Annotated in this window: 55 protein-coding genes (2 of these 55 only partly in view); 2 read left to right on the plus strand and 53 right to left on the minus strand. The window is 44.8% G+C overall.

Annotation, left to right across the window (positions count from 1 at the left end; translation table 11 throughout):
* The 24 genes from ybeY to KQI22_RS01470 all read right to left on the minus strand — a co-directional run.
* Positions 1-334: the 5' portion of an rRNA maturation RNase YbeY gene (gene ybeY, locus KQI22_RS01355; protein WP_216550279.1), read on the minus strand. The gene continues 164 nt to the left of window position 1, outside the view; the window shows 334 of its 498 coding nt (coding positions 1-334); the start codon lies at positions 332-334; its stop codon lies beyond the left edge, outside the window.
* Positions 318-1,562 carry an HDIG domain-containing metalloprotein gene (locus tag KQI22_RS01360; protein WP_216550280.1) on the minus strand — a complete coding sequence of 415 codons (1,245 nt, stop codon included), beginning with the start codon at positions 1,560-1,562 and terminating at the stop codon, positions 318-320. The genes ybeY and KQI22_RS01360 overlap by 17 nt, the downstream gene beginning before the upstream one ends.
* Positions 1,486-2,505 (minus strand): PhoH family protein, encoded by a 1,020-nt coding sequence (locus tag KQI22_RS01365; protein ID WP_253293451.1) that lies wholly within the window; start codon positions 2,503-2,505, stop codon positions 1,486-1,488. Before KQI22_RS01365 ends, KQI22_RS01360 begins: the two co-directional genes overlap by 77 nt.
* Positions 2,498-3,682 (minus strand): sporulation protein YqfD, encoded by a 1,185-nt coding sequence (gene yqfD, locus KQI22_RS01370; RefSeq protein ID WP_216550281.1) that lies wholly within the window; start codon positions 3,680-3,682, stop codon positions 2,498-2,500. The genes KQI22_RS01365 and yqfD overlap by 8 nt, the downstream gene beginning before the upstream one ends.
* 10 nt (positions 3,683-3,692) lie before the next feature.
* On the minus strand, positions 3,693-3,974 hold the full coding sequence (locus KQI22_RS01375) for a YabP/YqfC family sporulation protein (protein ID WP_216550282.1): 282 nt from the start codon (positions 3,972-3,974) through the stop codon (positions 3,693-3,695).
* A gap of 34 nt (positions 3,975-4,008) precedes the next feature.
* Entirely contained in the window at positions 4,009-5,313 is a 1,305-nt protein-coding gene (locus KQI22_RS01380) for a pyrimidine-nucleoside phosphorylase (RefSeq protein WP_216550283.1), read from the minus strand.
* A gap of 47 nt (positions 5,314-5,360) precedes the next feature.
* The gene (locus KQI22_RS01385; RefSeq protein ID WP_216550284.1) at positions 5,361-6,458 is read right to left on the minus strand and encodes a 6-carboxytetrahydropterin synthase; all 1,098 of its coding nucleotides are present in this window, start codon (positions 6,456-6,458) and stop codon (positions 5,361-5,363) included.
* Complete coding sequence (locus KQI22_RS01390; protein WP_216550285.1) at positions 6,415-7,830, minus strand: TIGR03111 family XrtG-associated glycosyltransferase; 1,416 nt, start codon at positions 7,828-7,830, stop codon at positions 6,415-6,417. The genes KQI22_RS01385 and KQI22_RS01390 overlap by 44 nt, the downstream gene beginning before the upstream one ends.
* The gene (gene xrtG / locus KQI22_RS01395) at positions 7,802-8,407 is read right to left on the minus strand and encodes an exosortase family protein XrtG (RefSeq protein WP_216550286.1); all 606 of its coding nucleotides are present in this window, start codon (positions 8,405-8,407) and stop codon (positions 7,802-7,804) included. Before xrtG ends, KQI22_RS01390 begins: the two co-directional genes overlap by 29 nt.
* Positions 8,404-9,060 carry a Firmicu-CTERM sorting domain-containing protein gene (locus tag KQI22_RS01400; protein ID WP_216550287.1) on the minus strand — a complete coding sequence of 219 codons (657 nt, stop codon included), beginning with the start codon at positions 9,058-9,060 and terminating at the stop codon, positions 8,404-8,406. Before KQI22_RS01400 ends, xrtG begins: the two co-directional genes overlap by 4 nt.
* A gap of 25 nt (positions 9,061-9,085) precedes the next feature.
* A complete protein-coding gene (locus KQI22_RS01405; protein WP_216550288.1) occupies positions 9,086-12,178 on the minus strand; it encodes a 6-pyruvoyl-tetrahydropterin synthase-related protein in 3,093 nt (1,030 codons plus the stop codon).
* 6 nt (positions 12,179-12,184) lie between these two features.
* Positions 12,185-12,487: a hypothetical protein gene (locus tag KQI22_RS01410; protein ID WP_022005121.1), complete on the minus strand. Its 303-nt coding sequence runs from the start codon at positions 12,485-12,487 to the stop codon at positions 12,185-12,187.
* A 100-nt stretch (positions 12,488-12,587) separates the two neighbouring features.
* Complete coding sequence (locus KQI22_RS01415) at positions 12,588-14,015, minus strand: sodium:alanine symporter family protein (protein ID WP_330623206.1); 1,428 nt, start codon at positions 14,013-14,015, stop codon at positions 12,588-12,590.
* Positions 14,016-14,320: 305 nt separating this feature from the next.
* On the minus strand, positions 14,321-14,800 hold the full coding sequence (gene rlmH / locus KQI22_RS01420) for a 23S rRNA (pseudouridine(1915)-N(3))-methyltransferase RlmH (RefSeq protein ID WP_216550289.1): 480 nt from the start codon (positions 14,798-14,800) through the stop codon (positions 14,321-14,323).
* A gap of 36 nt (positions 14,801-14,836) precedes the next feature.
* A complete protein-coding gene (locus KQI22_RS01425) occupies positions 14,837-15,760 on the minus strand; it encodes a hypothetical protein (protein ID WP_216550290.1) in 924 nt (307 codons plus the stop codon).
* A gap of 23 nt (positions 15,761-15,783) precedes the next feature.
* Positions 15,784-17,169: an NADPH-dependent glutamate synthase gene (gene gltA, locus KQI22_RS01430; protein ID WP_216550291.1), complete on the minus strand. Its 1,386-nt coding sequence runs from the start codon at positions 17,167-17,169 to the stop codon at positions 15,784-15,786.
* Complete coding sequence (locus KQI22_RS01435; protein ID WP_216550292.1) at positions 17,169-18,059, minus strand: sulfide/dihydroorotate dehydrogenase-like FAD/NAD-binding protein; 891 nt, start codon at positions 18,057-18,059, stop codon at positions 17,169-17,171. The genes gltA and KQI22_RS01435 overlap by 1 nt, the downstream gene beginning before the upstream one ends.
* Before the next feature lie 81 nt (positions 18,060-18,140).
* Complete coding sequence (locus tag KQI22_RS01440) at positions 18,141-19,634, minus strand: chitobiase/beta-hexosaminidase C-terminal domain-containing protein (protein ID WP_216550293.1); 1,494 nt, start codon at positions 19,632-19,634, stop codon at positions 18,141-18,143.
* 7 nt (positions 19,635-19,641) lie between these two features.
* The gene (folD, locus tag KQI22_RS01445) at positions 19,642-20,484 is read right to left on the minus strand and encodes a bifunctional methylenetetrahydrofolate dehydrogenase/methenyltetrahydrofolate cyclohydrolase FolD (RefSeq protein WP_216550294.1); all 843 of its coding nucleotides are present in this window, start codon (positions 20,482-20,484) and stop codon (positions 19,642-19,644) included.
* Between the two features lie 187 nt (positions 20,485-20,671).
* Positions 20,672-22,342 (minus strand): formate--tetrahydrofolate ligase, encoded by a 1,671-nt coding sequence (locus tag KQI22_RS01450; protein WP_216550295.1) that lies wholly within the window; start codon positions 22,340-22,342, stop codon positions 20,672-20,674.
* Positions 22,343-22,379: 37 nt separating this feature from the next.
* Positions 22,380-25,124 (minus strand): FtsK/SpoIIIE family DNA translocase, encoded by a 2,745-nt coding sequence (locus KQI22_RS01455; RefSeq protein WP_216550296.1) that lies wholly within the window; start codon positions 25,122-25,124, stop codon positions 22,380-22,382.
* A gap of 75 nt (positions 25,125-25,199) precedes the next feature.
* The gene (locus tag KQI22_RS01460) at positions 25,200-25,973 is read right to left on the minus strand and encodes a ClpP family protease (RefSeq protein ID WP_216550297.1); all 774 of its coding nucleotides are present in this window, start codon (positions 25,971-25,973) and stop codon (positions 25,200-25,202) included.
* Positions 25,974-26,116: 143 nt separating this feature from the next.
* Positions 26,117-26,506 carry a DUF1284 domain-containing protein gene (locus KQI22_RS01465; protein ID WP_216550298.1) on the minus strand — a complete coding sequence of 130 codons (390 nt, stop codon included), beginning with the start codon at positions 26,504-26,506 and terminating at the stop codon, positions 26,117-26,119.
* Entirely contained in the window at positions 26,503-27,081 is a 579-nt protein-coding gene (locus tag KQI22_RS01470; protein ID WP_216550299.1) for a biotin transporter BioY, read from the minus strand. Before KQI22_RS01470 ends, KQI22_RS01465 begins: the two co-directional genes overlap by 4 nt.
* Positions 27,082-27,275: 194 nt before the next feature.
* On the opposite strand from KQI22_RS01470, the gene KQI22_RS01475 reads away from it, so the two are divergent.
* Positions 27,276-28,154 (plus strand): YitT family protein, encoded by an 879-nt coding sequence (locus KQI22_RS01475; RefSeq protein WP_216550300.1) that lies wholly within the window; start codon positions 27,276-27,278, stop codon positions 28,152-28,154.
* A 9-nt stretch (positions 28,155-28,163) separates the two neighbouring features.
* Here KQI22_RS01475 and KQI22_RS01480 read toward each other — a convergent pair whose 3' ends face one another.
* From KQI22_RS01480 to efp, 25 genes are all read right to left on the minus strand, one after another.
* Positions 28,164-28,916 carry a zinc ribbon domain-containing protein gene (locus KQI22_RS01480; protein ID WP_216550301.1) on the minus strand — a complete coding sequence of 251 codons (753 nt, stop codon included), beginning with the start codon at positions 28,914-28,916 and terminating at the stop codon, positions 28,164-28,166.
* A 51-nt stretch (positions 28,917-28,967) separates the two neighbouring features.
* Positions 28,968-30,914 carry a diguanylate cyclase domain-containing protein gene (locus KQI22_RS01485; protein ID WP_216550302.1) on the minus strand — a complete coding sequence of 649 codons (1,947 nt, stop codon included), beginning with the start codon at positions 30,912-30,914 and terminating at the stop codon, positions 28,968-28,970.
* 18 nt (positions 30,915-30,932) lie between these two features.
* Complete coding sequence (locus tag KQI22_RS01490) at positions 30,933-32,066, minus strand: MGDG synthase family glycosyltransferase (protein ID WP_216550303.1); 1,134 nt, start codon at positions 32,064-32,066, stop codon at positions 30,933-30,935.
* On the minus strand, positions 32,054-32,674 hold the full coding sequence (locus KQI22_RS01495; protein WP_334299602.1) for a glycerol-3-phosphate acyltransferase: 621 nt from the start codon (positions 32,672-32,674) through the stop codon (positions 32,054-32,056). Before KQI22_RS01495 ends, KQI22_RS01490 begins: the two co-directional genes overlap by 13 nt.
* A 19-nt stretch (positions 32,675-32,693) precedes the next feature.
* Positions 32,694-35,012: an ATP-binding protein gene (locus KQI22_RS01500; protein ID WP_216550305.1), complete on the minus strand. Its 2,319-nt coding sequence runs from the start codon at positions 35,010-35,012 to the stop codon at positions 32,694-32,696.
* Positions 35,013-35,147: 135 nt separating this feature from the next.
* The gene (locus tag KQI22_RS01505; protein ID WP_216550306.1) at positions 35,148-36,152 is read right to left on the minus strand and encodes an aldo/keto reductase; all 1,005 of its coding nucleotides are present in this window, start codon (positions 36,150-36,152) and stop codon (positions 35,148-35,150) included.
* Positions 36,153-36,194: 42 nt separating this feature from the next.
* Positions 36,195-36,881, minus strand: a complete 687-nt coding sequence (locus tag KQI22_RS01510) for a carboxymuconolactone decarboxylase family protein (RefSeq protein WP_216550307.1) — start codon at positions 36,879-36,881, stop codon at positions 36,195-36,197.
* 26 nt (positions 36,882-36,907) lie between these two features.
* Positions 36,908-37,297 carry a MerR family transcriptional regulator gene (locus KQI22_RS01515; RefSeq protein ID WP_216550308.1) on the minus strand — a complete coding sequence of 130 codons (390 nt, stop codon included), beginning with the start codon at positions 37,295-37,297 and terminating at the stop codon, positions 36,908-36,910.
* The gene (locus KQI22_RS01520) at positions 37,294-37,728 is read right to left on the minus strand and encodes a cupin domain-containing protein (protein WP_216550309.1); all 435 of its coding nucleotides are present in this window, start codon (positions 37,726-37,728) and stop codon (positions 37,294-37,296) included. Before KQI22_RS01520 ends, KQI22_RS01515 begins: the two co-directional genes overlap by 4 nt.
* A 196-nt stretch (positions 37,729-37,924) precedes the next feature.
* Positions 37,925-38,818, minus strand: a complete 894-nt coding sequence (locus KQI22_RS01525; protein WP_216550310.1) for a LysR family transcriptional regulator — start codon at positions 38,816-38,818, stop codon at positions 37,925-37,927.
* A 153-nt stretch (positions 38,819-38,971) separates the two neighbouring features.
* Positions 38,972-39,520, minus strand: coding sequence for a phosphatase PAP2 family protein (locus KQI22_RS01530; RefSeq protein ID WP_253293454.1), 549 nt, complete (start codon positions 39,518-39,520; stop codon positions 38,972-38,974).
* 13 nt (positions 39,521-39,533) lie between these two features.
* Positions 39,534-39,809, minus strand: coding sequence for a helix-turn-helix domain-containing protein (locus KQI22_RS01535; protein WP_216550311.1), 276 nt, complete (start codon positions 39,807-39,809; stop codon positions 39,534-39,536).
* A gap of 193 nt (positions 39,810-40,002) precedes the next feature.
* Entirely contained in the window at positions 40,003-40,716 is a 714-nt protein-coding gene (locus KQI22_RS01540; RefSeq protein WP_216550312.1) for a response regulator transcription factor, read from the minus strand.
* Positions 40,709-42,670: a DUF4118 domain-containing protein gene (locus KQI22_RS01545; protein ID WP_216550313.1), complete on the minus strand. Its 1,962-nt coding sequence runs from the start codon at positions 42,668-42,670 to the stop codon at positions 40,709-40,711. Before KQI22_RS01545 ends, KQI22_RS01540 begins: the two co-directional genes overlap by 8 nt.
* A 50-nt stretch (positions 42,671-42,720) precedes the next feature.
* Positions 42,721-42,987, minus strand: coding sequence for a hypothetical protein (locus KQI22_RS01550; protein ID WP_216550314.1), 267 nt, complete (start codon positions 42,985-42,987; stop codon positions 42,721-42,723).
* A gap of 15 nt (positions 42,988-43,002) precedes the next feature.
* On the minus strand, positions 43,003-43,650 hold the full coding sequence (locus KQI22_RS01555) for a potassium channel family protein (RefSeq protein WP_216550315.1): 648 nt from the start codon (positions 43,648-43,650) through the stop codon (positions 43,003-43,005).
* Between the two features lie 14 nt (positions 43,651-43,664).
* On the minus strand, positions 43,665-45,002 hold the full coding sequence (locus KQI22_RS01560) for a TrkH family potassium uptake protein (protein ID WP_216550316.1): 1,338 nt from the start codon (positions 45,000-45,002) through the stop codon (positions 43,665-43,667).
* Between the two features lie 356 nt (positions 45,003-45,358).
* The gene (locus KQI22_RS01565; RefSeq protein WP_216550317.1) at positions 45,359-46,099 is read right to left on the minus strand and encodes an SDR family NAD(P)-dependent oxidoreductase; all 741 of its coding nucleotides are present in this window, start codon (positions 46,097-46,099) and stop codon (positions 45,359-45,361) included.
* A gap of 68 nt (positions 46,100-46,167) precedes the next feature.
* On the minus strand, positions 46,168-46,608 hold the full coding sequence (locus tag KQI22_RS01570; RefSeq protein ID WP_216550318.1) for a MarR family winged helix-turn-helix transcriptional regulator: 441 nt from the start codon (positions 46,606-46,608) through the stop codon (positions 46,168-46,170).
* A 218-nt stretch (positions 46,609-46,826) separates the two neighbouring features.
* The gene (locus KQI22_RS01575; RefSeq protein WP_216550319.1) at positions 46,827-47,171 is read right to left on the minus strand and encodes a type II toxin-antitoxin system RelE/ParE family toxin; all 345 of its coding nucleotides are present in this window, start codon (positions 47,169-47,171) and stop codon (positions 46,827-46,829) included.
* Positions 47,161-47,376: a hypothetical protein gene (locus tag KQI22_RS01580; protein ID WP_216550358.1), complete on the minus strand. Its 216-nt coding sequence runs from the start codon at positions 47,374-47,376 to the stop codon at positions 47,161-47,163. The genes KQI22_RS01575 and KQI22_RS01580 overlap by 11 nt, the downstream gene beginning before the upstream one ends.
* A gap of 51 nt (positions 47,377-47,427) precedes the next feature.
* The gene (rlmD, locus tag KQI22_RS01585) at positions 47,428-48,639 is read right to left on the minus strand and encodes a 23S rRNA (uracil(1939)-C(5))-methyltransferase RlmD (protein ID WP_216550320.1); all 1,212 of its coding nucleotides are present in this window, start codon (positions 48,637-48,639) and stop codon (positions 47,428-47,430) included.
* Between the two features lie 18 nt (positions 48,640-48,657).
* Complete coding sequence (locus KQI22_RS01590; RefSeq protein ID WP_216550321.1) at positions 48,658-49,548, minus strand: radical SAM protein; 891 nt, start codon at positions 49,546-49,548, stop codon at positions 48,658-48,660.
* A 332-nt stretch (positions 49,549-49,880) separates the two neighbouring features.
* Positions 49,881-50,798: a DUF5688 family protein gene (locus KQI22_RS01595; protein ID WP_216550322.1), complete on the minus strand. Its 918-nt coding sequence runs from the start codon at positions 50,796-50,798 to the stop codon at positions 49,881-49,883.
* Positions 50,799-51,027: 229 nt separating this feature from the next.
* Positions 51,028-51,585, minus strand: coding sequence for an elongation factor P (efp, locus tag KQI22_RS01600; RefSeq protein WP_216550323.1), 558 nt, complete (start codon positions 51,583-51,585; stop codon positions 51,028-51,030).
* Between the two features lie 184 nt (positions 51,586-51,769).
* On the opposite strand from efp, the gene KQI22_RS01605 reads away from it, so the two are divergent.
* Positions 51,770-52,399: a hypothetical protein gene (locus KQI22_RS01605; RefSeq protein ID WP_216550324.1), complete on the plus strand. Its 630-nt coding sequence runs from the start codon at positions 51,770-51,772 to the stop codon at positions 52,397-52,399.
* On the opposite strand, the gene KQI22_RS01610 is transcribed toward KQI22_RS01605, so the two are convergent.
* The 4 genes from KQI22_RS01610 to KQI22_RS01625 all read right to left on the minus strand — a co-directional run.
* Positions 52,394-53,731 carry a phospholipase D-like domain-containing protein gene (locus KQI22_RS01610; RefSeq protein ID WP_216550325.1) on the minus strand — a complete coding sequence of 446 codons (1,338 nt, stop codon included), beginning with the start codon at positions 53,729-53,731 and terminating at the stop codon, positions 52,394-52,396. The two genes, KQI22_RS01605 and KQI22_RS01610, sit on opposite strands and share 6 nt — an antisense overlap.
* A 134-nt stretch (positions 53,732-53,865) precedes the next feature.
* Positions 53,866-55,632 carry an arginine--tRNA ligase gene (argS, locus tag KQI22_RS01615; protein ID WP_216550326.1) on the minus strand — a complete coding sequence of 589 codons (1,767 nt, stop codon included), beginning with the start codon at positions 55,630-55,632 and terminating at the stop codon, positions 53,866-53,868.
* Positions 55,629-56,300 (minus strand): epoxyqueuosine reductase QueH, encoded by a 672-nt coding sequence (locus KQI22_RS01620; RefSeq protein WP_216550327.1) that lies wholly within the window; start codon positions 56,298-56,300, stop codon positions 55,629-55,631. Before KQI22_RS01620 ends, argS begins: the two co-directional genes overlap by 4 nt.
* Positions 56,284-57,671, minus strand: partial view of a putative bifunctional diguanylate cyclase/phosphodiesterase gene (locus KQI22_RS01625; RefSeq protein WP_216550328.1) — the 3' portion only. 1,141 nt of this gene lie beyond the right edge of the window; the window shows 1,388 of its 2,529 coding nt (coding positions 1,142-2,529); the start codon falls outside the window, past its right edge; it ends in the stop codon at positions 56,284-56,286. The genes KQI22_RS01620 and KQI22_RS01625 overlap by 17 nt, the downstream gene beginning before the upstream one ends.

Consider the following 57,671-nt stretch of genomic DNA (forward strand, 5'->3'; position numbering starts at 1 on the left):
AAAAAACACGCGCAGCACAGATCACAATATCTCCAAGCACCAGTTCCTCCGTATCCGGATTCAGATACGCACTCTCATCTTCCTGTACGATTGAAAAATCTGACGGGCTTTCATAATCAACGCCCGGAAAGGAAAGGACATCTGTTTCCCTGTCGATCTCTCTGTACTCCCGATTGTAAGTCCTGATCCCTTCCGCATCCGTGATCAGCAGATTGACTTCTACTTCATACGGACACTTCTCCGCCTCCAGCACCTTACGGATCACCTGCTCTGCCACAGCTTCCATATCAAACGGAAAAGCTGCTTCTATTTCATTTTCAACGCAAAAAGTCATAGTATAAGGTTTCCTCCACAAATATCTTATGTATCTCATTCAGCTGACTGATCGTCAGACTGCAATGATCCAGAATGCCACTCTCTATCTGCTTTCTAAAAACCACACCTGCGATCTGTTCGTAATTCAGCTCCGCACGTGGATTCTTTTCAAATAGGAACATAACTGACGATACCATTGCATCTGCTAAAAGTACGATCGCCGCCTCTCTGGAAACAAGCGTCGTATTTTTGCCGCCGTACTCCTTCAGAAGCTGTACCAGTTCCGGTGGGAAATGATATTCCTTTGCGATCGCCAGCGCGTTTTTCAGATTGCTTTCTCCGCGCATCCGCCCGATCTTGTGATAATAGCCGCCTGCTTTTGCAAGCATTTCATCCGCACCGATCTTTCTGGCGATCTTCTCGCAGAAATAAGCTGTATGCACCGCATGATAATATGCCTTCTTGGAATACTGCTTCAGATCTGTCAAAAGCACATACTCCGGGTCGTTCATTTCCTGATATTTATCCCTGTTTTTATGCAGGATATGCAGGCTTAAGTATTTCAGTGCCAGCGTCAGGATAATAAAGCTGCAAAACAAATTGATCGCCACATACAAAACATTCTCAAAGGTGATCGTACCCTGCTGCGCAAAATCCATGCACAAAAGTGCCAGACAGGTAAACAGAAGTGCCGTAAATAAGGGCACACCAAATAAAAACGTCGTATCCAGATGGCTGAATAAGATCATTCCCATTACACCGATCAGCGCAAAGCTGACAAATACGACAGGATCCGGCTGACTGATCAGTTCCTGCACATATAACAGGATCAGATAAGCGCCTATCCCGACCTGTGGCCCGGATGCGAGCATAAGCATCACGGCAAGCGGCAGAAACAGCCAGAGCTGACACGGCAGAAATGAATGAACTGCCACAAGCAAAAGCCCCAGCACATATACGCCCAGAAGCCTTTCCGGGTGTGCGCCGTTATTGTATAAAAATGTATTTTGATATAACCCCGTCAGAAACACAAAAACAAATACAAGCAGAAGCATTCCCAATGTGATAAACCCTGTCAGGAAGCTGCCCGTATCCGTATCCTTCATAAAATAAAACAGGAAAAGCTCTCCCGGTGGAAGGAGCAGCATGAGCAGAGAAAGCAGAATCGTCTTAACGTTTAGCGTTTCTGTCAAACTTTCCTTTTTCACGGTATTTCTTTCCGGCTGTTTTGGTTGCTTTCTTTTCATAGTCCTCATAAGCCTTTACGATTTTTTGTACAAGCGGATGTCTGACAACATCCTTACTGGTCAGATTGCAGAATGCGATGTCTTCTACCTTCGATAAGACACGGACTGCGACCTCCAGACCGCTCCTTGTCGTAGCAGCCAGATCCTTCTGGGAAAGATCGCCTGTCACAACGACCCTGGAACCGAAACCGATTCTCGTCAGGAACATTTTCATCTGCGCCTCTGTCGTATTCTGTGCCTCGTCCAAGATCACATAGGCATTATCCAGCGTACGGCCACGCATATAAGCAAGCGGTGCAACTTCAATGGCACCTTTTTCCATGTTTTTCTGAAAACTCTCCGCTCCCATGATCTGATATAGCGCATCATAAAGCGGTCTTAAATAAGGATCTACCTTGCTCTGCAGATCGCCCGGCAAAAAACCAAGCTTTTCGCCCGCTTCAATGGCAGGTCTTGTCAGGATGATCCTCTCTACTTCGTTATTTTTAAAAGCCGTGATCGCCATTGCCATGGCAAGATATGTCTTTCCCGTTCCTGCAGGGCCGAGTCCGAACACGATCATATGGTCCTTCATTGCCTGCACGTACTGCTGCTGTCCGATCGTTTTCGGTTTTACTGGCTTGCCTGCCACCGTATGGCAGATGCACATGCTGTCCATATCCTGCAGGGATACATTTTCTTCTTCCTGCGCAAGCTGCAGGACATAATCGACGCGCTGCTCCTCAAGCTCCGTCCCCCTATGGATCGACTGCGCCAGTTCTTCTATCAGCTCCGCTGCACGCTGCGCATTTCTTTCTTCTCCGATGATCTTTGCACTGCCGTCCCTGTTGACCACCGTCACATGAAGCTGCTTCTCAATCTTTGCGATATAGCTGTCATGCTGTCCGAAAATACTCTGCAGACTGTCCATATCCAGATCAAGCTCTATGCTGAAATCACTCAATTTTTCTTTCCTCTCCGTCCATTGTGCGGATCCAGATACTGCCCTCCGCCTTCATACCTTTTTGATACTTTTTTATTTTAACATCATTTTCTACAATTTGAATACCTTTTTGTTGTAAAGTTTGGCAAAATTTTTCAAATTGCAGCTGCAAAAGTGTCTTCGCCGTTGTTTCGTCGTACGTTAAATTTTCCAGTGTATAGGCATTACAGGTGATCGTTCCGTAATACAGCGGCAGATAAAAATCACCGATCCCCGCCTGGTTCAGATCCGTCACAATATCATATTTTTCATAAGACGGAAGCATCCCCAGCGAAAAACTCTTTGTATAGATCCTCGCATACCATACTTTCTTCTGCTCCCCCGTATAGACTTTCTTTTCATATGCAAAGGGAAGATTTCTTTTGTAGGGAAGGGACGCCCTGATACAGATATCCGCATCCGCATGGACATACATGGTTTCCTTCAGCGTTTCATCGTCATTATAGACAGGAATTTCTCCCTGCACCAGACAATCCCCTTTTTTCACAGTATCCCCGGCTTTGACAAGTGGAATTCCCGCTCTTGTCACGATCGACTCCACCTCACCGTCCATTGTCGCAACCAGATGACACGGCTGCTTTTCCGTCTCCTTCTGTGGCAGAAGCTGGTCATTTTCCTTGACACTGATATACAGCCGCGTTCCCTGGATCCGCAGAGAAACCCAGGTCAGGAACGGATAAGTATCGCGCAGCTTTTTTTCCACCGCATCGATATCCACCTGTCTCATATAGGTGCCATAATACACATTTTCCTCCTGCAGAAACTGCAAAAGCATTTCTTTTGTCAACCTGTTCCCGCCTGTCAGCTCAATGTCCCACAAAAACTGCGAAACAAGATACAGACTGAGCAGACAGCACAGACAGCCGAGCAGAAAGATCCTTCTTTTTTTCCACCTGCGGGCAAAAAAAGGCAGTCCGCTTTTGGAAAGCAGGACCACCTTTGTTCTCGTTTTATGTACAATGGGTTTCAATTTGAAATAATCTGAAACATACAGATTCATCTCATATCTGTTTTCCGATACCGAGATATCCCAAAGCTCGATATCATGTACACTACACAGGTTGAGAAACCGTTCCGGGGCAAAGCCTGTCACGCGGATCCGCACAAAGCCGCGCAGAAAACGAATGATATTCAGCATACTGACCTCTCTATAAAAACAGGATTTTTTGTATCATACCTTCTATCTTCATTTCCTCATTTGTATAATATTCCACATGGAGACGCTTTCCCTGAAACTGGATCCTGCATCTGCCTGTGGCAATGACCACGGATTCATCCGTGCACTCCAGAATTCCCTTATAATTTTCTATGAATGCTTCTTCCTGTCCTGTGATGCTGACAAGGGCTTCTCCCTTTGCCAGATCCTTTGGCAGGCGCAATGTATCGGAAATCTGTTCTTTTGTCTGTGCAAGTAATTTTGATCTCTTCATACTGCATTATATGCGGTATTTCCGCAGAAAGAACCTAGGAGATCACCTGTTTGATCAGCGGACTCTCCTCTGGTTTTTCCGCGCCGATCGTAATTGCCTGTAAGAAACGCTCCTTTGCCTGCAGAAGTTTTTCCGGATCGTTGGCATAGATCGTAGCAAGGCTCTCTCCCGCCTGCACCGGGTCTCCCTTCTTTTTATGCAGAACAAGACCGACAGCCGGATCGATCGTATCTTCCTTCTTTTCTCTGCCGCCGCCTAAAAGCAGGGAGCAGATACCCACTTCATCACATACGATCTTCTGTAAAAATCCGGACTCTTTGGCACAGACCTCTTCCCGGATCTTTGCCAGCTGAAACAGGGACGGATCATAAATATACGCCGGATCTCCGCCCTGCGCCTTGATAAATTCCGCCAGCTTTGTGAGCGCGCTGCCATCTTCTATCGTCTGCCGCAGCATTTCTTCTGCCTGCCCTTTTGTCTCTGCGATACCGCCCGCAAGCAGCATATAACTACCCAGTGTCAGACACAGCTTCGTAAAATCTGCCGGGCCTTCCCCTTTCAGCGTCTGTATCGCCTCAATCACTTCCAGTGCATTTCCGACTGCATACCCAAGCGGCTGATCCATATCGGTAATGACCGCGATCGTCTTTCTGCCCGCACCGTTTCCGATCTCTGTCATTTCTTTTGCCAGGCTGACCGCATCCGCTTCCTGTTTCATGAAAGCACCGCTTCCTGTCTTGACATCCAGCACGATCGCATCTGCCCCGCAGGCTAACTTTTTGCTCATGATGGAGCTTGCGATCAAAGATATCTGATCGACCGTCGCTGTCACATCCCTGAGCGCATACAGCTTTTTATCCGCCGGTGCCAGATCCTTTGTCTGTCCCATAATCGCAATTCCGATCTCATTGACATTTTTCTCAAATGTATCGATCGCAATATCCGTATGAAAGCCCGGAATGCTTTCCAGCTTGTCGATCGTTCCGCCCGTATGTCCCAGTCCTCTGCCGCTCATCTTTGCAACTTTACAGCCGCAGGCTGCCACCATCGGTGTCAGTGCCAGACTTGTTTTGTCTCCGACACCGCCCGTACTGTGTTTGTCTACTTTTACGCCCGAAATACCGGACAGATCCAGCATGTCCCCGGAATGTGCCATGGAAAGGGTAAGCTGCAAAGTTTCTTCTTTTGTCATGCCCTGAAAATAAATTGCCATCATCATGGCAGACATCTGATAATCCGGAATATCTCCCTTTGTATAGCCTTCTACCATATAAACGATCTCTTCCGGTGAAAGCACTCCACCGTTTCTCTTTTTCGTGATCAGATCATACATTCTCATACGCGTTCCTCCCTTTCATTCCATACATTCCCATTTTTGCTTCTCTTTTAATCCAGCAGACTCATGACATATGTTCTTGCCGGCGTTTCACTTACCTCGATCATAAAGATCATCCATCCTAACGGATTCAGTTCTTTCTGCAGGCTGTCCAGTAAAAATTCCGTCAGATTTTCCAGTGTCGGATTGACCGCTGTAAACGGTTCAAAATCATTGATGACCCGGCTCTGATACTGATGCAGAAATTCCTCTACCTTTTTCTCTACCTGATTGAACAAAACAAGCCCACTGCTCATCTTCGCTACATGCAGCACGATCTCCCACGTATGCGGATGTACCTCTCCCCTTGTTCCGTCAATATAGATCGCATGTGATGCATTCAGGTAAAAATTGAATTTATACTGATTCTTCGGAATACTTTCCAGATCCAGCACTTCCTTCTCTTCCTGCTGATTCTTCAGCATTTTCGCTTCTTCTGCCTTTTTTTCCGCAAGCTTGTTCTTTTCCACTTCCTGCTCCAGCAGAAGCTGCTTTTGCTGCAGTTCTCCTGTCAGCCTTGCGATCTTTCTTCTGCCCCTGATCTGGATAAACTGCAGATAATATACGATCATAACAAAACAGACCGCAGCAATGATACCGTACATCAAGATGTGCATATACATCATATCATATCCTGTGATCATTTTCACATAATCTTCTCTGACACAGACACCTACCGTATAACCGTTTTCCGTCTGAAAGACAGATGTTCTGTACACGCCCCTGCTGTTTTCCAGACGTTTCATATACGTTGTCAGATCAAGCTGCTGTGCCTCCACTGTATTCATTTCCGCAGTGTTTTTTACAAATAAAAGCTGTCCATCCTTTTCAATATATACAAACTGACTGGAAGATGTTTCAAATCCTTCCTCTATATTTGCGATCAATCTGTCCAAATAGGTATCTGCCGGCTCTGTTTCCGTCTGCAATACGATATTATAAGCAGTCTGCTGTTGCTGCTGTAAATAGGTATTTAATCCATTTTCAATCAGCGTCTCCATTTCCAGCTTCATGATCCAGACAAAAAGGATTCCCAGAAACAGCGTACCAAAGGTCAATATAAAATTAAACGGACTGTCCGTCCTGCGCAGTTTCCTGTTTTTCTTCATGTTTTTCTTCCTTATTTGTTAATTTTTTTAACCCCTTATGCCACGAGATCAGCCATGCAAAATCATGGCAGACTATGTGCTTTACCTGTCCCCATTCTTCCTTCCATGTCTGCGTACGCCAGGCACCGGTTGTTTTGATGCTGTTTAATATGCCTGCCATACGGAACCAGTAGATCACAAAATTGTAAAAAGGCAGCAATAACAGAATCAGTACGTTCCGGGCATAAAACCTGCGCAGTTTTTTGTCATACCCCAAATATGACAAAATATTCAAATAGTATAAAAATGCCGACAATACATATAAAATGTAGATCAGCACAAGTGAAATCAAAATAAAGGAAAACGGATAATTTAAAAAAGTCAGGCAGATCAGCGCAAAATACCAGATCATACGCGGAAACGCAAAGGTATGGTCAAACATGATGACTCTTGTCATAAAGTTTGTCAGAAATCCCTTTACCACACTGCCTCTGTCCATAAACATATGGGCAACTTCCAGTTCTCCTCTCTGCCAGCGCTGTCTTTGCAGACAGAGCTTTTGCAGATTTTCGATCGGATCCACGAAAAAGACAGCATTTTCACAGATCGCGATCTTCTGGTGGAGCAGTTTCCGTACCTGAAAGGTAACATGTGTATCCTCACAGACTGTCTCTGTATTATATAACTGAGTCTTTAATATCGTTGATTTCCGAAACGCGGAAAACGCACCTGACATTGTAAAGATACTGTTCAGCTCCGCTTCAAAGTTACGGCCTGCCAGAAACGCCTGTGCATATTCATAAAATTCCGTCTTCTGGAATATACGCCGGAACGGATTTTTCTCCGCTTTAATCATTTCCGGATTCGTCAGGATCGTCCCCGTCATACAGTGCAGCTCATTATGGGACTCAAACCGCTTTACCAGGTTGGAAAGTGCCTGCGGATGCAGGATACCGTCCGAATCGATATGGATGATATATTTCCCTTCTGCATGAAACAGTGCCATATTTAAGGCTCTGGATTTTCCCTGCTCGGAATTCATCCATTTCAGATTCATCTGCGGATGCTCCTTCTGATAGGCTGTATAGATTTCAAAGGAATTATCCTTACTGCCGTTATTGACCAGCAGGACATCCAGCTGCTCCGGTTGATAAGCACTGTTCCTGATCGAGTCCAGACAGGCATACAGAGTATCTGCCGAATTATAGACCGGAACGATCAGCGTAACAGGCGGATAATAGGTAAGCGGTGTGTCCTTTTTATACAGGATACGCTTTTTTACGAGCAGGAAGAAACCTGCAACTGCCGGTACGATTTCCATGATCAGAGGAATAATGATCCAGGATACCCAGAAAACAATTTCATTAGACAGAAGTGTCAGTATTCTTTGCATAACGGAATCCTCCAATCTTCTGTTTTACAATCTGCGATCTGGTAAAAATATAATAATAGAGGATCACAGACAAAGTATAAAAAATAATTCTGCCAACGATGGTATGTGCAATATAATACGCATCATTGCCAAAATAGTAGATGGTTGTACAGATCACAAATAACCGGATAATGTTGGCAAAAAAGATCATCATACAGCCCAAAACCGATAAAATAATGCGCTGCATCCAGTCATATACCCGGAAAAAGGCAAGCATGGAAACATATGCCATCATCTCGATAATACCGGAACATTCATAGTCGATACACAAAGAAATGGCTTCCCTTCCATGCTGCACAAACAACATACTGTATTCACTGTAAGACTCGTAAAAGCCTGTCATTCTTCCTATCACACCTGCAGCGGAGCATACCAGACTGGTCAGTGGCTGGATCGCCACCGGCTGGATCCACATCATCATAAACACAAAGAGTCCGACACTGCCCCAGATAAACTGATAAAAATACAGCTTTCCCCGCGTAAACACAGACAGCAGGTATATCCAGACAAGAAAGCAGACTACTGTAAAAATCGTCATGATTTCTGTAATCCTTTCTTTTTTCCGAGAAGTCCGAATAAAACAACCGCTCCTGCCATCAGCAGAATACTGAAAGATGCACCTGTGGAAGTTCCTACCATTGTGACTTTTCCACCACCGACATTAGGCATGGTCACTTCTACTTTTGCACCACTCGCGATCGTTCCCTGCTCAAGTCCCATCAGCTTCTCCACCTCTGAGATTTTCATTCTGACCTCAAACCGGTCATTCGGATCTCCGCTCGATACTGTAACTGCAGCATCCCCCCAGCTGTAAGCCGGGTAATAGGTGAATGGGCTGAGCCCTGTATAAATACCGTCTTTGCTTAAATTGACATTCTTTCCCCAGTCAATTCCGTTTCTGTCCGCTGTTGGATATCGCAGAAAGAACGGAAGCTGTTTTCCGTTTACGTGTAAATAATAAGCATCTATCGGAATAGGGGAACTGTAAAGCGGATGCATTTCCACATAAAGATACATATACTCCCCATCCCGTACCAGTGCAGCCTGATTATTACAAAGCTGGTTGTTACTGTAATAGGTGATCATTGTCTTGGGAATTCCTTCCCAGTCATCATAATAGCCGTCGATCGTGATCCCACCTGCGGCTTTTGCCTCTATACAGTTTACCGGCACAATTGCTATTATAACCAAACAAGACAGAACCAGACTTGCTATCCTATGCTTCCAATTTTTGTTTTTCTTTTGTATGCTCTTCATTTTCCTCATTCCTTTTCATGTCGTATTTGTTGATTCCCCACAAAAATAATAAGATCAAAATGATGCCCACAAGGCTTACGATCATCCCCTGTTTCAAATACGGATACTGCAGCCGGATCACCGTTGTACCCTTTCCGACAGATACCAGATACCAGTCTACGGTAATCTCTCTGTCAGGATGAAAAATATCATAATAGGCAAGCGCCGTATTCGTATTTTCATAATCTGTCTGTATTGTGATCGTATCACGATCCTGCACAATTTCAAGCGGAACAATTTCCCGTTTTGGAATTGTCTCTCTGTCTACGCCAAGCACCTGTTCCAGAAGTACGTAAACAGTTTCATCTCTGGTAAGCTGCAGATGATACGGCAGATTCATTGCCAGAAATGTGATATTTTCATAAGCAGATACACTTCCCACATAAGGAAGCACCCGTTCTCCGACTCTGACAGTTCCATCCACCCGATTTAGTCCGTTCAGATATACAGTATTCCAGTCTGCATCTTCTGCCGAAAACTCCTGCGGCGTATAACTCTTATCCAGATAAGTCAGTTGTCCATAAGTATCTTTCAACGTAATGCTCTGGGCTGTCACGCCCAGAAAGGTTGTAACACCTTTGGCGTCATTTGTCGAAATATGGTTCATATCTATTATGATATGCACACCGGCATCGGAAAGCTTCTGCAAAAGTGTTTCTGCGATCTTTTTGTCTTCATAAGTAAAATCGGACAGATAGATCGTTTTATAAAGAGATAGTTCGTCAAATGTATAGTGATCGATACAGGCATCCGACAATTCTTCAAAAGCCGGAAATAACCTGGCAAGATCCGCACCGCCGCCACCGATCGCAGCAGCCTCATACGTTGTGACCGTTCCAAACTGCTCCGGTGTATCCACTGTGTACAGCAGATAATCCGCTCCCTGTTCCTGCAGGCTGTAACCACTTGCTTTTGCCGCTTCCGTTACTGCCGGAATATCCTCTTCCTGCTGCGGCAATAAGGCGATCCGAAGAAGCACCGTATCATTGCCCATCAAAAGGCATCGATCAAACAGATAATAAAAATCGCCCTCCGCGTAAGCACTGTTCAACTGTACGATATTGACTGCCGTCGCCGCGCCCTGCCATGCCCAGCCAAAGGTATAATCCTTTGACGGCTCCACGGCCGAGATCATATAAGCGGCAAATGCGCCATAACTGCTCAGGTCAAAAAGTGCCAATCTCTGTTTCGTCAGCTCTTTTGCCTGTAAAATACCATAATTTTCCGCACGCCGCATCTGCGCTGCACTGACATTGGTTACCCGGTCTGCCTTCTCCGCATACAGATAGAAACGCGCCGGATACAGATCCACCAGCAGGATCATACAAAGTGCGATCAAAACCCTCTTTCTGGCATTCTTCCAGAGCAGAAATGCCATAAACGTAAACCCAAGTCCGACCGGAATAAAGCGGATCATCCAGAAAAACTGATGAAACGGCACTTTGGAGTAAAAATCATATAAGGAATTTGTCGTGGAAAAGAATAAAAACAGTCCCGTGATAAAGCCTGCTTCACTCTTTCTGCCTGCAAACAGCATACCAATGATCCCCACGATAAAAATACCGATCCCATAATAAAAGGTTTCCAGTTCTCCGCTGTATCTGTCCGCAGGATTCAGGGACGTGAATCCATCCGCAAAAAAATCCCGCATAACCTGTGCGGTTCCTGCCTCACTCATTCCCATCAATCCACCGCGCAGTGCCGGTACAAGCCAGATACCGATCAGAAGGAAGGAAAGTACCATTCCGGTGAGCAGAAAAATACCGCGCCAGATCCGCTTATTGCAGACCGCATCAAAACAGACAAACAAGAACGTGGTAATACCTACCATTGCCGCTATCATCAGATGACACAACGCAATAAGTGCCATCAAAAGAATAACTGCATACATGGCTTTTGTCCGTTTTTCCTCTAAAAACTGCCAGATCGCATAAAGCAGATACGGCAGCAGCGTTGCCACGACCGCACGCGGAATATTACCTTCCGCAAACAGAACACGCATATTATCCGGCAAAAGGAACCATGCCACCCCCAGAAAAGCTGCCAGATACTGCTTCTGATAACGGACACCGAACATAAGCCATCCACAGGCACCCAGCACAAGCAAAACACCCAGAAACAGAATGTAGCTGCTCATCAGATTTCCACCCGTCAGAAACAGACACCCCGCCAGCATATACAACGGAACAGGTGCCCAGTAACGCATCAGTTCAATGCCGTTATACCAGCTTGCATCATACAGAATATACCAGTTTCCTTCTTTGATTCCTTCGTAGACCAGACGTCCGCGATACATATGGTTCAGCGTATCCGATCCGCGCGGATAAATGCCTGACTCCGTAACGGTATACATCATGACCGCGGCGCTGACCAAAATAAAAAGAACGGCTAGCAGAGTCTTCTTCCATCCGTTTCCGGCTATACGAACCCCACTATCTGTTCTTTCATGATCACCCATTGTTTTCTGCTCTGCAGCTTTTTCGCTGCCTGCTGCATCCTCTACAGCTATCGCTGTCTGCACCTTTTCTTTGCTTTCCGCAGTTTTTTCCTTCTCTTTTACCCCATTTTCTGCGGACTTAATCGTTATCGTAGATTCCTGTACCTTATCCTGTAAATGAAGATCTGCAATTTCATGCACCCGGTTGATGCTTGCATCATATAATTCCTTTGTAACGGAATACGTGCGTACCGGCGTTTCATAAATATCAAGCCGCAGCAGGGATAACTCATCCTGCAGCACCTTGGTCAGCTCTTCAAAAAATACATTGCCAATGTTTTCCAGTGTCGTGTCACCATTTTCAAATCCGTGCATCTCATCGAGATACCGGTTCTGAAACGGTGACAGCCAGCTTTCAATCTTCTGCTCGATCTCCTGATACAGCTCCATTTTCCGCTGTGCTTTCAAATAAAGCACAATGGAGAATGTATGCTGATGTCTGCCGGCTTTGTCACCGATTACATTGGAATGTTCCGCATGTAATTCAAACTTCAGCTTATAGATATTCTGTCCCATACGTTGTTAAAAAAATGTTCTTTCTACCTTTTTATTGATCATCTCAATGCCTGCTTTCAGATCGGGATGTGCTTCCAGAATCTCTTCTGCTTTATCCCGCTGCATCTCATTGATGCAAAGTGTGCATTTTGATTTTTCCCCTCCTGCGAAAACCCTCTTAAAAAATGAAACATCATCCCATTTTTCATAATAGGAGATCCGTTCATCTAAAAATAACCGTTCCAGCTGCTTCTTGACGTTCAGATCCGTAATTGTACAAAATTCCACTTCATTATGTACCTTCACATCAGCAAATGATATATCTGCCATTTCTTTCACCCGTCTTTTCTTTTAATGTCATGAGGGATTCCCTCTCTTAAACACTTCCCTTAGCATACCACAAATTCCCCTGTTTGGAAAGTACCAAACTTTAGGAATGCTTTTTCATTGCCTTCTCTGCTTTGATCACTTTCTGGAATTCCTTGATATCTTTTGCGATCTCACCGCTCAGTGCCAGCAGGCAGATCAGGTTTGGAATTGCCATCAGCGCATTTGCAATATCGGAGAAGTTCCACACGATCTCCAAAGAAGTCGTTGCACCCACATAAGCGATCAGAGAAAAGATAATACGGTAGATCATATTATATTTATGCGTACCAAGCAGATATTCAAATGCTTTTTCTCCATGATACTCCCAGCCTAAAATGGTGGAGAATGCAAATAATGCGATACCGATGCAGACAAGCCATGCGCCCGGCGTTCCGAGTACAGTCTTGAAAGCGGCGATCGTCAGATCTGCACCTTTATACAGTTCGCCGGTATCCGGATTGACTGCACCAAGCATACCTGAGCTTGCGATGGCAAGACCTGTGATCGTGCAGACTACGATCGTATCCCAGAAAGTACCTGTCATATTGATATAGCCCTGTCTGACCGGATGATCGGTTGTTGCTGCAGCTGCTGTAATGGCTGCGGAACCCATACCTGCTTCATTGGAGAACACGCCCCTGGCAACACCAAAACGCATCGCGTTCATCATGGATGCTACGATCGTACCGCAAAGTCCGCCGCCCACTGCTTTGACGGAAAATGCCATCTGGAAGATCATGGATACGCCAGCCGGAAGATTTCGGATATTACCAATAATAATGATCAAACCTGCGATCACATAGAAGATCGCCATAAACGGTACGACTACACTCGATACTTTTGAAATAGATTTGATACCACCTACAATAATAAGAAGAGCCAGTGCTGTGATCACAATACCTGTCACTGCGACCGGTACATGGAAAGTCGTCTTTACTGATTCCGCAATGGAGTTCGCCTGTGTCAGGTTACCGATACCAAAAGATGCAACAACTGCAAATAACGCAAACAGCCAGCCAAGGACTGCACCCAGCTTTTTGTGCTTAAATGCTTTTTTCATCGTATACATCGGTCCACCGGACATTTCGCCTTTTTCATTGACTTCTCTGTACTTGATCGCCAGCATACATTCGCTGAACTTGGAAGTCAGTCCAAAGCATGCACTGATCCACATCCAGACAAGTGCACCCGGTCCACCGGATACCATCGCCGTTGCAACACCAACGATATTACCGGTTCCGATCGTTGCGGCAAGTGCGGTTGTCAGGGCAGAGAACGGAGAAATATCGCCGCTTCCTCTTGTCTTCTGTCTTGCCTCTTTACTCAATGTGCTTTTGATCGCATATCCCAGATTCCGCCAGGTCAGAAATCCTGTCCGGATTGTCAGGAACACACCGGTTCCGACTAACAGGATCAGCATCACCGGCCCCCACACAAAGTCATCGACTGTTACCAGCACCTCTGCCAGTTTTTCCATAAATCCATTCATACTTCATCCTCCTTGTTGTGTATTCTTCATTTTATGCTTGTATTTTTCTTAATATTTGTATTGTTTCCTTCTCAGACTCGAAAATCCTGCCGCTACTTTTCTCTTCTTTCAGACTCGAAAATCCTGCCGCTATCGCGGCAGTCGCGCTTCGCGCTTTCTGATTTTTTCGTTGTACGTTCGGGTGAACCCAAATACATGCTTCGCATGTGCTTGGGTTCCTTCCTCACTACAAAAAGAGGACAACACGTATGTGTTGTCCTCTTCGACATCATTAGTATATCTTATATAATTTTGTGCGTCAAGTGCTATTTGTGATATGGTTCTCCCGCAATGATCCGATAGCTTCTGTAGATCTGCTCAAGCAGGATCACTCGCATCAGCTGATGCGGAAATGTCATTCTGGAAAAGCTGAGCTTATAATCCGCTCTTTTCAGCAGGCTTTCATGCAGTCCCAGAGAACCGCCGATCACAAACTGGATCTGGCTTTTTCCTGTAATCCCAAGCTGATCAATTTTTTGTGCCAGCTCGACCGAATCAAGCTGTTTTCCTTCGATCGCCAGTGCGATCACGTAGGCATCTTCCCTGACATGGCGCATAAGACGCTGTGCTTCTTTTTCCTTGATCTGCTCACAGACAACCTCTGAAGCACGATCCGGTGTCTTTTCATCCGCCACCTCTATGATCTCCAGCTTACAGTATTTTGACAGCCGTTTGCTGTATTCCGCTATCGCATCCCTGAAATAGCTTTCCTTCACTTTGCCGACCGATAATATGGATATCTTCAATATTACTTCCTACTTCTTACTTTCTATGCGCAGTATCTATTCTTCCTCTTCGGAAACCTCTTCCTCAGATCCCTCTGCAGCTTCTTCCTGTGCAAGCAGAGCTTCATCATCTTTGCTGTACAGCTCTTCATACCAGTCATCTGCCAGTTTTTCCAACAAAGCCGGCTCCAGTCCACCATAATGGACCTCCAGAAATTCTTTGATCAGTGCCAGACGGCTGTAATAGATCTGCGGCATTTCTTCCGGTTCTCCGGCGAGCTTGATGTCGATCACTTCTCTTGACATATGCTGTGCCAGAAGATCCATGATCTGTTCGATATTTTTCTGTTCTTCCTCTGCAATACCCAGATATTTCTTATACGTCTTTATGGAAGAAAATCCCATTGCAATAAACACAAGGAACATCGTTGCCATAATAGCAGAAACAAGATATTTTCCAAGGCCGAATAAATGGATCGGCAGATAATCCAGCACAAGCAGTATGATAAAGACAAGTCCGAGTCCGCCAACCAGAATCAGTGCGATTGCACTTGATTTTGCATCCTCAGCCTTATTGTTCTTATCTTCATAAAGTACTGCCGGCTCCGGTGCCTGCTGTTCTTCCTGCGTTTCCGCATCCGCACCGTCTTCTGTATCTGCATCCATGCCCATCGCAGCTCTTCTTTCTTTTTCCTGCTGCTGCATCATTGCCTGTACATAACTCTGCAGATAGGCTGTCGCACGCTCTGCATGTTCCTCTGTCACATACAGCTCAAATTCATCTTTTCTCTGACCCGGTCTGACAAAACATTCCACGTCCTTTGACTGCAGAAGCTCCGCCATCTGGTTCATATCATATTCTGCTCCCGAGATCAGGGCTCTCGGCCCCTCCTCGAGAGAATCTACAAGGTCTACATCACAGTCATTACAATGTGTGTAGCCCTCTCTGTATTCATTTTTACATACGGGACACCAAGGCATATCCGATTCCTCCCTACAGGAAATTATTTCTGTGACAGGTACTCATCGATACCCTTAGCTGCAGCCTTTCCTGCGCCCATGGCAAGAATAACGGTTGCTGCACCTGTAACCGCATCACCACCGGCATAAACACCTTCTTTTGTTGTCTTACCGTGTTCTTCATCCGCGATGATACATTTGTATTTATTGACTTCCAGTCCTTCTGTTGTAGAAGAGATCAGTGGATTCGGCGAAGTACCGAGTGACATGATGACTGTATCCACATCCATCACAAACTCAGATCCTTCGATCGCTACCGGTCTTCTTCTGCCGGATGCATCAGGCTCACCAAGCTCCATCTTTATACATTTAATGCCGTTTACCCATCCGTTTTCATCGGATAAGATCTCGATTGGATTTGTCAGAAGGTCAAAAATGATGCCTTCTTCTTTTGCATGATGTACTTCTTCTACTCTGGCAGGAAGTTCTTCTTCACTTCTACGATATACGATATGAACTTCTGCACCAAGTCTTAAAGCCGTTCTGGCAGCATCCATTGCTACGTTACCACCACCGACAACAGCCACTTTCTTACCGTGCATGATCGGTGTATGGGAATCTTCCTTGAATGCCTTCATCAGGTTGCTTCTTGTCAGGTATTCATTTGCGGAGAATACACCGTTTGCCTGTTCTCCCGGAATACCCATGAATTTCGGAAGACCTGCACCGGAACCGATAAATACGGCATCAAAGCCTTCTTCTTCCATCAGTTCATCAATCGTTGTGGATTTACCGATAACAACGTTTGTCTCGATCTTGACACCGAGAGATTTTACATTTTCGATTTCCTTAGCCACTACTTTTGTCTTTGGCAGACGGAATTCAGGAATACCGTATACAAGTACGCCGCCTGCTTCATGTAATGCTTCAAAGATCGTTACATCGTAGCCCATCTTTGCCAGATCGCCTGCACAGGTCAGACCTGCAGGACCGGAACCGATGACAGCTACTTTTTTATTCTTCTTTTCTTTTGCAGGAGCCGGTTTGATCCCATGCTCACTTGCCCAGTCAGCTACGAAACGCTCCAGTTTACCAATGGAGATCGGCTCTCCCTTGATGCCACGGATACATTTGCCTTCACACTGGCTTTCCTGTGGGCAGACACGTCCGCAGACAGCCGGCAGTGCACTGGATTCATTGATAATATGATAAGCTGCTTCAAAGTTACCCAGCTTTACCTGCTCGATAAATGCAGGAATATTGATGGATACAGGGCAGCCCTTCATACACTGTGCATTTTTACAGTTGATACAACGGCTTGCTTCTTCCATTGCTTCCTGCTCATTATAGCCAAGACATACTTCTTCAAAATTTGTTGCGCGAACCTTTGGATCCTGCTCTCTGACAGGTACTTTCTTTAATACGTCCATTACTTGTCACCTCCGCAATGACCACATCCACCGTGATGTGTATCACCTTCCTGCTGTTTTAATAATGCTCTGCCTTCTGCAGTTTTGTAGATCTGCTGACGCTTCATCGCCTGATCAAAGTCAACCAGATGTCCATCAAATTCAGGACCGTCTACACAGGCAAACTTCACTTCTCCGCCAACAGTCAGACGACAGGCACCACACATACCCGTTCCATCTACCATGATCGGATTCATGGAAACGATTGTCTTAATGCCAAGCTCTTTTGTTGTCAGACATACAAATTTCATCATGATCATCGGACCGATCGCAACGCAGACATCATAAGATTTGCCTTCTTTTTCAACCAGATCCTTCAGTGTATTGGTTACCATACCGCTTCTGCCGTAGGAACCGTCATCTGTTGTGGGATATACATTGCCCGCAACCTTTTTCATTTCCTCTTCATAGATCAGCAGATCTTTATTTTTTGCACCAATGATAACATCTGCTAAAATGCCCTGCTCATGGAGCCATTTTACCTGCGGATATACAGGGGCTGTTCCAAGACCACCTGCTACAAAGATGATCTTCTTTTTCTTAAGTTCTTCTATATCTTCCTTACAGAATTCGGAAGGCTGTCCCAAAGGTCCAACGAAATCATGGAAGAAATCTCCCGCCTTTAAGTCTCTCATTTCGTTTGTACCGGCGCCGATCGTCTGTACCACGATCGTGATCGTGCCTTTTTCTCTGTTATAATCACTGATCGTAAGCGGAATACGTTCTCCGTCTTCTCCTGTTCTTACAATGACAAACTGTCCCGGCAAACATGCTTTGGCAACTCTTTTCGCTTCCACCTCAAAGAGATAAATGTTTGTCGTAAGTTCTTCTGCTCTGACAATTTTATACATTTTCTTCCTCCTCTAGTTCATTGACCCGCAGGTCCATATCTTTCTTATAGTAAAATAATTCTCAAAAAAGTGCAATGGTTTTTACTGTAATTTGTGGAGATCATAGGTGCCCATCATATTTTGCACCGCTTCAAAGCTCTCTCCGGTCGTAATGCAGACCGCATACTGGTTTCCTGTTTTCTGCGAAGTACCGTCTGCCGATACAAAAGTTTCCGACAACAGATAATAGTACATATCATTTTCCGAAATGACCGAGATCACCTCGTATTGCCGGTTTCCTTCCACGCCTTCCACATGGCCGTCCGCATCTGTCAGGCTTCCCTGCAGGATCAGTGCCTGCTTAAGCAAATTGACTGCCTGATCTGCTGAAAGCGCCAGCTCCATCTGCAGTGAATAATCTTCATATAAGATATCACTGGAATTATCGTTTTCATCATACATGATAAATGCAAAATGACTTTCTCCGAGCGGAAGTGGGATCGGTTCTGTATACAAATTGCTCTCAAAGCCCGGCTCCGAACCGTCTGTCGTATAGTATACTTGATACATATCGGACGGCGTCTCTACCTCGATCATCTGCGGCTCTGTATAGGTGCCTGCTTCCAACGATACAAACGGTGCGGAAAGCGTTCTGACATCCACTGTATATTTTTCTTCCGCCACAGCACTTGTCACGCCATATGTGTTCACATAGATTGCCTGCAGGTGATAGATTCCTGAATCTAAAATGATCGGTGTGATATATCTCGTGCTGCTCCGATCCGGTTGTCCGCCGTTTGTCGTATAGTAGATCTCTCCGCTGCCCGGTGCGATCAGCTTCACAGAAAGCATTTCGTCATAGGAACCGCCCCCCATGGAAAATTCCGGTGCATCACAGCGATATGCCACATATTTATCCAACACCGTCTGCTCTTTGCAGGAAAGCAGGAGCTGTCCGATCTTCTCATATGCTTTCTGACTCTCGTAGATCGGAACAAGCAGATCATATGCCTGTACATAGGCACTGTCTGCCGCAAGCAGTGCTTCCAGTGTCTTTTGTTCCATTTCTGTATTATTCTGTCCCGCATAAGCTTTTGCCATCATCATCCGGGCATCCGATGAGTTTGGTGCAAGTGCCGCCGCCTCTTTGGCATAGGTAAGCATCTGGACATAATCCTGCGCCTCATACATATCTTCCGCCATTTTTAACTGATACTCATAGGAAGCATGATTATTCCGATAGATCAGAGCACCTGTCAGAAATACCAGAAACACAACGACTGCGATCCCGGCACTGATTCCGATCAGAAATCTTCTTTTATGCAATTTTTTATGTTCCGATTCTGTTTGTTCTTCCCCATCTTCGGAAAGTTTTATCTCTGTTTCCGCCGGATCCGGCTTCTGCTCTTCCTGATCCAGAGGCAGTGGTACAATCTGCCGGGTATCGGCGAGGTCATCTGCGATCGCTGAAATTGTGCTTTCCAGTTTTGCATCCACCTCTGCATCATATACCGGTACAAGGAGTCGCTCCTTACCGCATTTTTCACAGAAAATCTGGTCTTCCTTCATGGGTGCGCCACAATGTGGACATTTCATATAGACATCACTCCGTTTGTAAGGCTACACTTTCTACACAGTTGTGCATCAGCATTGCGATCGTCATCGGCCCTACACCGCCCGGTACAGGTGTGATATAGCTGCAATGCTCACTTACCCTCTCAAAATCAACATCCCCGCAAAGTCCCTCTTCTCTTCTGTGGATCCCCACATCAATGACGACGGCTCCTTCCTTGACATATTCCTCCGTGATCATCTGTGGTCTGCCGATCGCTACGATCAGGATATCCGCACGCTTGCAGACCTCTTTCAGATCCTTTGTCTTTGAATGTGTGATCGTCACTGTCGCATTCTCGCGCAGCATCAGAAGCGCCATCGGTTTTCCGACGATATTGCTTCTGCCGATGATGACACATTCCTTTCCGGCGATCTCAATACCGGATCTCTTTAACAGCTGAATGATCCCCGCCGGCGTACAAGATACAAAGCCCGGCTGTCCGATACAGAGGGCACCAACGCTCTGCGGATGGAAGCCGTCCACATCCTTTTTCGGAGAGATCGCACGGATCACTGCATTTTCATCGATATGCTTTGGCAGCGGAAGCTGTACCAGAATACCGCTTATGTCCTTCCGGTTGTTCAGTTCTTCTATCAAAGAAAGCAGCTCTTCCTGCGTTGTTTCCTCCGGAAGCTCAAAGCTCTCTGATTCCATGCCCGTGTAGGCACAGGCTTTTTTCTTATTATTCACATATACGCTCGAAGCCGGATCATTGCCGACCTGTACGACCGCAAGTGTCACCGTAACGCCCTGCGCCTTCAGCGCAGCGACCTTTTCCTTCACTTCATCTTTGATCTGCTTGGAAATTGCCTTGCCATCTATAATATTCATCTGTCTCCTCCTTCTCAAGTTGTATTTATGGTCATAATCTTCGATGAATTTGCATATTCCCCGCCAGACACGCTTTCGCTCGTTAAAAAACGTAGCGGATACATAAGGGCACAAAATACGTGCCCTAAGTACCGACGTTTTTTATGGGCGGTCTGGTGTGAAACATGCAAATCCATCATACACATAGCTAAAATAATCCTGTAATTCTTCCACTCTCGTCCACATCAATTCCAAAAGCTGCCGGCTGTTTCGGAAGTCCCGGCATTGTCATGACCGCTCCTGTCAGCACGACCACAAAGCCTGCGCCTGCGGATACATACGCTTCCCGGACTGTGATATCAAAGTGCTCCGGTCTGCCTAAAAGCGACGGATCATCGGAAAGGGAATACTGCGTCTTTGCCATACATACCGGCAGATCCCCAAAGCCAAGCTCTGTCAGCTTTGCAAGCTGCTTCTTTGCTGCGGCTGTATAATTCACACCCTTTGCGCCGTAGATCTCTTTTGCGACTGTCTCAATCTTTTCTGTCAGCGGCAGTTCATCCGGATACAGCGGCTCAAAGCGGCTTTCTTTCTCTTCCAGTGTCTTTAACACCTTCTCAGCTAAGGCAATACCGCCTTCGCCGCCCTTTTCCCAGACTTCGGAAATGGCAAATTCACAGCCTCGTTCTTCACAGAACTGCTTCACAAATGCGATCTCTGCCTTGCTGTCCGTAACAAAGGAATTCAATGTCACAACAACCGGTACTTTATATTTCTGCAGGTTTTCGATATGCTTCTCCAGATTGACGATGCCTTTCTTCAGTGCTTCCACGTTTTCTGCGGAAAGCTCTGCCTTCGGAACACCGCCGTTATATTTCAGGGCACGGATCGTTGCGACCAGCACAACCGCATCCGGCTTGAGTCCCGCCTGTCTGCACTTGATATCAAAGAATTTTTCCGCGCCGAGGTCTGCACCAAATCCTGCTTCCGTCACGACATAATCTGCCATGGAAAGGGCTGCGGTCGTCGCACGGACACTGTTACAGCCGTGTGCGATGTTTGCAAACGGACCGCCGTGGACAAGGGCCGGGGTATGCTCCAGCGTCTGGATCACATTTGGCAGGATGGCATCTTTTAACAGGGCTGCCATTGCACCGACTGCCTGCAGGTCTTTTGCTGTTACAGGCTTTCCGTCCAGATCGTATGCCACAATGATCTTACCGAGGCGGTCTTTCAGATCTTCCAGATCCGTTGCCAGACAGAGGATCGCCATGATCTCGGAAGCAACCGTGATCACGAAATGGTCTTCCCTGACAAAGCCGTCTGTTTTGCTGCCAAGTCCCACAACAACATTCCGAAGGACACGGTCGTTCATATCCAGACATCTCTTCCAGACGATCTGGCGTGTATCGATGCGGAGCGCATTGCCCTGCTGGATGTGGTTGTCCAGAAGTGCTGCGAGCAGATTGTTTGCTGAGGTGATCGCATGGAAATCGCCTGTAAAGTGCAGGTTCAGATCTTCCATCGGAACAACCTGTGCATATCCGCCGCCTGCTGCACCGCCTTTGATGCCGAAGCACGGTCCAAGGGATGGCTCACGCAGTGCGATGACTGCCTTTTTCCCCAGCTTGCCGAAAGCCTGACCAAGCCCGACACTCGTTGTCGTCTTGCCTTCTCCCGCAGGCGTTGGGTTGATCGCCGTCACAAGGATCAGCTTTCCTTTTTGATTTCCCTCTATCTTTTTCAGATATTCATTCGAGATCTTTGCTTTATACTTTCCGTAAAGCTCCAGATCGTCTGCGGTCAGCCCGATCTCCTTGACTACCTCTGTGATGGGAAGCATCTGTGCTTCCTGTGCGATTTCAATGTCTGTTTTCATATTGTTCTCCCTTATGTATTTTCTGTTAAAACATTCCTTAAATTTCCTCTAAAAGCTGTTCAAACTGTTCTTCTGTCATCAGAACTTTACGCGGCTTCGTTCCCTCTTCTTCGCCGACAACCCCATAGTCGCAAAGCTGATCCATGATCCTTGCAGCTCTGTTAAAGCCAATTTTAAAGACTCTCTGCAGCATACCGATCGATGCCTTGTCTTTTTCAATAATAAAACGGCCTGCATCCGCGAAATACATATCCCGCTCATTTTCGCCGCCGCTTTTCCCTGGTGCATCACCGGAGCCATTTCCCATTGCCTCGATCTGCTGATTGACTTCATCCTGCGACTCTACATCGTTATGTTCCTTCAGATAATCAACGACATCCGCCACTTCCTTATCGGAGACGAATGCGCCCTGTACACGGACCGGCTTCGGATATCCCTGCGGATAAAAAAGCATATCGCCCTTTCCAAGCAGCTTTTCCGCACCGTTCATATCCAGGATCGTACGGGAGTCCACACCTGAAGATACCGCAAATGCAATACGGCTTGGCATATTCGCCTTGATCAGACCTGTGATGACGTCAACAGAAGGCCGCTGCGTTGCAATGACCAGATGGATACCCGCTGCTCTGGCAAGCTGTGCCAGGCGGCAGATGGATTCCTCCACCTCTCCCGGTGCTACCATCATCAGATCCGCCAGCTCGTCCACGATGATCACGATCTGCGGCAGTTTCTGCGGCAGTTCCTCGCCGCCATTTTCCGTCATTTCCTCTACCTTCTTGTTATAGCCCTTCAGGTCACGGACATGCATATCTTCAAATTTCTTGTAACGCTCCGTCATTTCACTGACGCCCCAGTGCAGTGCACCTGCCGCCTTTTTCGGATCTGTCACAACAGGCAGGAGCAGATGCGGAATACCGTTATAAACACTCAGCTCTACTACCTTCGGATCGACCATGATGAGCTTGACATCCTCCGGGGAAGCCTTATACAAAATACTCATGATCAGCGTATTGATACAAACACTCTTTCCGGAGCCTGTCGATCCTGCAATCAAGACGTGCGGCATTTTTGCAATATCCGTGACAACAGTCTGCCCTGCGATATCCTTACCGACCGCAAAGGAAAGATTGCTCTTAAAATTCTTAAAGTTATCCGACTCAAGCAGATCGCGCAGAAGCACCATGCTGTTTTCCTTATTCGGTACTTCGATACCGATCGCCGCTTTTCCCGGAATCGGTGCTTCGATTCGGATATCCGTTGCTGCCAGATTTAATTTGATATCATCCGACAGGTTGACGATCTTGCTGACCTTTACGCCCATTTCCGGCTGAAGCTCATATCTCGTAACTGCCGGGCCCTGACTGATATCCGTAATCGTTACATTGACACCAAAGGTCTTCAGCGTCTGCTTTAGCTGCAGTGCTGTTTCCTTGAGCTGCCGCTCGGAATTTTTATTGGAAGATGCCTCGCTCTTCTTTAATAAAGTAAGCGGCGGCTTCTTATACGGTCTTGGCTTCTTCGGCATTTGACTGATCTGGTCAGTTACCTGCGTATCTGTCACATTAGCTGTTCTTTGACCTGCAGGCTGCATGGTCTGCGTGCTTTGATTTCCGATCGGCTGTCCGCTCTCTGCTGCTTTACTTGCAACAGGCTTCGTTCTGACAGGAGCCGGCTCAGGTGTAAGGCCGGCGATCCGGTCAGCGCTCTCTTCAAGTGCTGCGGAAATCTGCGTCATATCAAAATCATCCGGTGCGGATTCCATGACCTGCACCTTGTGTTCTCTGTTGTAAACAGGCTGTTTTGCCGGTTTCTTTTCCGGCTTTTCCATTGCAGATATATCCTCTGTTTTTGCCTGCTGAACCGGTTCAATTCCTTTGATATGTATTTTTTCGATCTCATCCATATCCTGCACTGCAGGCGTCTCTTCTATATGCAGTTGTCTGACATCCAGACTTTCTTCCGCCGCAGAAACCGGCTTTGCCTCTGCCTTTTTCGTCTTCTTCGGTGCTTTTAGGGTCGTTGCATCCGTAATACCGCTGACCTTATTATCCATCCGCAGGCTTTTTTCTTCCTGTCTGCGCTTTTCTCTTTCTGCCCGCTCCTGCATTCTGATCTCGCGTTCCTGCATTCTCTGCTCACGCAGGATCTCATTGCGTTCGATGCGGTTTTCCACATCTTCCCTGGCACTGTCATAGACATGTCTGCCCGCGCCCGCTAACTGCCGGACGATGGACTTCTCCGTCAGAAGCACCAGACAGAGCATCATCAGGATCAGGACAAGCGCGATCGTGCCTACCATACCGATCGTTTTCGTCAGTCCCCTTGCCAATGCGCTGCCAATGACGCCACCCGCCATTTTGTGGGCATTTGCATAGCTGTAATAGGAAGCTGCAGTGCTTCCCGCATTCTCGATCCCGCCGATCAGTGCTGCCACTACCTCAAGATCCAGAAACAGGAAAGTGCCTGCCAGCAGCTTGATCGTCGCCACACGGTTGCCAAGATTCAGTATCAGGAATAAAATGCCCAGAAACAGAATGGGCGGTGTGATATAGGCAAGGATTCCGAAAACGCCGAACATAACGGCGCTTACTGCGTCTCCTGCCTTACCGATCAGATGAAAATTAGATAAAAACAGAAGGATCGTCACTGCAATCCCAAGAAGCAGGATCACCTCATCCTTTACTTCTGTGCTGAAGCTGTCCTGTTTCTTTCTCGTATTTCGTTTTCTGTTTGTTGTTCTCTTACGTCCGGAAGCAGTCTTTCTACCTCTTTGCGTTGCCATTTCTTTCACTCCGGTTCTATAAAATATCTTGCATGATATGCATAAAATTCATTATAACATTCTTTTTTTGAAATGTCATCCTTCACTTGTTTCGTCGATCATCTCATGCAACTTTGCCATAGCTTCTTTCAGTCCACCCACCGCGTCGATCAGACCGTAAGTCACTGCCTTTGGTCCTACCACAAGGCTTCCGACATCTTTTGTCAGCATCTTTGTTTCCATCAACAACTTTTCAAAGGTTTTCTGCGGTATATTGCTGTGTGTGATCACAAATCCCGTGATACGGTCCTGCATGGATTTGAAATAATCATAAGTCGCAGGTGTTCCGATCACCATTCCGTTCATGCGGACCGGATGGACGACCATTGTTGCGCTTTCCACAATAAAAGAATAATCTGCCGATACTGCGATCGGAACGCCGATCGAATGGCCGCCGCCCAGTACCAGAGATACTGTCGGTTTACTTAAAGAAGCAATCATTTCCGCGATTGCCAGTCCGGCTTCCACGTCGCCTCCCATGGTATTTAAAATGATGAGAACGCCGTCAATCTCACAGGAATCCTCTATCTGTGCAAGCTTCGGGATAATATGCTCATATTTGGTCGCCTTTGTATTCCCGGAAAGCACATCGTGTCCTTCGATCTCTCCGATGATCGTGAGCAGCTCGATCCTGTGATGCTGTCTGTTCTGCTCCAGACTGACTGCACCTGTTTCTTTGATCAGCTCCGCTTCCTTCTGCTTTTCTTCCGCATCAGACTCTTTTACGCGCTTTCTCTGCTGCGCCTTCTTTTCGTCCTTTTCATACTTATCCTGTTTTTTTGTTTTTCCTATATTTCCCTGATTGCCCATCTGCATAACCTCCGCTCTTTTTTATGCAGTATGCGCAATTTGTTTTCATTTTATAAATAATGCCCATGAGGTATCTTTACTGTAACATAAAAGATCTGTAGAATACAATTCTTCTACAGACCTTTTATATGTTTGGCACTATATTATTTTTTACAGATATTTTTTCTGCATGCACTGACCGGAAACCAGCTGCAGCCTTCACAGATATCGGCGAGCATCTCTTCCGTCATTTTGGCATCGATCTCCCGGATCAGCTCCTGATAGGAATACTCCTTCTCTTCCAGTCCGAAATAATCAACCACCTTCTGATCGAAGCGTTTTACTTTCTCCTGCGTGTCACAAAGATCTTCACCCTCTTTGTGTGGACAGCAGGAACAAAGTGTATCTGTTGAGAAAGTCAGCGTGATCTTTGTACCCGGCTGATTTCTGAGTGCATCAACCACTTCATCCATATGGGATACGAAGCCCTCGCTGTATCCTTTTCCCGAATAGCCCTGTGTACAGAGTAAATGATGAGGTCTTAAATAGATCATTTACGGATACCCGGGACTGCACGTCTGACCGCAAAACCAATGATCGATGCCAGTATTGCTTTTATAATTGCAGTTGGTATAAAAGGCAGTACACAGGCTGTAATACCGACCATCACACTGCTGTGTGTCAGCAGACAGAACATGATCACACCTACTACATAGTTCACAACAGTTCCTGCTACAAGTGCTACGACAAATGCGCCCTTAAATGCTTTTCTGTGCTCTACACCGAAACCGATGATAAATGCCATCAGCGGGAAGGAAATTAAGAATCCGCCTGTCGGTCCGACAAACTTATCAAAACCGCCTGAGAAATTGGCAAGTACCGGAACGCCGACTGCACCAAGCAGTAAATAAACAATACTGGAGATCGTAGAAAGCTTTGCGCCTAATACGACTGCTGCCAGTGTAATGGCAAATGTCTGCATGGTCATCGGAACACCCATTGGCATCGGAATGGAAATCTGTGCCATAACAGCGATCACTGCTGTAAATAAACCAACATAACAGATCTCCTGTATACTGAACTTTGATTTGCTCTTTTTCTGTGTTTTTGCTTCTGTTACTTCACTCATTGTGTTTCTCCTCCTGTATGAATCATCATGTCACCTCTAGCATTAAACCACAAAGCGTTTCAATTGTCAACCTGTATTTCATCTTTGGTTGACAATTCGTTTTTTAACCAAAAACCTGTAGTTTCTTTTCCCCCGTATATGTTATACTGTAAGCACCAAAAATAATTTCCGTATTATTAAGAAAGGAGCCTGTTATGTTTCAATCCATCGAACGTAAACATCCTCATTTTTATCAGTATTTTCGTATTATGATCGTGATCGCAGCCTCTATTCTCTATGCCTGGAATCTCTGCTGCTTTGCCAAGGCTGCCAACCTGTTTCCGGGCGGTTTTTCCGGCGTCTCGCTTCTGCTCCAGAAGATCGGGCTGACTTTTTTCCATGTCCAGATCCCATTTTCTCTTTTTAATATTGTACTGAATCTGTTTCCGGCTTATATCGCCTACCGTTATATCGGAAAACGGTTTACCCTGTATTCCATTCTGGTGATCTTTTTATCCAGTATTTTCGTGGACATCCTGCCCCAGTATATTTTTACGCAGGATATCCTGCTGATCTGTATTTTCGGCGGCATGTTGAACGGACTTGCCATTGCCCTCTGTTTAAATGTCGGTACAACAACAGGCGGTACGGATTTCATCAGCATTTATCTGTCCCAGCAAAAAGGGGTGGATGCCTGGAATTATATCCTGACCGGAAATGTTATCATGCTGGTGATCGCCGGTGCGCTGTTCGGCTGGAATATCGCACTGTATTCCATTATCTACCAGTTCTGCAGCACACAGGTTATCCAGATGCTTTATAAACGCTATCAGAAGGAAACACTGTTTATTATTTCCGATCATGCAGATGAGATCTATAAAGTGATCAAAGACACAACAAAACATGACGCCACTTTATTCCGCGGCGTCGGCTGTTATGAAGAAAAAGAAAAGAAAATGCTTTATTCGGTTATCAATACAGATGCCAGAAGACATCTGATCCCACTGATCAGGGCGATCGATCCGCACGCCTTTATCAATGTAGTCAAAACAGAAGAACTTGCAGGCCGTTTCCATGATATTCCAAACGACTGATCTATGGAGCTATTTGCATTCTTCAATATGGCTGAAGCTCCATGCATGGATATTCAGCTCCACGATCGCGGAACCGCAATATTCACAGAATTTAGCTCCCAGGGATGAAATCGGAGCTCCACAATTCGGACAGTTGATGCCAAGTGCCCTGTCCGATTCTTTTTCTACGATCTCCCGGTTCTGGATATAGATCAGATCTGTATTAAATCTGGTCTGGTATGTATATTCCGTACTGCCTTCCGTGATTCTGCCTTCCGCATTCTTTCTGTAATGCATGCAGGCAAGAGAAGTCTGGAAGGTAACAACGCATCTGCCTGCATTCTTTTTGTACTGGCTGATCTCTGTCCGGTGGATCCTGATGTCGTCATACTGCTCGATCAGATTCTGATCCGAAAGCATTTGCAGATGGTGGGAAAGCTGATCCTGCAGCTCCTGATTCCCTTCTTTTAGTAAGCTGCTGTTATTCTGGTCGATCGCACGCAGATACGATACCAGCACATCTTCTGCCCTGTTTTTCATTTCATCGTATGTAAAATCCGGAAAATCCGCTACGATCCGCGGCAGAAGAAGCGATGTCATCGCATTGACGGATTTCGGCGTTGTCGCATATTCCTGCTTCATCTGCTGTGCTGCTTTTCTGATATCATCCGTTCCAAACAGATCCCGTGTCACTTCTTTTGCTTTCTTTTTTGCCAGAAAGATCAATATATAGATGGTCAGTATAATGACAAGTATCAGTACAAGTATGATAATACTCTTCATGTTCGTTCTCCGTCTCTCTCATTTTATTCCAAACCCGGCTGCTCCATCATTTTACAGTTCCGGCTGTAATTCCGTCTGCAGCTCATCTGCGATCTCTTCCAGACATGTCAGAAGCAGTGGATTAAAAGCACCGCATTCACCGTCTCTGATCATCTGCATTGCTTTTTCATGGGAAAATGCCTTTTTATACACACGTTCGCTTGTCAGCGCATCATAAACATCCGCAATCGATACAAGCTGTGCGGAGATCGGTATCTCATCACCAACAAGACCGTCCGGATATCCTTTTCCGTCATAGCGTTCATGATGCCACTGGCAGATCTCTATGGCAATCTGCAGCAGTCTTTCATCCTGGTACCGCGGCAGATTCCGCAGCATATCCGCACCGATCGTCGTATGTGTTTTCATGGTTTCAAACTCTTCTGCAGTCAGTCTGCCAGGTTTATTTAAGATTGCCTCATCAATACCGATCTTACCGATATCATGCAGGGCAGACGCCGTCTCGATCAGACTGCGTTCCTGCCAGAGCGCCGGATACTTATCTGTCTTCTGTACGATCTTGTCCAGCAGAAGCTGCGTGATCTTGTTGATATGGATCACATGCATTCCGCTTTCCCCATTTCTGAACTCTACAATATGACTCAGAATATCGATCATCATACGGTTATTCTTTTCTTTTTCATTGATATGCGCCGTCACAAGAGACACAAGACGTCTCTGTTTTGCATACAGCTTGATCGTGTTGAACACTCTCTGGAATACGACCTTTGCATCAAACGGTCTGTTAATATAATCCGAAACACCCATTTCATAAGCTCTGCGGATCACCAGATCTGCATCTTCACTGGAGATCATAATGACCGGGATATCCTCGATCCAGTGATTCCGGTTCATACGGGACAACACTTCAAAGCCGTCCATAACAGGCATCATGATATCGAGAAGAACAAGCGAAATACCTGTGCCCTGCTGCTGCAGGATCTCCAGACATTCACTGCCGTTTGTCGCCTCCAGGATACGATAGTCCTCACAGAGCATTGCAGACAGGATCTCGCGGTTGATATCGGAATCATCTACGATCAGGATCTGCTGTTTTCCCTGCTCCTGCTCTGCTTTGACGGTAGCATCTTTCTCTTCCATGACCGCATTGTGTTCCGTCACAACCCGGTTTTTCTGATTTTTTGCCTGATACATCAGCCGGTCTGCTCTGCCTACCGCGTTTTCGATCGGTTCCTCTCCTGCGATCACACCACCGATACTGGCAGAAAGCTGAAGTCTGGCATACCCCGGTACCTCTGTTTCATACACTGCCTTACAGATCTTTTCCAGCAGCATATCCATTTCTGCTTCCCCGATCTTGGGAAGTACCATCAAAAATTCATCCCCGCCATAACGGATCAGTGTATCCTCTTCTCGCATATTACTGCGGATCACATTTGCCGCAGTTACAAGTGCCATATCTCCTGCCTGATGTCCGTAAACATCATTGTACAGCTTAAAGTCATCCAGATCGACGATCACCACACCTGCCCCCGGCATATTTACTTCCTTGACCGAATCCTCAAAATATCTTCTGTTATGCGCACCTGTCAGCGCATCCTCATACAGCTTATCCGTATAACCGGTCAGCTGATAAACAAGCTTTTCGCTTCCCTGGGAATCGATCAGGGAATCAATTTCCAGTTGTTTGATCATTTCCATCACATACGGCTCATGATCGATCTCCACATATCTTGCATAGACCTGGTACAGAGAAGTGTCCACATATTCCAGTTTAACTTTCATTTTTCTCTGCATCGCTGCTTTTCTGGCAATACAGTTTTCACAGCGCCTGTCTTTTTTCCAGAAGCTGTAGCATTTACAGCCGTCCGCATCTCCCTGAAAGCCTTCCGAAAACAGCCCTTCTATGCTGATCATGCGGACCACGTCAAAGATCTGCCGCATGGCTGCCACATTTTCTTCCACTTCCTGCATTGTCAGATTATTTTTTATTTCCATTCTTTCACCTGTACCATTCTATTCTTGTTTATCGGGTTGCTGCTGCATTTTTTCTTCCAGCCAGTCACACAGCGCAGCTCTTGCATCCTGCGGGATCAGAAGCTGACTGATCTTCTGCCTTTCCGCATCCTCTTCCCGCAGCAGTTTATTCACAGCCCGTTTCAGCTGCAAAGCAGGGTGCTTTACTGCAATGCTCATTCCGTTCTTTGCGAAAAAGTGCATATTTTTTGTCTCACAGCCCGGAATAGGCGCAATCTGGATATAGGGGACATGGATCACCGCCGCCTCTGTGGAAGAAAGGCCGCCCGGTTTTGACAAAAACAGGTCACATGCCCGCATATAAAGCGCCATCTGCTTTGTCCGATGCAGAAGTACCAGTTCTTCCCCATAAGTTGCCTGCAGCTTATCATACAGCCTGTCATTACTGCCACACACTGCAATGATCTTTCCCTGTTTTCCGCTGTTTTTTAAGTAACGCAGCAGATTTCTGATCGTCTCTTCAATATTCCCGGCTCCGATACTGCCGCCTGTCAGCAGGATATATACAAGATCTTCCGAAAGTCCCAGTTTCTTCCTTGCCTGCTGTTTTGTCAGCTGTGTATCACATGCCATTGCGACCGGAATGCCAAACGGAAGGATCTTCTCAGCAGGAATACCTCTTTTTCTGAATTCCGCTATCTGTTTTTCCCCCGGTACGACATAATAATCACAATCCGTTTCTTCCGTAAACGGAATACAGGTATAATCTGTGGCAATAAAAACAGACAAAGGCAGTTTATCTCCTTGTTTTTTCAGGTAAGTGATCAGCTCCGCCGGATATAAATGCGGCATCAGGATCACATCGGTCGGATGCTGCCTCAGATACACACGCAGTTTTTTCGCCACTCTGATATTGGCATAATAAACCGGGGATTTACCGGGCACGCATCTGACAACAGAACCAAGTGAATACACCACACCAAACATGTGTGGCATCCGCTGTACCATTCTGACATACAAAGCCCCGATCTCCTCTGCCAGCTTATGGCTGACCAGTTCATACGGATCCATCATTGTCACATGATGTCCTCTTTTCTCCAGTTCTCCTTTTACTGCCGCAGCCGCTGCATTATGTCCGCCTCCCGTGCTGCAGGATAAGATCAATGCTTCCATAACAGTTTCACCTTACATCCTTCTCTTTCTTCCGTGCTCAGATGCATTCTGAGACAAACCACTGCCGTGATCATGCAGCCTGCCAGCTTATAGACCGGATTTTTCCCCAAAAGCAGCAGATACAGCATCATGCATACATAGGTCATGATCGTCCTGTAATAATGCGGGCTGATCCGGATCACAAGAGAAAACAGGATAAAAAAGGCTGCCAGTGTCAACGCCGGTCTGAGATCCGGGAACAGACCGAGCAGACTGCCGAATGAAACCGCAATCCCTTTTCCGCCGTGAAAATGATGATAAACCGGGAAAGCATGTCCGATCACAGGGGCCGTCATCACAAGTGCAAGACCGGCCGGCATATGGATTCCCAGTCCGGTCGTTACCCATATGCAACCAAATACCGGTAAAAATCCTTTGGCAAGATCACCGGCAAGTGTCAGAACCCCACACCAAAATCCGCCTTCCATAAAGGCATTCGCCGTGCCCGGATTCTGATCTTTTGTTCCCTCCAGAATATCTTTATGCTTCAGCATACGTCCCCAAAAAGGTGCAAACAAAAAACTTCCCGTCAAATATCCAATGATTGAAAAAAATATATAAATACTGATATGTCTCGACTCCTTTACTTTATGTCCGGGACCGGATCTGACACTGCCGCAATGCATCGATCAGCTTTTCAGCTGTGATCGGTTTTGCCAGATGTGCATCCATCCCTGCTTCCCTACACTTTTTAATATCCTCTAAAAATGCATTTGCCGTGATCGCTATGACCGGTACCGTTGCTGCATCTTCCTTTGCCAGCTTCCGGATCTCTCTTGTCGCAGCATAGCCATCCATTACAGGCATCATCACATCCATTAAAATTGCCTGATAGGTATACGCCGGCTTCTCCCGGAACAGATCCAATGCTACCTTCCCGTTTTCCGCCGGATCTACCGTGATCTGTACATCCTCCAGAATCGTCTTTGCAATCTCACGGTTCAGATCATTATCCTCCACAAGCAGTACATGCATCCCCGTCAGATCAACCTGTTCTTTATTTTCACTGTCTTCCCCACAAGTATCTGCAGATGCGATCCTGAATGGGATCCTGACAGTGAAGGTACTTCCTATCCCCGGCTCACTTTCAACGGCAATAGTGCCATCCATCCTGTCGATCAGCTTCTTTACGATCGCCATACCAAGCCCCGTTCCCTGATAGCTGGATCTTGCACCATGATCTGCCTGTGTAAACGGTTCAAATATATGTCGTAAAAACTCCTTCGACATTCCGATTCCCGTGTCCGAAATAACCACCTGATATACGACCGTTTCCCCATCACTCTGTACAAAAGCTGCTTTACAGGATATACTGCCTCCCGGTTTGTTATATTTTACCGCATTACTCAGAATATTCAACATGATCTGTCTGACATACAACGGATTTCCATACACATACGGATATTTGAACTGTGCGCTGCAATCTTCACACAATACAGTAATACCGGCCTCTGCCGCCTGCATTTGTGTAATTGTCAGTACTTCTTCCGATAGTGCATGAATATCAAATACTTCCTGTTCCATTTCAACGTCTGTATCTTCCAGCCTGCTCATCTGGAGCACATCATTGATCAGACTGAGCAGATGGTTGGCTGCCACTTTTGCCTTTGCACGGTTTGCATGCATCAGCTCTATATCCTTATCATGTCTGTCATTGATCTCGATCATTCCCAGAATTCCGTTCAACGGAGTCCGGATATCATGTGACATCCGGGACAAAAATTCCGATTTGGCAGCATTGGCACGTTTTGCCTCCATCACTGCCTTTTCCATTTCCCGCATCTGTTGTTTTTCTTTCTGTACCTGCTCTTCTACATTGCGCAGTCCGATCACGACACAGCCGGGATGCTCTGTTTCATCGCTCAGTACTACATTGGCTTCCACACAAAACGACTCCTGTTCCTCTCTGTGGCAGTTAAAACGGAGCGTACAATATTTGTTTTTCTCCAGATTTTTCAGTAAATTCTTTCGTTCAAAGCAATCACTGAACCGCTCCTTATCCTCTTCCCGCACAAAAGTATCCGCATATAGATGCATTGCCGTGTCATACGCTATCACACCACCGGAACTGAGCTGTTCAAACATATCCTCATATCCGTCTTCAAGCTTTCTGATCTGCACGCGGTCATGCAGAAGATCCCCATATAAAACGGACATATAATATTCACCGAGAACCTGTGCTGCAGACTGATTTAATAAAAGCTCCTGCTGTGCCTTTTCCAGATCTGCCATTGTTTTCTTCAGTCTTTCATTTTCATCCTCTGTCTGCCGGCTCCTTTCCAGCCGTCCTATCTGCAGTGCATAGATAAAAAAGATCGTACTGTAGATAATGGCTGCTCTTCCCACGCTTCTGACATTAAATACAGCCTCCAAAAACATTGCCAGAAACAGATACACCACAACCAGCAGCATGATTCTTTTTTCCAGTTTTGCCTCCAGAAAATGCCCCCTGATCACATAAACGGTCAGAATGATCAGATAGATCATAGTGGTAATCTGGGAGATATAGCCAAACGGACCTCTGTGAAACTGGTTGGCTGCATCATAGGAAAAAGCGATATCCGAAAAAAATGCGGAACAGGTCAAAAAGAACGTCAAAAGCACAGGAAGAATCAGCAAAGCTTCCCTTCGCCAGTTTTTCTCCCTGTGCCGAACAACTTTTATAAACGAATATGCCAGAAATGACCGCAGTGTATATCCAAGTACCGATAGGAAAATCCTCAGCTTTGTCGGATGTGGCAATATTGCTGTATAAAGTTCCAGATTATAAGCGGCAAGCTCCAGAAACTCCAGCAGCCATATTACGGAAAAAAGTTTTTTCTCCCATTGCTTCATCGTATCATTCTTTGCCAGAATAACTCCCAGAAACGCCAGCCCGACAAGAGGTGCAAAATTATATGTGATCATCTCATTTACAGACATCTTAAAACCTCAACCTTCCCCATCAACATGGCTCGCTGATACCGCTTCGCGATGCCTGTTTTCTTTACGATTATTTCATTATACATGGGAAAAGTTTTTATTTCAATGTCTGCACCCAAATTACTTCTTTTCGTCCAGTAAGATCACACCCTGCGGCGGATTATGGTCGATCGCGCCCACGATCGGATGTGGTACATAAGCTTCTTCCAGATACGCAATATCTTCTGCCGTCAGGCTGACCGCAAATGCGCCCGCTGCATCATCCAGATACCTGGTCTTTGTCGCACCGATGATCGGAGAAGCGACCCCTTTTGCCAACTGCCATGCGATCGCAATCTGCGACATGGTACAGCCATGCTTCCCGGCAAGTTCCTGCACACGCTTTACGATGACCATATCTGCTTCTTCCATACGATCATACTTTCCTTTTGCCACACGGTCTGTCTTTCCTCTGAGAGAATCCGACTCCCAGGTCGGACGTGCCAGATGCCCTGCTGCAAGCGGGCTGTATGGCATCAGTGAAACGCCCATCTGTCTGCAGATCGGAATAAGCTCTCTCTCATCTTCTCTGTACAGCAGGTTATAATGGTTCTCCATTGCCGCAAACTGCGTCCAGCCATGCTCCTTTGCTGCAAGCTGCATATTGTAAAACTGATAGCCGTACATGGCAGAGGCTCCGATCGCACGTACCTTTCCTGCCTTTACGAGCAGATCCAGCGCTTCCATCGTTTCTTCAATCGGCGTTTCGTAATCAAAACGATGAATGATATACAGATCCAGATAGTCTGTTCCCAGCCGTTTTAACGTACCATCTATTTCCCGCAGGATCGCCGTCTTAGACAATCTGCCTTCATTAAAGTAAACCTTGGAAGCAATAACGACGTTTTCTCTTTTTGTCAGTTTACGGATTGCTTTTCCCAGATATTCCTCACTTGTTCCTGCTGAATAGCCGTTTGCCGTGTCAAAGAAATTGATGCCAAGTGACAGTGCATGTCCTATGACCTTTTCACTGTCTGCCTCATTTAATGTCCAGTCATGCATCGTTCCTGCCTTGCCGAAGCTCATACAGCCCACGCACAATTTAGAAACGGTAATGTCTGTATTACCCAGTTTTGTATATTCCATCCTGTTCTCCCTCGTATCCTTTATCTGCTTTATGATTTTGCCCTATTGGTCTTCTGCTGCTTTATTGACACAGTTTATCGCATTTAGGCTGCGCGGATAGCCTATGTAAGGCAGACATTGTGAAACAACTTTGATCAGAAATGCTTTATCGTTTCCCATGTTCATATTCCCCTTTGCATGTGCGATCAGCTGTGGTTCACAGCCACCCTGTGCCAGCAGAAAACAGAATGTGATCATTTCTCTCTGTGCCAGTGTCAAGCCTGTCCTCGTATAATAATCGCCAAAGCAGTTGGATGCAAGCCATCTGTTGATATGTCCTGCTTTCCATGCTTCCTTCATATGCTCGCCGAAAATATCTGCCTGTGCCTGAATGCCCTTCTCCAGACGATCCTCTGTTGTCGTTGTCTTCTGGCTTTCCAGCGGAAGCGAAATATGCTCCTTCTCCAGTTCTTCATTGACAAGCATCAGAAACGGAAGCATTCTGCCAAATCCCAGATAATCCGTTGCCTGATATACGATCTCTTTTACCTCGACAGGGGTTACGCCGGCTTTCAGTGCCTTTGGCAGCAGCATTGCAAATGCTTCTTTTGACTGACTGCCGATCAGTGTTGCAAGGATCGCCATATATCTGGTTGGCTCTTCCAGCGTCTGTCCTTCTTCCTTTGCGACCTCTTCTGTAAAATAAGTAAACCGGTCCATAAATTCCTGATCTGTTTCATTCAAATTCATTTCTCTGTTCTTCCTTTCTGTCCGTTTTACGATCTCTGCTTTTCATTTTTATAGCGCAGAAAATCAATATTTTCCAGACATTTTTCCTGCCTGTGGATTTCAGCAAGCGTCTGCTCCCGCTTACGGTTCAAAAGCGTTCTGCAGGCGGCCACCCCATCACTTCTTTGGTGCAGTCTCATATATTCCTTTACTTCTTCGTCCGTAAATCCACTGTCCAGCAGCATCACGATCCGGCTCAGTCTGTCCAGATCCTCCTGCTGATACTGATACGGTTCGTTTTTGTTAGCTTTTGCTAACTTCTGATCTGATTTTTCCGTGCGGCCTGGTGCAGTCTCTTCCGTAAAGCTTCCTTCTTCATATCTGATAAGCACATCCTCTGCGATCCGGTAATGTTCCGCAACTTCCGCTCTTATCATAATGCCTGATAAGCCTCATCGCTGACAGGCTCACACCATTCGTTTGATGTATTTTCTCCCGGTACTTCCACTGCAATATGACTGAACCAGGAATCTGCCTTTGCACCATGCCAGTGCTTTACTTCTGCCGGAATTGTAATGACAGTTCCCGGTGTCAGGCTGACTGCTTCTTTTCCTTCTTCCTGATACCAGCCTTCTCCGGCTGTACAGATCAGAAGCTGTCCGCCGCCTTTTGTTGCATGATGGATGTGCCAGTTGTTACGACAGCCCGGCTCAAATGTGACGTTTGCCAGAAAAACGGCTGATGCGCCCGGTGTTGTCAGTGGTTTTAAATAAGAGTTTCCGATAAAATACTGGGCATATGCTTCATTTGGAGCACCAATGCCAAACTGATCCTGTTTTTCAAATTCTTCTCTGCTTGTTGTTTTCATATTGTTTCCTCCATTTCTTCTTTGAATCCATAAGTATGTAGAATGATAAAATAGAATGTGCCGTAGCACATTCTCGCGCCGAGTGCGGTCGCTTGCGACATATTTCATCTTCGCACGAGTGCGCATTCTTGCTATACTAAAGGTGTCCTTTCAGACACCTTTAGTATAGCAGTATATTTATTTTCATGTCTAATACCTATTGTTTTGTATCAGAAATGCTTTCGCGGCATATCTCTTCTTTTGCCATTTGTAAAAAAGACTCAACCGCATTCGATACGACCTGATTTTTCCGCCATACAAGTACAAATCCTGTTTCCAGCCTCGGAACAAGCGGAATGAATTTCAGATGCGCATAGGTCACGCCGATCTGATAACAAAGAGCAGCTCCCATATGATGACGCACCATGGCTGCTGCATTGTTCAGCAGATTATAAGTCCCTGCGATCTGTATCTGTTCAAACAGATCTCCAAACCAGCTTTCCAGCTCACTTTTTACGATCGTCCTCTTCGTCATGAAAAGCGGTACGGATAAGAGATCCTCCGGTGTTACCGCCTCTTTTTCCGCCAGCGGCATATCCTCTGCCACCAGGATACCCCAGCGTTCCTTCTGCCTTAAGCGGATAAAATTATACTTAGATATATCTACAGGCTCCGATAAAAGCCCGATATCGACCAGCCCCTTATCCAGCCGTTCCTTGACATCATCCGCATTCGCCGTATACAGCTCATACTGCACCTGCGGATACATTTTCCGGAAGCGTTCCATATAGCCCGCCAGATCATCCATGCATCTGGCTTCTCCGCAGCCAAATACAATTTCACCGGCAATTTCCTGCTGCTTTGCAAACTCCCGCTCCGTCCGGTCTGCCAGTGTGACGATATCCTGTGCATGCTTTTTCAGGCGCATGCCATCCTCTGTCAGCATGATATTATGGCTACTTCTGTTAAACAGTTTACAATTAAGCTCCTCTTCCAGCTGCTGCAGCTGTCTGGAAAGCGTTGGCTGTGTGATGTGCAGCTGTTCCGCTGCCCTTGTGATATTCTCTTCTCTTGCTACCATCAAAAAGTAGCGTAATACCCGAAGTTCCATCTGCCATCCTCCACATCTGCCGCCCTTTGCCTATCATAAATGATCCATGACACCTTTGATGCTTTCCTCATGATAAATGTCCTCATAGCTTCAATTTTCGTTTTAAATGCTTTCCGTCATACTTTGGAAAGCATTATAACATTAAAGTTAACTTTAGGGGCAAGCGGACATTTTCTTTCTTTGTTTATCTGCCCAAAGCAATGTCAGTGCGATCAGCGTTCCGCTGATTGCACCGCCTATTATATCCGAAGGATAATGCACCCCTACATACAACCGGGAAAAGCCGATCAAAAAAGCCAGCAGCAAAAGAAAGCTGCTGTAGCGCTTTGGCAGCCTGCAAAACAGTACAACCGCAGCTGCAAAAGAACTGGCTGTATGTCCTGACGGGAAAGAATAATCCCGCTGCGCACCTACCAGCGTATGTAGTCCGTCGATCACCTCATAAGGTCTCGTCCTTGCTATAAGGTTTTTCAATAAAAGATTATTGAACAGATAGGAAAATGCCAGCGCAAGAAGTGCCAGCATTCCCGTTTTTCTTGTCTTTTTCGGAATCAGCAGACCTACGGATAATAAAATCCATATCATACCGCCGTTTCCGAGTGTCGTAATCCAGATCCATACCGGATCGAGCCAGTCTCTGCGCAGGTATTCCTGTACCCAGAGCATGATCCCGCTTTCCATTGTTATCATTGCCTGCAGCATAAAAGCTCCTTACTTATTTGTTTTCTTTCATTTTGTCATAATATGCCTTATATCTGTATATTGTCCTCTCACTGACATGATTTCTTTTCGCAATATCCACCATGGTCATTCCCTCTTCATAACCATTCACAAAATCATTATAAATAGCCTGCCACTTGGCATTATGCTTCTGGCGTCCGCTCATCTTTCTGTTTTTGTAATATGCCAGTTCTTCCCGCAGTTCCTCATTTTCCCTTTCCAGCTCTGCGATCCTGATAAATGCATCGTCCAGTGTTTCTATCTTTCTCATAATGAAAGCCTCCCAAATTGTCATTTTCGATTTGTCTGTATTATAAATGCTTCCGCCGGTTTAGTCAATCTGGTTTTGTCACATCATTGATGCATGATAGAACAAAAAAGCGGGATCTGCACCAGACAGACTCCGCTTTTTCATCATCTCTGAACCACATGGTTCTGCTTTATTGCCTCTCTTCCATATGATTTTACTCTTTTACATCCACTTTTAACATTCGATATCCGATGCCAACATGCGTCTGAATATAAGATACGGAAGCTTTCTCATCCTCAAGCTTTTTTCTGAGAGTTGCCATAAAAACACGAAGCGAAGCAACATTACTGTCCCATGCACTTCCCCATATTTTCTGTGTTATATATTTATGGGTCAGTACCTTTCCTGTATTCTGTGCCAGGAGACACAAAAGCTTATATTCAATCGGCGTAAGTTTTAACTCTTCATCCGCTTTATATGCGCACCCGGCAGCATAGTCAATCCTGAGTTTACCATTGGTATATACGGATTTCTCATTTATATCACTATCGGATTTCAAAAGCGCAATTCTCCGTTGCATGACACGTAATCTGGCAAGAAGTTCTTCTACCGAAAATGGTTTTGTAAGGTAATCATCTGCTCCCGCATCAAGCGCTTCTATCTTATCTTCATCCTCACTTCTTGCACTTATAACTATGATAGGCATATTAGACCATTCTCTTATCTTTTTAATAATCTCAACCCCATCGATATCCGGAAGCCCCAAATCAAGGAAAACAACATCCGGATTATAACTTGAAGCCTGTAAAATAGCCTCTTCTCCATTTTTCGCAAGCAAATATTTATATTCGTGTGTTTTTAAGGTTGTTGCAATCAGGTTTCTGATCGGTGGATCATCTTCTACAACCAATATCTGAAATTTATTCATTTATTTCAACATCTCCCTTTTTCAGATAGAAGGTAAATATACAACCATGTGGCATATTATCCGTTATATCTATCTTTCCTCCGTGCGCCTCTACTACTGACTTACACAAAGCCAGTCCCAGTCCCATGCTGCGCTTTCCGTCTGCAACCATATTCTGCCCGGTATAAAACATATCAAAGGCATGTTCTTTTGTTTTTTCATCCATACCGGGACCATTATCTGCAATACTTACATATATCATTTCGCCCCTGTCTCCGTAACTGATCCGTATCAGTGAGTCTTTCTGTGTATACTTTATTGCATTATTCACAAGATTGATAATAACCTGAATAATCAGTTTAGCATCCATATTGGCAACAATAATATCTTCCGGCTGAATTACTCTAATGTCATGCTCAATCTTATTTCTGTCAACATGCTTTATTGCTTCCTCCACAACATCATCCACTACTTCCAGAGATTTATTTAACTGCATCTCTCCGTTTTCAATTCTTGTAACGGAAAGAAGATTTTCCACAAGTTGAATCAGCCATTCAGAGTCATCATATATGTCCGAAAACATCTGTTCTCTTGTCGCGTCATCCAGCATCTTATAATGATTGCAAAGATTACTTGCATTTCCTGATATAGATGTTAGGGGCGTTCGAAGATCATGGGAAATAGTGCGTAACAAATTTGCTCTTAGTTTCTCATTTTGAGCCATAATTGCCGCTTCTTCTTTCGCTTTTTCATTATTCAGATTTTCTAATGCCAATGCACACTCGCCAAGGATAGACAACAAGATACTGTATTCAAAAGAGCTGACCGTTTTTTTCTCCACATAAATCCCCAGGATTCCATATACAGTTTCATTGATCCGCACTGCAAGATACAGGTATTTCGCATCTGGAAATACCTTTGTGGTTGCACCTGCTCTCTTTTTATTTTCAAACACCCATTTGACAACTTCTTCCTCGGAATTGTCCATACAAACACTGTTATTTTTTTCTGCATCCCTTGCATAAACATATTCTTTTCCCAATCTGTTATTTTCTACCGGATATATAATGACATCCTTATCCAGTAACAAGATCACCTGATTTGCCATTACCTGTAATACATCATCATAACTTCTGCTTTTCTGAAGTAACTGATTAGTGTCAAATAATACCTTTGTCCGGTATGCTCCTCTGGCAGATTCTCTTGCATTGTCTTTTAACCGATAGGCCAAAGATCCGGTAAGAAGAGACGCGATCAGCATGATAACAAAGGTAACAGAATACCCGGGTTCATAGGCATGAAATGTAAATCGCGGTTCCGTAAAATAATAATTAAAGAAAAGGACACTGCAAAAAGAACTGATCAGACTACAAAAATGGCTTCTGGTCAGTATTGCATTTATCAATACACCAAGTATATATACTGTTATAATGTTAGACTCTGTAAATCCCAGCCTGCTAAAGACCAGGCAAAGCAAAGTCATCACCAATAACATACCCGCAGTAATCACTATATCCTTCCATGTCGGTATGATCTGCTGTGCAAGACGTTTCCCTTGATTTTCTTTTATATTTGCTTTGGAATCCGGAATAATATAAATGTCTATATTAGGTGCAATTGAGATCAGCTGCTCTGTTACGGTCTGTTTATCCCAGAAATGATATCTTCTTGTATTACTTCTGCCAATAACAATCTTTGTCACGCCTGATATTCTTGCAAATTCCGCTATCTGAAAGGATATATTCTCTCCGATTACAGTTGTAATTGCCGCACCCAAATCTTCTGCATATCGAATATTGTTCTGCAGACGCTTCTGTTCTTCAGCCGGCAATAAATCTTCTTGGGATTTTGAAACATAAAGAGCAGTAAACTGTGCATGAAAGGCCATTGCAAGCTTTGCTGCCTCATCGATTATTTTCCGGTTTGTGGGTGACGGAGATAAACAGACCAGAACATGTTCCATTTGTTTACTCATTATAGTTTCACCCCCTGCTTAGTATAGTTTCCTTATTATATCACCGCCTGTCAATGATTGATACCATTGTTTTCCCAATTCATATCCTTTAAAATAATTTCAAAATTCGGATGTTTCTTTCTGAATATATCAATTTCTTTATCAATCTCCATCAATGGTAAATCTCCGGACAATATAACAGAAGAAGGCTCTTGCATTTTAATTTCTTCTCTCATCCGATTTTCATTTCCGGAAATAAATTGATCTACTTTTTTCATAATATAAAACCCAAATATAAAAAATGGAAGAACACTTGCAAGTAATGCTATATTCGTCAATCAAACCGCCCCATTTCATATACGAAAACATTTCTGAATTGCCTTGTGCTCCCCTAATACAAGAAGTGTCTGTCCTTCACAAAATATGCAATCCGGTGTCAGCGTAAGATTCATATTTCCGTTTTCCTTAATTGCCATGATATTAATCCCATATTTTTGTCTGATATCCACATCTCGTATGCATTTACCAATCCATTCCTTAGGCAGCTTAACCTCAAATATTGCATGATTATCGTCCAGCTTTATATAGTCCAGAATATAATTTGAGGTATACCTGATGGCTGTCCATTTAGCAATCTGTTTTTCCGGATTTACAACCTCATCAGCTCCATTTCTTAATAAAAATTTTGCCTGCACTTCCCTGTTTGCTCTTGAAACCACCATCTTTCCGCCCAGCTCTTTTAATAATGAGGTGGTTTCCAATGAACTTTGAAAATCATTACCTATTGTTTCTATACATGCATCAAAATTATTGATGCCAAGAGATTTTAAAAAACTTTCATTTGTACTATCCCCTATCAATACATTAGTAACATATGGAAGTGCCTCATTCACTCTGTCCTCATTCTTGTCCACTGCCATTACCTGATGTCCAAGTTCATGAATCTGTTTTGCTATCATCATTCCAAAATTTCCCAATCCAATTAATAATATTGATTTCATAATCTACATTCTCCTTATCCTACTGTTATATTTTCCATCGGATATTTTAAAGTACTGATATCCTTATGTGAAAATGCCGCATATATAATAGTTAAGCCGCCGACTCTGCCAAAAAACATAAGCAATATCAGCACAAATCTTGATACTGCTGAAAGAGTCGGGGTAATACCCAATGTAAGTCCAACCGTTCCAATTGCCGAAAAAGTCTCAAACATGCTGGTCTGCATTGGAATACCATCTGAAATACTGATAATAATTGCAGACAGCATTGCGAAGGAAGCATACATAAATAAAATGGTGGATGCATTTTTTACAATGCCATCATCTATCCTTCTCCCATAATAATTTGCATTCTGTCTTTTTCGAAATACAGCTATAGAATTTGCAAAGAGTACTGCAATAGTAGTTGTTTTCATTCCTCCGGCAGTAGATCCCGGCGAACCGCCAATCAGCATCAGCAACATCATCACACTTCTGCCCGCATCAGACATACGATTAAGATCAGCTGTATTAAACCCCGCAGTTCTTGGTGTAATTGCCTGAAATACAGACATACAGATGCGATCTTTTAAAGGTTCATTTGCAAAATCTAAAAAGAAGAAAAATACTGCTGGCACAGCAATCAGAATTGCCGTTGTAACTAATATCACTTTTGTCTGCATACTGTATTCTTTGAAATGATTTTTCTTTGTGGCAATGTCTTTCCAGGTGAGAAATCCTATCCCACCTATCATAATCAACAAACATATAACTAATGTCACGTAACCATTTCCCGCAAAAGAAGTTAATGAACTATACTGTCCGGTCTGATTTCCCATCAGATCAAAGCCTGCGTTGCAAAACGCCGAAACAGAATGAAAAACCGCCATCCAGATTCCTTTTACTCCGTACTTCGCCATAAATACAGGCAGTAACAATAATGCCCCTATCCCTTCAATGGCAAAAGATGCAAAAAAAATAAATCGTGTCAGTTTTACAATACCACCCACCTGAGGTGCTGACAGGGCATTCTGCATAGTCTGCCGCTGCATCAGACTAATTTTTCTTCCCGCTAACATGGACAAAAATGAAGCCACTGATATAACTCCCAACCCACCAATCTGTATCATAATCAATATAATAAGCTGTCCAAAACAGGACCAATAAGACGCTGTATCAAATACAATCAATCCCGTTACACATACAGCCGATGTGGCTGTAAACAAAGTCTTACTAAAAGGCGTTACCACTCCGTTTTGGGTTGATATCGGAAGCTTCAGTAACAATGCGCCCAACAATATCACACCAGCGAACCCTAAAATGATAATCTGGAAAGATGATAACTTATTCTGAAACCAAATATGTTTAGACAAACAAAATCACTCCTCATATTTTTCATTTCCTGCATTGTAAACCGAATACTTTTAAGGCGGGATTAAGCATTATAAGATGGTATAAAGATTTTATAAAGATGCATAAAAAAGGAACCTGACAAATATATTCAGATTCCTTGTTTCCATCCATTTATTTCTACTCTACTATCTAGCGTCTGCTGATTAAGCAGATATCCGCAGCTTCCAACCCTTGCATCTGTTCCGGTCATACCAGAAGCGGAATAAATGCCAAAGTGCACAAAGTAATATAACTTTCCATATTTACCGATACCAATCTGAAATTGACCTTATGCTGTAACTTTACTTCTGATTCCAAACTGTGCCTCCTGATATGACTACATTAATTTATATCCACCATCAATCCTGATGACCTCACCATCAATAAATTCTGCGTCATCACCTGCCAGAAATGCCACAAGTTTTGCCACTTCTTCCGGTTTTGCCATACGTCCCTTACATGTCTTAGAGGTCTGATAATCAAGAAGCTCCTGCGGTAATTCCTTATTCATATCTGTTGCCACCCAGCCCGGACACACACAATTTACATTGACATATGGTTGGAACTGTAAGGAAGAAGTCTTTGTAAGACTGATAAGTCCTGCCTTAGAAGCGTCATATTCTGCACTTTCAGCATTATACGTTGTCATAACATCTATCGTTGCTATATTGACAATCTTTCCATACTTGTTCTCTGCCATCTTTGGAGCAAGAATCTGTGTAAGAAGAAACGGTGCATACAGATTTACATGCATAGACTGTTCAAATCCCTCTATTGTCTTCTTTTCAAAGTCGTCATATAAAGCAATTCCTGCATTGTTGACGAGCACATCTACTTTTCCAAATACTTCTAAAGCCTTTGACGCCAGCTCTCTTACCTCATCTTCTTTAGACAGATCCGCCTTTATCACAGCGGTTCTGACACCATATTTTTCTTCTATGTCCTTACTGATGTTTTCAGCAGCCTCTTTACTGTTCACATAATGAACGATCACATCATATCCTCTTGATGCGAATTCATAGACTTCTGCCTTACCCATTCCTCTGCTCGATCCTGTAATCATTGCTACTCTGTTCATTGTTCTTCTCCTTCATAGTATTATTTCAGATTATCCATTTTGGGACTATTTACTTATAAAAAACGATTTTACTCGTTTTTCATGGCACTACTGCAACTGCGGATATACATTCTTGTGAGGTCGAGCAGTGCATCTCTTTGTTCCCCTGTCAGACCACTCATCGCCTTATCCTCACATTCCCTGACCTTATCAATAATCTTAGCTGCATTCTCCATTCCTATTTCCGTGAAATTCACTGTCTTATTGCGACGGTCTTCTGGCATTTCTTCCAATCTTACCCAGTCATTCTTCAAAAATGATGTTATTACAGCATTTACCGTCTGCTTTGGAAGAAAACAGTCTTCTGCCAGTTCCTTCTGTGTACGTCCCGGATTGCTGTATATTGCACTTAGAACAGAAAGACTTGTATAGGATAATCCTGCTGACTTCGCATATTCTTCATATGAAGCATTCCATTCATGTAAAAGATTACAATATTGCGCTATCTGTGCCCTAATGCCTGCTTCCATATCGCACCTCCTAATAGTCCATTTTATGTCAGTCTATCTTCGGACTAATATTAGTATAATAGTTTCCTTGTAGTTGTCAAGTGCAAAATACACTGGAGAAATATCATCCATTTGAATTGAAATTTGAAAAATTACTTCCCAATAAAAACGGGCAGAAGAAAACCTCCAAATCTGTTGTGGACTTGGAGGCTTGATTCTGACCATTTACTTCTACTCTACTATCTATAATTTGAAAGATGATAGATATTTGTTTTTTGCATTATATTACGCCAGTTCATAATATCCTTCAAAATACGGAGAACATACACTGTCTGGTTTTTGTTATTTATAATATAAAACAATAAATATGACTGGTATGTCTTTTTATGTATGATATATCCCCTGTACTTTATCCCTGAATCAGCAAATTTTAATGGGAAGTCACCCATATTATTGACTTCACTATTCAAATTTTTATATAACTCATTTGCAGCTCCCGGATTACATAAATCAACATAAATATACTTAACTAAATCAAATACATCATCCATTGCTTCATCTGTGATCAGTACTCTATAACTCACTTTTCATCCTATCTCTGATAATCTGAAATGCGTCATCAATGGTATGAAGCCTCCCTGCTTCCATATCATCAATTCCTTTATCGAGATAAGAAAATAATGTTTCCCTTGCTGTTCTATCTTCTACTGTATTCATGTCTTTTACCACAGCTTTCATGTAAAACATCTCCTTTCCTTTAATCTCAATCCTATTATAACCGTCTTTCATATAAAAGTATAGGTCATTCGTAAATACATTTCTCTATTTTATGTCAACCATTTACTTAGAAAGTAACACAATTACTTCACAATGCACCGTCATCGGGAACAGATCGACCGGCTGGATCCGCTCCGTGCGATAACCGTTTGCGGTCAGATAGTCCAAATCTCTGGCAAGCGACTGTGGACCGCAGGAAATGTACACGATGCGGTTTGGTGCCAGCCTGCAGACAGAAGATAAGAATGCCTCATTACTGCCACTGCGTGGCGGATCCATGATGACAACATCTGCCTTTTCTCCCTCCTGCGCCATTTCTACCATGTATTCGCCTGCATCGGCGCAGGCAAATTCGATATTTTTGCATTGGTTGTGCTTTGCATTTTCTCTGGCATCCTTGACAGCTTCTCTGTTCAGCTCGATTCCCAGCACAGAGCCAGCCTGTCTGGAGGCGATCAGACCGATCGTTCCGATCCCGCAATATGCGTCGATCACTTTATCTTTTTTCGTCAGCTTTGCCAGCTTCAGCGCTTCCCTGTACAAAATTTCCGTCTGCACCGGATTGACCTGATAGAATGACTGTGGTGACAGGTGGAATCTGACACCGCACAAACTGTCATAGATAAAGCCCGGTCCATACAGCACAATATCCCGCTGTCCCAGCACCATGGTCGTTTTCTTGTCGTTGACATTCAGTACAATCGTTGTGATCTCCGGATGCAGCTTTAAGAGTGCCTTTGCAAAATTGTTTTTGGATGGCAGGATTGGAGAACGCAGCACGAGGATCACCATGATCTCTCCTGTTGTATGCGAAACACGCACCATAATATGACGGAGCAGTCCTCTGTCCGAATCTTCATCATACGTTTTGATCTTAAAGGATTTTAAAAGTCCGCGGATCGACTGGATGATCGCATCTGCTTTTTCGTTTTCGATCAGGCACTGATCGACACGTACCAGTCTGTGTGATTTTTCCTGATAGACTCCCGCAATCGGCTCTCCCTTTTCATACCCCATAACCGCATGTACCTTATGGCGATAATGCAGCGGATCTTCCATACCGATGATCGGACTGACTCTCGCAAATTTGCCAAGTAGTGCCTTCAGCTCTTTCTGCTTCTTTTCCAGCTGCTTTTCATAAGGCATATCAATAAACTGGCAGCCACCGCATTTTTTTGCATAAGGGCACCGGCTCTTCTGCACTGCCTTTTTATTTTCATCCTGTTTATATTTTGTACGATATTCTTTCTTGTATCTCTCGTTCTTTTCCTGCATAACTTTCCTTTCCGTTTCTCACAGTTCATCCCCAAACATTGGGATAAAGCTTTCCTTCGCCGTATCTCCCTCTTGTATAAATGCATTTTCCACACCCAGGGAAATGGCGTAATCCACAAGCCTGTCATACTCTCTTTTTGTGACCTTACGAATTAGCTCTGGGTAATTTTCTAATGCAGTTACCGGTGTATACTGATTCATCAGACTGATATAAATCTTATCTCCATATGTTTCATATAAATACTGGACGATCTGCTTTGCTTCTCTGACCTTTCCGGGCAAAAGCAGATGTCTGACGATCACGCCCTTCTGTATCTTACCATATGCATCAAATACACATGCGCCGGTCTGCTGCACCATTTCCGCTACCGCAGCCTTTACCACATTGGGATAATCCGCCGCATGGGAATAACGCTGTGCTGTTTCCGGCTGTATGTATTTAAAATCCGGCAGATACACATCGATCAATCCTTCCAGCTCCCGCAGCGATTCCACTGTTTCATAACCGCTGCAGTTATAGATAAAAGGAAGAGAAAAACCTTCCTTTTTTACTTTTTGGATTGCCCAAACGATCTGCGGCAGATAATGATCCGGTGTGACCAGATTGATATTGTTTGCGCCCTGCTCCTGTAACCGGTAAAAAAGCTCTGTCAGATGTTCTTTTGTGATCTCCTGCCCCATCTGCCCATTCGAGATCTGAAAATTCTGACAGTACACACAATGAAGGGAGCAGCCTGCAAAAAAGACTGCCCCCGATCCTTCTTTTGCTGAAATACAGGGTTCCTCCCACATATGCAAAGCTGCGCGGCTGACCATTAACCGGTCACTGCTCTGGCATACGCCCTTCTGCCTGCTCCGGTCAACACGGCAGTTCCGTGGGCAAAGCGTGCACGACTGATATTGTTTCATATGATCTTTCAACTGTCCCCACTTCGTGGAGCCCTCCTTTTTCGGTGCAGACGCATTTTTATGCGAACTTCGTTCGCGGCGTCTGCGTAGGTGGTAAGGGATCCTCCCACTTCGTGGGCCCTCCTTCTTCGGTGCAGACGCATTTTTATGCAAACTTCGTTCGCGGCGTCTGCGTAGGTGGTAAGGGATCCTCCCACTTCGTGGAGCCCTCCTTTTTCGGTGCAGACGCATTTTTATGCGAACTTCGTTCGCGGCGTCTGCGTAGGTGGTAAGGGATCCTCCCACTTCGTGGGGCCCTCCTTACCACGTATTATACAACATTAGTTTCTATTTTAACAGTAGCATATGTTTTCATGCACACAGGAGATCATCTGATCTTCTTTTCGGTCATAATAATAAACATGATCTGCCAGGACTTCTTTCGGATCCACCTGTGTATGGTTGACTTCTGCGACCATATCGTTTAAATTGCTGCCTTCTGTTCCGCTTTCCGGAACAAGGATCACCTCATGGATGCTGCTTGGGATCACATACAGATTTTTCCGGATCGTTTCGGCAAAATTCCGGATCACGCCAGGATATGCCATTGTTGCTGCTCCGTTCATTTTGATCGGATTGGACATGATATACATTGGGATCTCATTCTCAAACAGCGGCTCCTCCAGTTGTCTGCCCTTCATCATTTCCCTCACAACATCCTGCATTCTGCGGATCGTCGCAGGCAGAAGCCTTGGTGTATTTTCCAGTGCCTGTCTGAACAGCTCTTCTTTCGCGATCTGCCACATCGTCAGATGAGAATTGTGGATCAGTATTGTCGCATGATGAAACGGCATATCATCCAGCAGATAATAAAATACCATAGAAAGATCCATGTAAGATAAAGAAGGCACTTCCTTTAATAACTCTTCGTTTTTCTCACGGTTGATGAGCTTATATACAATATGTCTCTTGGCATTGTCAAAAGACAGGAAAAAGGAAATATCCATACTTTTGTATGTCTTGCATCGTTCCAGTTCTTCCATTACCTCATTTGCCAGAGCAGGCAGCGGTTCACCCTGCAGGAACCTGTCATAATATTCCCGCATATAAACAGTCGGGGAAATATTCACACCCTTTTCGATCAGTGTGATCCCTTCTTCCTGTATCCCATTATTTTTCCATATGGAATGCGACTGTACCTTTTTTGTCTCTGTATTCACTTTGCTTTTGATAAGGGTAACCATTTGATTTGTAAATTCTGTGATTTGCATATTTTCCTCCTGAGATTTGAATAGTAGATGCCCTGAATGGCATCTGATGATTAGTTTTTTAGTTTTGTGGTACAGAGACGAGATACGCTCTGCGAATCTCGCTCTGATTAGCGGTCGTCAAATGCACCGCATAAATGCGTGCATTTTCCTCGTCGCCATAACAAAAAAGGCAATGGATCGATCAAATCCATTGCCTTTAAAGCTTGTCTAGTCTTTATAAACAGAATGATTATACACGGGAGAGATATTCCCCTGTACGTGTATCAATCTTGATAATATCATGCTGATTTACGAATAACGGTACAGATACAGTAGCACCTGTCTCAACTGTTGCAGGCTTTGTAGCACCTGTAGCAGTATCACCCTTAAAGCCCGGCTCTGTCTCAGTGATCTCAAGCTCAACAAATAAAGGTGGCTCTACTGCAAAGATATTACCGTTGTGAGATAACATCTTAACCATTTCATTTTCTTTTACAAACTTCATTGCATCGCCGACTGCATCTTTGTTTAATGCGATCTGCTCATAGTTTTCTGTATCCATGAAGTTGTATAAATCACCATCTGCGTATAAATACTGCATTTCTTTTCTGTCAATACGTGCCTGAGGGCATTTTTCAGTAGGTCTGAATGTCTTTTCTACGACGCCACCACTCTTGATGTTTTTCAGCTTTGTACGTACGAAAGCAGCTCCTTTACCTGGTTTAACATGCTGGAATTCAATAATCTGATAAATATTGCCTTCCAGTTCAATGGTAACACCATTTCTGAAATCACCTGCAGAAATCATAATCTATTCCTCCTAAAATTTTCACGTCATAATTCTATACTAGTTTATACTAAATTTTCACATTTTTCAACTACTTTTTTTCAATAAGCCAAAGTATTTTGTTTTCTGTTTGTTTCTGTCCGGATCTGTGCTAAAATAGGTTTGCTTTCAAAAACGGCTATTTTATTGTACAGAGGTAGCACATATGTCTCTTATTCATAAACCGGAACATATAGAGCCCGCATCTTCCGCGGCTCTTTCCGCCATCAAAACAGAAATGCTTACACTGATCTGCCATATCAGTCACACAGAGCTTTTGCAGCTTTGCCGGACAAATAAACTGGATGCAAAGCAATTACAGCTTTGCCAGCAGCTTGCCAGACATCTGTCTTCCTGCCCGGTCCATGTCTATTACAAACCGCTTTGCAGCACACAGATTCTGACTGCCATGACACTTGGCACGCAGACCGATACCTGGCTTAGCGAAACAGGAAAAAAGGATCTGCTGAATGCCTATCTTGCCGACCAGCTCTGCTGGCAGCTTCTGGAAAACGGTTATCAGCGATGGGGCGAAGCTCTTAAACAGCTGACCGGCCAGGTCATGACCGGTATGCAGTTTATCGGAAACGATGATCCTGCTGAGCTTGCCTCTTATCTGAAGCTGCTCTCTCAGCCTGAAATCCGGATATTGCCCGGTGGCTGTATGCAGCCCCTGAAAACTGTTTTGTTCCTCGCCGACCTGGCACCGGACAACGCAGACAATAAAGAGCCTGCAACAGTGAGAACATGTGCAAACTGCCCGCATCCATGCGCTTACCGAAAAAGCAGCTTATAATACCTCCCGGATTGGCCGGATCAGGATACGCAGGATACTGTAAATGATCTTTTGCGTGCCTGACATTTCTTTTTTTTCATAAAGACTTCCTGTCTGTGCTGCCTTACCGGCTTTTTCATAGACACTCTTCTCCTGATAGATGGCTGCCTGTTCCCTGAGTTGTCTGTTCAGTTCTTTACTTTTCACAAGCAGCATCAGTTCTGTATCCAGATACGTACTGCGCAGATCCAGGTTATAAGAGCCGACAATACTTGTCTCATCATCGATCAGCACGGTTTTCGTATGCAGGGACTGGCCCGCCATACAGGCATATACGCCCGCTCCCGTCTTCAGAATATGCCCTCTCTCATTCAGATAATCCGTACAGCCCCATGGATTGGCTCCGCTTTCCACTGCATTCGTTATAATATTGATCTGTTTCCCGGCATTACAAAGTGCTGTCAGATCTTCATACATCCCTTTATCACAGATGATATAAGGCGTCTGGATCAGAATATCTTCTCCCTTTTCCATTTCCTGACAGATCCGCTGATAGACTACCGGTACTTTCTCATCCGCATATAACGGATTATGCAGGAACTGAATGGATTCTACCCGGATCAGATCCTGTGTCAAAAGCGTTTCGGTATCTGAAAAGGCTTCCGGATATGTCGTCTGCAGTTCCTTATAATGCTCCCGCAGCAGTGCAAGTCCTTCTTTTGTCTTTTGCGTTTCCTTTTTGCGGAATATTTTCTGGTCTGGCTGTGCCCAGATTTTCTCAAAATATGCCTTGATATCCTGCAGGGAATTCTGTTCTTTTTCCTGCATAGCGTCCGATGCAGTTGTTATTGCCTCTTCCAGCACATACAGATCCCTGTCTATATTATACGTATCTCTGTAAGCTCCCAGAAACAGGTTATTGCTGTTTCTGCCGCCTAAAATATAAGCCGTATCGTCCGCGATCAGATACTTGTCATGCATTCTGTAATTAAGCTTCCACAGCTTTGTCAGCCGGATCGGATTATAAAATCTGATCTCGATATTCTGATGCGTGGAAAACGCACCAAACAGATCACTTCTTTCCAGCTTCAGCCATGCATTGATACCATCCACCATCAGCCGGACATGCACACCACGATCCGCTGCCTGCAGCAGGGCAGCCATCAGATCCTGTCCGCTTTCTCCGTCACTCATGTCAAAAGTTGTCATGATCAGCTCGTGCTGTGCACTTTCAATCAGTGCCAGTCTGTAAACAAGTGCCTGCGTATTATCGTCCAGGCAGTGTATTGCTGCGCTTTGGTCTATTGTCTCTTTTGCAGTCTGCTCAGTCGTCTTACTTTTCTGTTTTAACACATGTCTTTTAGTTAGCAGTGGGTAACATATCAGGCTGCCGATCATATATAACAGTATAAAGATAAGCAGAAAGATGGGGAGTCTCTTCCCCATCTTCCTAATGCATTTCTGTCGTTTCTTTTGCTTCATCATTTTTACATTCTTTCCGGTGCATCAAAGCCCAAAAGATCAATACAGGTTTCCAGAATTTCCTTCGTCAGCTTCAGAAGTGCAATATAACCTGCCTTCTTATCAGCATCCTCTTCCGTCAGGATCTTTGTCTCATGATAGAAATGGTTGAACGCATTTGCCATTTCGTAAATGTAGGCACAGATCTTATGCGGTGCCAGTTCTTCATAAGCATTTCTGACCATGGCAGGGAATCTGCCGATCACCATCATCAGATCCTTTTCATCCTTATTGACAGGCACTTTGATGTTTGCTTCTTCCAGATTGCCGCCTGCCTGCACATACTTATTTAAGATAGACTTGATACGCACGATCGTGTACAGGATATATGGGCCTGTGTCTCCTTCAAAAGAAGTAAATCTGTCAATATCAAAAATATAATCCTTACTTGCCTGGTTGGAAAGATCTCCGTATTTGATCGCTGCAAGTGCTACCGTCTTTGCAGTCTGTCTTGCTTCCTGCTCTTCCACTTCATGGTTTTCCGTGATCTTTTCAAACATCTTCTCGTTGATCTGGCTGATCAGATTTTCAAGACGCATCACACCGCCTTCACGTGTTTTGAATGCATGACCGTCTTTTCCGTTTACGGTACCAAATCCCAGGAATACAAGATCCAGGTCATCACGGACGATCTTTGTCTTTCTCGCGCAGCGGAATACCTGTTCAAAGTAAAGCGCCTGTCTTTTATCCACGACATAAATCACCTGATCCGGATCGATCTCTTTACGGCGCATCATCAGTGTTGCAAGGTCAGTTGTATTGTACAGGGAAGCGCCGTCTGATTTTAAGATCATACAAGGCGGGATTTCCTTTGTATCGGTATCTTCTTTGACGTCTACCACAAGTGCGCCGTCCGACTCATGCGCATAGCCTTCTTTTTTCATATAGTCTACCATGCCCGGAATGATATCATGCACAGTAGATTCCCCATTCCAGAGATCAAAATGGACATTTAAGTTGTTGTAATTCTTTTTCAGATCGCTGACAGACACTGCAATAATATGGTTCCAGAGAGCTCGATAACCGCGCACACCGTTTTGCAGCTTTTTCGTTGCTTCCATTGCTTTTTCTTTATAGGCAGGATCTTCCTTGGATTTGCCGCTGGCTGTCGGATAGATCTCTTCCAGCTCAGAGATCGTAAACGGTGCTTCTTTTGGATATTCTCCTGTATAAGTATCGTCAAAATAAACCAGTTCCGGCTTTCTTTCCTGCAGTTCTGTGATGATCAGACCCATCTGGAGCCCCCAGTCACCCATATGGATATCACCGGTCACGTCATGTCCCATATAACGCGCAATACGCTTTACGCTTTCTCCGATCACGGCTGAACGCAGATGTCCGACATGAAGCGGTTTTGCCACGTTCGGTCCGCCGTAATCGATCACGATCTTTTTGATCTTTTCCGGCTTTTCCAGACCAAACTTGTCTGCTTCCTCCATCTGCTGCAGATAAGAAGCAAGAAACTCCGGTGCGATATCACAGTTCAGAAAGCCGGGCATAACAGCCTCAACCCTGGAAAATACCTTGCTGTCAGCTAAAACTTCCGCCACTGCGTTTGCGATCATGATCGGTGCTTTCTTAAACTGCTTTGTCAGTGCCATGGCACCGTTACACTGCAGCTCGCACAGATCCGGCCGGTTGGAAACATTCACCTTTCCGTATTCTGCCGGATAACCGGCTTTTTCAAATGCCTGTTTCATTTCTTCCGAAACAATCTCTAAAAATTCTTTCATTTTAATTCCTCCAGTTGTTCCTTTTCTTTTTCCTGCTTTTCTCTCTCCCGCTGTAATTTAGAATATACACAGCCACAATAGTCCTGTCTGTACAGGTTATATTCCTTCGACAGTCTGATAGAAGTCAGATAGCCGTTTTTCTTCTTAAAATCCGAGAAAAGATACGGAACCTCAAATTCCTGCTGCAGCTCCTGTCCGATCTCATTTAATTTATCCGCCCGTTTCAGTGGTGAAATGGAAAGTGTAGTCGTAAAATAATCAAACTGCTTTTCCTTTGCCAGCTTTGCCGTTTCCAGAAGGCGCAGCCTGTAACAACGGAAACACCTCTCGCTGCCTTCCGCACAATCCTCATACCCACGGACAGTTTCATAAAAACGCTGCGGCTCATAGTTTCCTTCGATCACATCGATCGGATACAGCGTCTCCGGCTGTTCATTCAGCAGTGAGATCAGCCGCTTCTGCTCCGCAACCCGTTTCCGGTATTCTTCCTGCTCCGAGATATTGGGATTATAATAAAAAACCGTGATTGTAAAATATTTTGACAGATAAGTCAGCACATAGCTGCTGCATGGTGCGCAGCAGCTATGTAATAGAAGCCGTTTTCCCTTGATCTGATCTTCTAAGAGCAATTCATCCAAAAGTTTCTGATAATTAATCTTTCCCTGCATCCTTACTCTTTCTCTCTTCCCGCATCAGAACCTTCTGCTCTTCTGTTGACAGCCTCGGTCCTTTTGTCTGTGGTGTCCTTCTCTCCTGCGTCGGCTTTTCCACATAGTTTTTCTTGAACTTTTCTACCGCGCTGAGTGCAGACTGTGCTTTCACAGCCTCTGCTTCTTTCAGAAGCCTTTCCTCCCGCTGCGCAGCCTCTGTTTCATACAGATCATCATAATATTTTTTGCCGTCCTGCATAGATTTACAGTAGGTCGTGATAAACTCTTCCATTGGCATCGGCTTTGCAAAGTAGTAGCCCTGTACATAACAGCAGCCGAGCTGCTTCAGCAGATCTACCTGATCCTTTGTCTCAACGCCTTCGCAAAGAACACGGATGCCCAGTCCTTCCGCCATTTCAATGATCTTTCTGAGGATCAGGATACTGGAGCTTGAAGTAATGGATTCACTGAAAAACTCACGGTCGATCTTAATGACATCAAACGGTACATCCTTCAACATGTTCAGGGAAGAATATCCACTGCCGAAGTCATCCATGGAAAGCTGTACATCCTGCTTCTTTAAGAGATTCATCGTTGTGATCATCGTTTCTCTTTCATCCTGGAATACCGTTTCCGTGATCTCCAGCTCGATATAGCCGTTCGGGATCCGGTAACGCTTTAGGATCTTCTTGATCTGATCCACATAATTCGGATTATGCAGAAGCAGTCGGCTCTGGTTGACAGAAATCGGAAAGATCGTAAAACCGGAATCGATCAGCACACGCAGTCTCTTGCAGACTTCTTCAAGCATATACAGATCCAGTTTTTCGACAAAACCGTTTTTCTCAAAGACCGGAATAAATTCATCCGGGAATACTCTGGTACCATCCGCCTTGATCCAGCGCACGAGTGCTTCGCCGCCATAGATCCTGTCATGGACAATGTCCCATTTCGGTTGGATAAATACCTGAAATTCTTTATTTTTGATCGCTGCTTCCATTTCGGACTCGATCTGATCCACCTTGTACATCTGATTAACGATCTTGTCACTGTACATGGCAACCATTGTTTTTTCGTCCCCACTTAAGGACTTCCGTGCAGCATTGGCACGGTCAATAATAATATTAACATCCGTATCATCTTTTCTGACCGGATAAATACCTCTTTTCAGACGGATTGGGAACATGATCGCCAGATCTTCACGCGCTCTTTCGTTGATCGACTGGATCATATCTTCACATTTGGCTTCAAATTCCTGGTCATTTCTTGCCAGGAGTACAAACTGATCCGCATTCATACGGGTACAGATCTCAATTCCGTTAAAATACTTTTCGCTTTCTTCTATCACGACTCTCAGAAGGCCGTCTGCTCTTGCGTGACCGTATGCTT

It is taken from the genome of Kineothrix sp. MSJ-39 (assembly GCF_018917935.1).
Classification (GTDB): Bacteria; Bacillota; Clostridia; order Lachnospirales; family Lachnospiraceae; genus CAG-194.

What these genes read in the sequence shown, in the direction of transcription:
- KQI22_RS01360 (WP_216550280.1), bottom strand. Translation starts at nt 1,562, where the DNA reads ATGAAAAGAAAGCAACCAAAACAGCCGGAAAGAAATACCGTGAAAAAG.
- yqfD (WP_216550281.1), bottom strand. Translation starts at nt 3,682, where the DNA reads ATGCTGAATATCATTCGTTTTCTGCGCGGCTTTGTGCGGATCCGCGTG.
- KQI22_RS01375 (WP_216550282.1), bottom strand. Translation starts at nt 3,974, where the DNA reads ATGAAGAGATCAAAATTACTTGCACAGACAAAAGAACAGATTTCCGAT.
- KQI22_RS01380 (WP_216550283.1), bottom strand. Translation starts at nt 5,313, where the DNA reads ATGAGAATGTATGATCTGATCACGAAAAAGAGAAACGGTGGAGTGCTT.
- KQI22_RS01385 (WP_216550284.1), bottom strand. Translation starts at nt 6,458, where the DNA reads ATGAAGAAAAACAGGAAACTGCGCAGGACGGACAGTCCGTTTAATTTT.
- KQI22_RS01390 (WP_216550285.1), bottom strand. Translation starts at nt 7,830, where the DNA reads ATGCAAAGAATACTGACACTTCTGTCTAATGAAATTGTTTTCTGGGTA.
- xrtG (WP_216550286.1), bottom strand. Translation starts at nt 8,407, where the DNA reads ATGACGATTTTTACAGTAGTCTGCTTTCTTGTCTGGATATACCTGCTG.
- KQI22_RS01405 (WP_216550288.1), bottom strand. Translation starts at nt 12,178, where the DNA reads ATGGGACAGAATATCTATAAGCTGAAGTTTGAATTACATGCGGAACAT.
- KQI22_RS01410 (WP_022005121.1), bottom strand. Translation starts at nt 12,487, where the DNA reads ATGGCAGATATATCATTTGCTGATGTGAAGGTACATAATGAAGTGGAA.
- KQI22_RS01415 (WP_330623206.1), bottom strand. Translation starts at nt 14,015, where the DNA reads ATGAATGGATTTATGGAAAAACTGGCAGAGGTGCTGGTAACAGTCGAT.
- KQI22_RS01425 (WP_216550290.1), bottom strand. Translation starts at nt 15,760, where the DNA reads ATGCCTTGGTGTCCCGTATGTAAAAATGAATACAGAGAGGGCTACACA.
- gltA (WP_216550291.1), bottom strand. Translation starts at nt 17,169, where the DNA reads ATGGACGTATTAAAGAAAGTACCTGTCAGAGAGCAGGATCCAAAGGTT.
- KQI22_RS01435 (WP_216550292.1), bottom strand. Translation starts at nt 18,059, where the DNA reads ATGTATAAAATTGTCAGAGCAGAAGAACTTACGACAAACATTTATCTC.
- KQI22_RS01440 (WP_216550293.1), bottom strand. Translation starts at nt 19,634, where the DNA reads ATGAAATGTCCACATTGTGGCGCACCCATGAAGGAAGACCAGATTTTC.
- folD (WP_216550294.1), bottom strand. Translation starts at nt 20,484, where the DNA reads ATGAATATTATAGATGGCAAGGCAATTTCCAAGCAGATCAAAGATGAA.
- KQI22_RS01450 (WP_216550295.1), bottom strand. Translation starts at nt 22,342, where the DNA reads ATGAAAACAGACATTGAAATCGCACAGGAAGCACAGATGCTTCCCATC.
- KQI22_RS01455 (WP_216550296.1), bottom strand. Translation starts at nt 25,124, where the DNA reads ATGGCAACGCAAAGAGGTAGAAAGACTGCTTCCGGACGTAAGAGAACA.
- KQI22_RS01460 (WP_216550297.1), bottom strand. Translation starts at nt 25,973, where the DNA reads ATGGGCAATCAGGGAAATATAGGAAAAACAAAAAAACAGGATAAGTAT.
- KQI22_RS01465 (WP_216550298.1), bottom strand. Translation starts at nt 26,506, where the DNA reads ATGATCTATTTAAGACCTCATCATTTACTCTGTACACAGGGCTATTCG.
- KQI22_RS01470 (WP_216550299.1), bottom strand. Translation starts at nt 27,081, where the DNA reads ATGAGTGAAGTAACAGAAGCAAAAACACAGAAAAAGAGCAAATCAAAG.
- KQI22_RS01475 (WP_216550300.1), top strand. Translation starts at nt 27,276, where the DNA reads ATGTTTCAATCCATCGAACGTAAACATCCTCATTTTTATCAGTATTTT.
- KQI22_RS01480 (WP_216550301.1), bottom strand. Translation starts at nt 28,916, where the DNA reads ATGAAGAGTATTATCATACTTGTACTGATACTTGTCATTATACTGACC.
- KQI22_RS01485 (WP_216550302.1), bottom strand. Translation starts at nt 30,914, where the DNA reads ATGGAAATAAAAAATAATCTGACAATGCAGGAAGTGGAAGAAAATGTG.
- KQI22_RS01490 (WP_216550303.1), bottom strand. Translation starts at nt 32,066, where the DNA reads ATGGAAGCATTGATCTTATCCTGCAGCACGGGAGGCGGACATAATGCA.
- KQI22_RS01500 (WP_216550305.1), bottom strand. Translation starts at nt 35,012, where the DNA reads ATGATCACATATAATTTTGCACCTCTTGTCGGGCTGGCGTTTCTGGGA.
- KQI22_RS01505 (WP_216550306.1), bottom strand. Translation starts at nt 36,152, where the DNA reads ATGGAATATACAAAACTGGGTAATACAGACATTACCGTTTCTAAATTG.
- KQI22_RS01510 (WP_216550307.1), bottom strand. Translation starts at nt 36,881, where the DNA reads ATGAATTTGAATGAAACAGATCAGGAATTTATGGACCGGTTTACTTAT.
- KQI22_RS01515 (WP_216550308.1), bottom strand. Translation starts at nt 37,297, where the DNA reads ATGATAAGAGCGGAAGTTGCGGAACATTACCGGATCGCAGAGGATGTG.
- KQI22_RS01520 (WP_216550309.1), bottom strand. Translation starts at nt 37,728, where the DNA reads ATGAAAACAACAAGCAGAGAAGAATTTGAAAAACAGGATCAGTTTGGC.
- KQI22_RS01525 (WP_216550310.1), bottom strand. Translation starts at nt 38,818, where the DNA reads ATGGAACTTCGGGTATTACGCTACTTTTTGATGGTAGCAAGAGAAGAG.
- KQI22_RS01530 (WP_253293454.1), bottom strand. Translation starts at nt 39,520, where the DNA reads ATGCTGCAGGCAATGATAACAATGGAAAGCGGGATCATGCTCTGGGTA.
- KQI22_RS01535 (WP_216550311.1), bottom strand. Translation starts at nt 39,809, where the DNA reads ATGAGAAAGATAGAAACACTGGACGATGCATTTATCAGGATCGCAGAG.
- KQI22_RS01540 (WP_216550312.1), bottom strand. Translation starts at nt 40,716, where the DNA reads ATGAATAAATTTCAGATATTGGTTGTAGAAGATGATCCACCGATCAGA.
- KQI22_RS01545 (WP_216550313.1), bottom strand. Translation starts at nt 42,670, where the DNA reads ATGAGTAAACAAATGGAACATGTTCTGGTCTGTTTATCTCCGTCACCC.
- KQI22_RS01555 (WP_216550315.1), bottom strand. Translation starts at nt 43,650, where the DNA reads ATGAAATCAATATTATTAATTGGATTGGGAAATTTTGGAATGATGATA.
- KQI22_RS01565 (WP_216550317.1), bottom strand. Translation starts at nt 46,099, where the DNA reads ATGAACAGAGTAGCAATGATTACAGGATCGAGCAGAGGAATGGGTAAG.
- KQI22_RS01570 (WP_216550318.1), bottom strand. Translation starts at nt 46,608, where the DNA reads ATGGAAGCAGGCATTAGGGCACAGATAGCGCAATATTGTAATCTTTTA.
- KQI22_RS01580 (WP_216550358.1), bottom strand. Translation starts at nt 47,376, where the DNA reads ATGAAAGACGGTTATAATAGGATTGAGATTAAAGGAAAGGAGATGTTT.
- rlmD (WP_216550320.1), bottom strand. Translation starts at nt 48,639, where the DNA reads ATGCAGGAAAAGAACGAGAGATACAAGAAAGAATATCGTACAAAATAT.
- KQI22_RS01590 (WP_216550321.1), bottom strand. Translation starts at nt 49,548, where the DNA reads ATGAAACAATATCAGTCGTGCACGCTTTGCCCACGGAACTGCCGTGTT.
- KQI22_RS01595 (WP_216550322.1), bottom strand. Translation starts at nt 50,798, where the DNA reads ATGCAAATCACAGAATTTACAAATCAAATGGTTACCCTTATCAAAAGC.
- efp (WP_216550323.1), bottom strand. Translation starts at nt 51,585, where the DNA reads ATGATTTCTGCAGGTGATTTCAGAAATGGTGTTACCATTGAACTGGAA.
- KQI22_RS01605 (WP_216550324.1), top strand. Translation starts at nt 51,770, where the DNA reads ATGTCTCTTATTCATAAACCGGAACATATAGAGCCCGCATCTTCCGCG.
- argS (WP_216550326.1), bottom strand. Translation starts at nt 55,632, where the DNA reads ATGAAAGAATTTTTAGAGATTGTTTCGGAAGAAATGAAACAGGCATTT.
- KQI22_RS01620 (WP_216550327.1), bottom strand. Translation starts at nt 56,300, where the DNA reads ATGCAGGGAAAGATTAATTATCAGAAACTTTTGGATGAATTGCTCTTA.